This window comes from Rhizobium sp. NRK18, from assembly GCF_024385575.1.
Classification (GTDB): domain Bacteria; phylum Pseudomonadota; class Alphaproteobacteria; order Rhizobiales; family Rhizobiaceae; genus JANFMV01.
In genome coordinates this window covers 1-56,003 of sequence record NZ_JANFMV010000004.1, presented here as the reverse complement: position 1 = coordinate 56,003, position 56,003 = coordinate 1, and the positions used below count along the sequence as shown (strand labels likewise).

At 63.4% G+C, this 56,003-nt stretch carries 54 protein-coding genes and 1 pseudogene (1 of these 55 running past the window's edge); 20 read left to right on the top strand and 35 right to left on the bottom strand.

Translation table 11 applies throughout. The features are described 5' to 3' along the window. The 8 genes from NN662_RS19540 to NN662_RS19505 all read right to left on the bottom strand — a co-directional run. Positions 1 to 275 carry the 5' portion of a BON domain-containing protein gene (locus NN662_RS19540; RefSeq protein ID WP_261932092.1) on the bottom strand. 229 nt of this gene lie to the left of the window's left edge, so the window shows 275 of its 504 coding nt (coding positions 1-275); it begins with the start codon at positions 273 to 275; its stop codon lies off the left edge, out of view. A gap of 49 nt (positions 276 to 324) precedes the next feature. Then, entirely contained in the window at positions 325 to 1,395 is a 1,071-nt protein-coding gene (locus NN662_RS19535; RefSeq protein WP_261932091.1) for an ABC transporter ATP-binding protein, read from the bottom strand. An 11-nt stretch (positions 1,396 to 1,406) separates the two neighbouring features. After that, positions 1,407 to 3,653, bottom strand: coding sequence for a glycoside hydrolase family 2 protein (locus NN662_RS19530; RefSeq protein ID WP_261932090.1), 2,247 nt, complete (start codon positions 3,651 to 3,653; stop codon positions 1,407 to 1,409). 9 nt (positions 3,654 to 3,662) lie between these two features. Then, positions 3,663 to 4,487 (bottom strand): carbohydrate ABC transporter permease, encoded by an 825-nt coding sequence (locus tag NN662_RS19525; protein WP_261932089.1) that lies wholly within the window; start codon positions 4,485 to 4,487, stop codon positions 3,663 to 3,665. Further along, positions 4,484 to 5,380 carry a carbohydrate ABC transporter permease gene (locus NN662_RS19520; RefSeq protein WP_261932088.1) on the bottom strand — a complete coding sequence of 299 codons (897 nt, stop codon included), beginning with the start codon at positions 5,378 to 5,380 and terminating at the stop codon, positions 4,484 to 4,486. The genes NN662_RS19525 and NN662_RS19520 overlap by 4 nt, the downstream gene beginning before the upstream one ends. A gap of 128 nt (positions 5,381 to 5,508) precedes the next feature. Beyond that, positions 5,509 to 6,777, bottom strand: coding sequence for an ABC transporter substrate-binding protein (locus tag NN662_RS19515; RefSeq protein ID WP_261932087.1), 1,269 nt, complete (start codon positions 6,775 to 6,777; stop codon positions 5,509 to 5,511). Positions 6,778 to 6,964: 187 nt separating this feature from the next. Next, entirely contained in the window at positions 6,965 to 8,029 is a 1,065-nt protein-coding gene (locus NN662_RS19510) for a LacI family DNA-binding transcriptional regulator (protein WP_261932086.1), read from the bottom strand. Positions 8,030 to 8,141: 112 nt separating this feature from the next. Continuing rightward, the gene (locus NN662_RS19505) at positions 8,142 to 9,152 is read right to left on the bottom strand and encodes a LacI family DNA-binding transcriptional regulator (protein ID WP_410010991.1); all 1,011 of its coding nucleotides are present in this window, start codon (positions 9,150 to 9,152) and stop codon (positions 8,142 to 8,144) included. Between the two features lie 115 nt (positions 9,153 to 9,267). Between NN662_RS19505 and ltnD the strand changes: the two genes are divergently transcribed. The 12 genes from ltnD to NN662_RS19445 all read left to right on the top strand — a co-directional run bounded on the left by ltnD (position 9,268) and on the right by NN662_RS19445 (position 20,932). Beyond that, positions 9,268 to 10,179, top strand: coding sequence for an L-threonate dehydrogenase (gene ltnD / locus NN662_RS19500; RefSeq protein WP_261932085.1), 912 nt, complete (start codon positions 9,268 to 9,270; stop codon positions 10,177 to 10,179). Between the two features lie 4 nt (positions 10,180 to 10,183). Continuing rightward, entirely contained in the window at positions 10,184 to 11,452 is a 1,269-nt protein-coding gene (gene otnK / locus NN662_RS19495) for a 3-oxo-tetronate kinase (protein WP_261932084.1), read from the top strand. Beyond that, entirely contained in the window at positions 11,449 to 12,099 is a 651-nt protein-coding gene (gene otnC, locus NN662_RS19490; RefSeq protein WP_261932083.1) for a 3-oxo-tetronate 4-phosphate decarboxylase, read from the top strand. Before otnK ends, otnC begins: the two co-directional genes overlap by 4 nt. After that, positions 12,099 to 12,869, top strand: coding sequence for a hydroxypyruvate isomerase family protein (locus NN662_RS19485; protein ID WP_261932082.1), 771 nt, complete (start codon positions 12,099 to 12,101; stop codon positions 12,867 to 12,869). Before otnC ends, NN662_RS19485 begins: the two co-directional genes overlap by 1 nt. Positions 12,870 to 12,996: 127 nt before the next feature. After that, positions 12,997 to 13,749, top strand: a complete 753-nt coding sequence (locus NN662_RS19480; protein ID WP_410010998.1) for a FadR/GntR family transcriptional regulator — start codon at positions 12,997 to 12,999, stop codon at positions 13,747 to 13,749. A gap of 55 nt (positions 13,750 to 13,804) precedes the next feature. Beyond that, a complete protein-coding gene (denD, locus tag NN662_RS19475; protein ID WP_261932080.1) occupies positions 13,805 to 14,791 on the top strand; it encodes a D-erythronate dehydrogenase in 987 nt (328 codons plus the stop codon). Beyond that, positions 14,788 to 15,564, top strand: coding sequence for an SDR family oxidoreductase (locus NN662_RS19470; protein ID WP_261932079.1), 777 nt, complete (start codon positions 14,788 to 14,790; stop codon positions 15,562 to 15,564). The genes denD and NN662_RS19470 overlap by 4 nt, the downstream gene beginning before the upstream one ends. Before the next feature lie 103 nt (positions 15,565 to 15,667). After that, on the top strand, positions 15,668 to 16,735 hold the full coding sequence (locus NN662_RS19465) for an ABC transporter ATP-binding protein (protein ID WP_261932078.1): 1,068 nt from the start codon (positions 15,668 to 15,670) through the stop codon (positions 16,733 to 16,735). Positions 16,736 to 16,900: 165 nt separating this feature from the next. Next, positions 16,901 to 18,211 (top strand): ABC transporter substrate-binding protein, encoded by a 1,311-nt coding sequence (locus NN662_RS19460; protein ID WP_261932077.1) that lies wholly within the window; start codon positions 16,901 to 16,903, stop codon positions 18,209 to 18,211. Between the two features lie 80 nt (positions 18,212 to 18,291). After that, positions 18,292 to 19,236 (top strand): carbohydrate ABC transporter permease, encoded by a 945-nt coding sequence (locus NN662_RS19455; protein WP_410010990.1) that lies wholly within the window; start codon positions 18,292 to 18,294, stop codon positions 19,234 to 19,236. A gap of 10 nt (positions 19,237 to 19,246) precedes the next feature. Further along, positions 19,247 to 20,146, top strand: a complete 900-nt coding sequence (locus tag NN662_RS19450) for a carbohydrate ABC transporter permease (RefSeq protein ID WP_261932076.1) — start codon at positions 19,247 to 19,249, stop codon at positions 20,144 to 20,146. 39 nt (positions 20,147 to 20,185) lie between these two features. After that, positions 20,186 to 20,932: an SDR family NAD(P)-dependent oxidoreductase gene (locus tag NN662_RS19445; RefSeq protein ID WP_261932075.1), complete on the top strand. Its 747-nt coding sequence runs from the start codon at positions 20,186 to 20,188 to the stop codon at positions 20,930 to 20,932. A gap of 85 nt (positions 20,933 to 21,017) precedes the next feature. Here NN662_RS19445 and pdxA read toward each other — a convergent pair whose 3' ends face one another. Continuing rightward, positions 21,018 to 21,989, bottom strand: coding sequence for a 4-hydroxythreonine-4-phosphate dehydrogenase PdxA (gene pdxA, locus NN662_RS19440; protein ID WP_261932074.1), 972 nt, complete (start codon positions 21,987 to 21,989; stop codon positions 21,018 to 21,020). A gap of 182 nt (positions 21,990 to 22,171) precedes the next feature. On the opposite strand from pdxA, the gene NN662_RS19435 reads away from it, so the two are divergent. Continuing rightward, complete coding sequence (locus NN662_RS19435) at positions 22,172 to 23,254, top strand: four-carbon acid sugar kinase family protein (protein ID WP_261932073.1); 1,083 nt, start codon at positions 22,172 to 22,174, stop codon at positions 23,252 to 23,254. An 18-nt stretch (positions 23,255 to 23,272) separates the two neighbouring features. Beyond that, the gene (locus NN662_RS19430) at positions 23,273 to 24,022 is read left to right on the top strand and encodes a FadR/GntR family transcriptional regulator (RefSeq protein WP_261932072.1); all 750 of its coding nucleotides are present in this window, start codon (positions 23,273 to 23,275) and stop codon (positions 24,020 to 24,022) included. On the opposite strand, the gene NN662_RS19425 is transcribed toward NN662_RS19430, so the two are convergent. From NN662_RS19425 to NN662_RS19400, 6 genes are all read right to left on the bottom strand, one after another. Beyond that, entirely contained in the window at positions 24,009 to 25,058 is a 1,050-nt protein-coding gene (locus tag NN662_RS19425) for an Ldh family oxidoreductase (RefSeq protein WP_261932071.1), read from the bottom strand. The two genes, NN662_RS19430 and NN662_RS19425, sit on opposite strands and share 14 nt — an antisense overlap. A 2-nt stretch (positions 25,059 to 25,060) precedes the next feature. Then, positions 25,061 to 26,026, bottom strand: coding sequence for a phosphoglycerate dehydrogenase (locus NN662_RS19420; RefSeq protein ID WP_261932070.1), 966 nt, complete (start codon positions 26,024 to 26,026; stop codon positions 25,061 to 25,063). Next, positions 26,026 to 26,907, bottom strand: coding sequence for a dihydrodipicolinate synthase family protein (locus tag NN662_RS19415; RefSeq protein WP_261932069.1), 882 nt, complete (start codon positions 26,905 to 26,907; stop codon positions 26,026 to 26,028). Before NN662_RS19415 ends, NN662_RS19420 begins: the two co-directional genes overlap by 1 nt. An 18-nt stretch (positions 26,908 to 26,925) precedes the next feature. Continuing rightward, positions 26,926 to 28,404 (bottom strand): tripartite tricarboxylate transporter permease, encoded by a 1,479-nt coding sequence (locus tag NN662_RS19410; protein WP_261932068.1) that lies wholly within the window; start codon positions 28,402 to 28,404, stop codon positions 26,926 to 26,928. A 70-nt stretch (positions 28,405 to 28,474) separates the two neighbouring features. Continuing rightward, complete coding sequence (locus tag NN662_RS19405; RefSeq protein WP_261932067.1) at positions 28,475 to 29,434, bottom strand: Bug family tripartite tricarboxylate transporter substrate binding protein; 960 nt, start codon at positions 29,432 to 29,434, stop codon at positions 28,475 to 28,477. Positions 29,435 to 29,470: 36 nt separating this feature from the next. Next, positions 29,471 to 29,950, bottom strand: coding sequence for a tripartite tricarboxylate transporter TctB family protein (locus NN662_RS19400; RefSeq protein WP_261932066.1), 480 nt, complete (start codon positions 29,948 to 29,950; stop codon positions 29,471 to 29,473). A gap of 413 nt (positions 29,951 to 30,363) precedes the next feature. Here NN662_RS19400 and NN662_RS19395 point away from each other — a divergent pair, with 413 nt between their 5' ends. Next, positions 30,364 to 31,488, top strand: a complete 1,125-nt coding sequence (locus NN662_RS19395; RefSeq protein ID WP_261932065.1) for an iron-containing alcohol dehydrogenase — start codon at positions 30,364 to 30,366, stop codon at positions 31,486 to 31,488. A 91-nt stretch (positions 31,489 to 31,579) separates the two neighbouring features. Here NN662_RS19395 and NN662_RS19390 read toward each other — a convergent pair whose 3' ends face one another. From NN662_RS19390 to NN662_RS19370, 5 genes are all read right to left on the bottom strand, one after another. Continuing rightward, positions 31,580 to 32,566 carry an ABC transporter ATP-binding protein gene (locus tag NN662_RS19390; RefSeq protein ID WP_261932338.1) on the bottom strand — a complete coding sequence of 329 codons (987 nt, stop codon included), beginning with the start codon at positions 32,564 to 32,566 and terminating at the stop codon, positions 31,580 to 31,582. A gap of 5 nt (positions 32,567 to 32,571) precedes the next feature. After that, positions 32,572 to 33,567: an ABC transporter ATP-binding protein gene (locus tag NN662_RS19385; protein ID WP_261932064.1), complete on the bottom strand. Its 996-nt coding sequence runs from the start codon at positions 33,565 to 33,567 to the stop codon at positions 32,572 to 32,574. After that, on the bottom strand, positions 33,567 to 34,526 hold the full coding sequence (locus tag NN662_RS19380) for an ABC transporter permease (RefSeq protein WP_261932063.1): 960 nt from the start codon (positions 34,524 to 34,526) through the stop codon (positions 33,567 to 33,569). The genes NN662_RS19385 and NN662_RS19380 overlap by 1 nt, the downstream gene beginning before the upstream one ends. Then, complete coding sequence (locus NN662_RS19375) at positions 34,526 to 35,482, bottom strand: ABC transporter permease (RefSeq protein WP_261932062.1); 957 nt, start codon at positions 35,480 to 35,482, stop codon at positions 34,526 to 34,528. Before NN662_RS19375 ends, NN662_RS19380 begins: the two co-directional genes overlap by 1 nt. Positions 35,483 to 35,581: 99 nt before the next feature. After that, positions 35,582 to 37,219 carry an ABC transporter substrate-binding protein gene (locus NN662_RS19370; protein WP_261932061.1) on the bottom strand — a complete coding sequence of 546 codons (1,638 nt, stop codon included), beginning with the start codon at positions 37,217 to 37,219 and terminating at the stop codon, positions 35,582 to 35,584. Between the two features lie 354 nt (positions 37,220 to 37,573). On the opposite strand from NN662_RS19370, the gene NN662_RS19365 reads away from it, so the two are divergent. Both NN662_RS19365 and NN662_RS19360 read left to right on the top strand, forming a co-directional pair. Then, on the top strand, positions 37,574 to 38,797 hold the full coding sequence (locus tag NN662_RS19365; RefSeq protein WP_315972616.1) for a sialidase family protein: 1,224 nt from the start codon (positions 37,574 to 37,576) through the stop codon (positions 38,795 to 38,797). Positions 38,798 to 38,812: 15 nt separating this feature from the next. After that, entirely contained in the window at positions 38,813 to 39,436 is a 624-nt protein-coding gene (locus NN662_RS19360) for a TerC family protein (protein WP_261932060.1), read from the top strand. A gap of 15 nt (positions 39,437 to 39,451) precedes the next feature. On the opposite strand, the gene NN662_RS19355 is transcribed toward NN662_RS19360, so the two are convergent. From NN662_RS19355 to NN662_RS19325, 7 genes are all read right to left on the bottom strand, one after another. Beyond that, positions 39,452 to 40,393, bottom strand: a complete 942-nt coding sequence (locus NN662_RS19355; RefSeq protein ID WP_261932059.1) for a hypothetical protein — start codon at positions 40,391 to 40,393, stop codon at positions 39,452 to 39,454. After that, positions 40,390 to 41,118 (bottom strand): sulfite exporter TauE/SafE family protein, encoded by a 729-nt coding sequence (locus tag NN662_RS19350; protein WP_261932058.1) that lies wholly within the window; start codon positions 41,116 to 41,118, stop codon positions 40,390 to 40,392. The genes NN662_RS19355 and NN662_RS19350 overlap by 4 nt, the downstream gene beginning before the upstream one ends. A gap of 8 nt (positions 41,119 to 41,126) precedes the next feature. Beyond that, positions 41,127 to 42,440: a TRAP transporter large permease gene (locus tag NN662_RS19345; protein ID WP_261932057.1), complete on the bottom strand. Its 1,314-nt coding sequence runs from the start codon at positions 42,438 to 42,440 to the stop codon at positions 41,127 to 41,129. Positions 42,441 to 42,443: 3 nt separating this feature from the next. Continuing rightward, positions 42,444 to 42,980, bottom strand: a complete 537-nt coding sequence (locus NN662_RS19340) for a TRAP transporter small permease (protein ID WP_261932056.1) — start codon at positions 42,978 to 42,980, stop codon at positions 42,444 to 42,446. Between the two features lie 73 nt (positions 42,981 to 43,053). After that, complete coding sequence (locus NN662_RS19335) at positions 43,054 to 44,028, bottom strand: TRAP transporter substrate-binding protein (RefSeq protein ID WP_261932055.1); 975 nt, start codon at positions 44,026 to 44,028, stop codon at positions 43,054 to 43,056. Positions 44,029 to 44,059: 31 nt separating this feature from the next. Beyond that, positions 44,060 to 45,313 carry an NAD(P)/FAD-dependent oxidoreductase gene (locus NN662_RS19330; protein WP_261932054.1) on the bottom strand — a complete coding sequence of 418 codons (1,254 nt, stop codon included), beginning with the start codon at positions 45,311 to 45,313 and terminating at the stop codon, positions 44,060 to 44,062. Next, entirely contained in the window at positions 45,310 to 47,013 is a 1,704-nt protein-coding gene (locus NN662_RS19325; RefSeq protein ID WP_261932053.1) for a thiamine pyrophosphate-binding protein, read from the bottom strand. Before NN662_RS19325 ends, NN662_RS19330 begins: the two co-directional genes overlap by 4 nt. Before the next feature lie 110 nt (positions 47,014 to 47,123). Between NN662_RS19325 and NN662_RS19320 the strand changes: the two genes are divergently transcribed. Continuing rightward, positions 47,124 to 47,822 carry a GntR family transcriptional regulator gene (locus tag NN662_RS19320; RefSeq protein ID WP_261932052.1) on the top strand — a complete coding sequence of 233 codons (699 nt, stop codon included), beginning with the start codon at positions 47,124 to 47,126 and terminating at the stop codon, positions 47,820 to 47,822. 5 nt (positions 47,823 to 47,827) lie between these two features. After that, a complete protein-coding gene (locus NN662_RS19315; protein ID WP_261932051.1) occupies positions 47,828 to 48,547 on the top strand; it encodes an aspartate/glutamate racemase family protein in 720 nt (239 codons plus the stop codon). 4 nt (positions 48,548 to 48,551) lie between these two features. Here NN662_RS19315 and NN662_RS19310 read toward each other — a convergent pair whose 3' ends face one another. Both NN662_RS19310 and NN662_RS19305 read right to left on the bottom strand, forming a co-directional pair. Next, positions 48,552 to 49,316 carry a siderophore-interacting protein gene (locus NN662_RS19310; RefSeq protein WP_261932050.1) on the bottom strand — a complete coding sequence of 255 codons (765 nt, stop codon included), beginning with the start codon at positions 49,314 to 49,316 and terminating at the stop codon, positions 48,552 to 48,554. A gap of 190 nt (positions 49,317 to 49,506) precedes the next feature. Continuing rightward, positions 49,507 to 50,454, bottom strand: coding sequence for a 2-hydroxyacid dehydrogenase (locus NN662_RS19305; protein ID WP_261932049.1), 948 nt, complete (start codon positions 50,452 to 50,454; stop codon positions 49,507 to 49,509). A 135-nt stretch (positions 50,455 to 50,589) separates the two neighbouring features. Here NN662_RS19305 and NN662_RS19300 point away from each other — a divergent pair, with 135 nt between their 5' ends. Then, positions 50,590 to 51,255 (top strand): FAD-binding oxidoreductase, encoded by a 666-nt coding sequence (locus tag NN662_RS19300; protein WP_261932048.1) that lies wholly within the window; start codon positions 50,590 to 50,592, stop codon positions 51,253 to 51,255. Positions 51,256 to 51,259: 4 nt separating this feature from the next. Here NN662_RS19300 and queE read toward each other — a convergent pair whose 3' ends face one another. The 6 genes and pseudogenes from queE to NN662_RS19270 all read right to left on the bottom strand — a co-directional run bounded on the left by queE (position 51,260) and on the right by NN662_RS19270 (position 55,874). After that, positions 51,260 to 51,991 carry a 7-carboxy-7-deazaguanine synthase QueE gene (queE, locus tag NN662_RS19295; protein WP_261932047.1) on the bottom strand — a complete coding sequence of 244 codons (732 nt, stop codon included), beginning with the start codon at positions 51,989 to 51,991 and terminating at the stop codon, positions 51,260 to 51,262. Beyond that, complete coding sequence (locus NN662_RS19290; protein ID WP_261932046.1) at positions 51,988 to 52,344, bottom strand: 6-pyruvoyl trahydropterin synthase family protein; 357 nt, start codon at positions 52,342 to 52,344, stop codon at positions 51,988 to 51,990. Before NN662_RS19290 ends, queE begins: the two co-directional genes overlap by 4 nt. Positions 52,345 to 52,545: 201 nt before the next feature. Beyond that, positions 52,546 to 53,232 carry a 5,6-dimethylbenzimidazole synthase gene (bluB, locus tag NN662_RS19285; RefSeq protein WP_261932336.1) on the bottom strand — a complete coding sequence of 229 codons (687 nt, stop codon included), beginning with the start codon at positions 53,230 to 53,232 and terminating at the stop codon, positions 52,546 to 52,548. A gap of 58 nt (positions 53,233 to 53,290) precedes the next feature. Next, complete coding sequence (locus tag NN662_RS19280; RefSeq protein ID WP_261932045.1) at positions 53,291 to 54,454, bottom strand: cytochrome-c peroxidase; 1,164 nt, start codon at positions 54,452 to 54,454, stop codon at positions 53,291 to 53,293. Positions 54,455 to 54,615: 161 nt separating this feature from the next. Next, positions 54,616 to 55,590: pseudogene (locus NN662_RS19275) on the bottom strand (cation diffusion facilitator family transporter); the annotation flags it as partial. 8 nt (positions 55,591 to 55,598) lie between these two features. After that, positions 55,599 to 55,874: a metal-sensing transcriptional repressor gene (locus tag NN662_RS19270; protein ID WP_261932044.1), complete on the bottom strand. Its 276-nt coding sequence runs from the start codon at positions 55,872 to 55,874 to the stop codon at positions 55,599 to 55,601. Positions 55,875 to 56,003: the final 129 nt, after the last annotated feature.

The following is a 56,003-nucleotide window of genomic DNA, read 5'->3' as shown; positions in this document are numbered from 1 at the left end:
AGGACATCATCTTCGATGACGCTGTCTTCACCGCTTGGCGAAGCAGCGGGACCACCTTCGCTGTGAATGATGGTCTCGTCGCTGATTTCCGCACCGACCCGTGCGGATTCGTCGAAATTCGAGGTGGACTTGCCGTAGGGCGTGCCGTTTTTGCCACCCGTCGCGTCCTCATCCGCGTAAGGCCAGCCCTCGTCGAGATCGCGCGCTTCGTAATCGCGGTAGTCTTCCTCGCGATCCGTTTCACTCAGCTTCTGGTTCAGCCGTTTCATGATCATGGTCCTTTCCAACTCGTGTAGGGACTAAACGGCTGAAACGGCAGATTGTTCACTTCTCGAGACGACGACCCTCGGCGTCGAACAGGTGCAGGCTGTCATTGTCGAAGGCAAGCCGGATGGTCTCGCCGGCCTTGAGCCGATGTTGGCCGGCCAGAACGGCAAGCAGAACCTCGCCATTTGCCGTCTTCGCGTGGATGACGGTTTCCGCGCCGAGCGCCTCGACGAGGTCTATCTTCACGTCGACGCCGGGTTCTTCGGAGCCGGCGAGATGGATATCCTGCGGGCGCACACCGACGCTGACGGTCGCGCGGGGCATAGCCCCGCCGGCGGCCGAGCCCGTGAGCGGAATCTGGTGGCCGAAGAGGTCGATGCCGCCGGCCGTTGCCGTCGCGGTCAGGAAGTTCATGCTCGGCGAGCCGATGAAGCCGGCGACGAAGCGGTTGGCCGGCTTGTTGTAGAGATCGAGCGGCGTGCCGACCTGCTCGACGATGCCCTGGCGCAGCACGACGATACGGTCGGCAAGCGTCATCGCCTCGACCTGGTCGTGCGTGACGTAGATCATCGTCGTCTTCAGCCGTGCATGCAGCGCGGAGAGCTCGGCGCGCATGTGGACGCGCAGTTCAGCGTCGAGATTGGACAAGGGTTCGTCGAACAGGAAGACGTCGGGATGGCGGACGATCGCCCGGCCGATCGCCACGCGCTGGCGCTGGCCGCCGGAAAGCGCCTTCGGCTTGCGGTCCATCAGCGCCTCGAGTTCCAGCATCTTCGCGGCGTCGGTGACCCGGCGCTCGATCTCGTCCTTGCTCATGCCGGCAAAGCGCAGCGCGAAGCCCATGTTCTCGCGCACCGTCATGTGCGGGTAGAGCGCGTAGGTCTGGAACACCATGGCGATGCCGCGCTTCGACGGATCCTCGTCGGTCATGTCCTTGCCGCCGATGGTCAGGCCACCGGCGGTAATGTCCTCGAGGCCGGCGATCATGCGCAGGAGAGTGGACTTGCCGCAGCCGGACGGGCCGACGAACACGACGAATTCGCCGGACTTGATGTCGAGGTCGACACCCTTGATCACTTCCAGTGAGCCGTAGGTCTTGCGGATTTCGCTCAGCGTTACGTCGGCCATGTCTTCTGCCCTCAGGTCAGCGTGAAGGTTACGGTCTGGTCGGCAAAGGGACGGCAGCTCGCCTTCAGCGTCAGCGTACCCTTTTCGTCACCGGCCTCGATATAGAGGCCGGCGGCGCCGCCCTTGAAGCTGATCAGCTCCGGTCCGACGATGCGGCCCGGGCCTTCCAGCGATACCGCGACCGGATCGTCGAAGAAGGGAAGGATGTTGCCGCCCTGGTCGAGCGCGCGCAGGATGACGCGGACGCAATCCTTCTCGCCGGCGACGAGGTCGGTGGCATCGGGGGCGATCTGCAGCGTGGTCGGCTCCGGATCTGCATGGAGCGTCATCGTCTTGACCGCTTCGCCATCGACGAAACCGGTGATCACGCCGTCACGCCACAGCCGGCCCCAGCTGCCGAATTCTTCCGGCGTCACCGTCCTGAGATCGATGACGACCGGCGGATGCGGCAGATGCGGATAGGTCTCCTTGTCCGGATAGATCCGCTTCGGTGCGTAGTCGCCGAACTTCAGTTCGATATAGTCGCAGTTGGTCAGCACGATCAGCGGCAGGACGCCGCCGATATTGCGTTCGCCGCGGGCCCAGAAGGTCACCGGCTGCAGCACCACGCCGCCGTCCGCATCGCCCTGCGAGGCGTAGGCATAGGCCGCGAATTTCGGCTCGCGGTACATGTCGAGGACGCCGTGATAGCAGATGCGGTCGCCCGAACCGAAGTCGCGGTGGGTGTTGTAATCGTACATGCACCAGCCGGTGGAGCCGGAGATCGAGGGGTCGCCGGCGGCGGCATTGAGGATCAGGAGATGGCGCGTCACATGTTCGGCCTGGCGCTGTTCCTGGTCGAAGCGCTTGGTCGGGTACATGTGACCGTTATATTCGGTGATCATGTAGGGGACCTTGTGCTTGAGGCCCGTCGTCTCCGACTGCGGGCGCAGCACCACGCGCTCGCGGTTGCGGCCCGGCATTTCCTCCTGTCCGAGAATGAAGTCGTTCATCGTGTAGACGTCTTCGAGCAGCTCGCTGTCGGTGATGAAGCGTACACCGCCGGTTTGCCGGGTGCTGTCGAGTTCACGCGCCACGCGGTTGGTCTCGGCGTAGAAATCGTGATTGTCCTGGCTCTCGTTGATGCGAACGCCCCAGATGATGATTGACGGATGGTTCCAGTCGCGCTCGATCATCCGGCGGACGTTCTCGATCGATTCCTGCTGCCATGCCTTGCCGCCGATATGCTGCCAGCCGGGGATTTCCTCGAACACCAGGAGACCGATTTCGTCGCAGCGGTCGAGGAACCACTTGGACTGCGGATAGTGCGAGGTGCGCACGATGTTGCAGCGCAGGTCGAATTTCAGGATGTCGGCATCCTTCTCCTGACCGCGCCGGCCCATCGCATAGCCGAGATGCGGCCATGCCTGGTGGCGGTTGAGGCCGCGCAGCTTGAGGTTCCGGCCGTTGAGGAAGAAACCGTCGACCGTATATTCGGCGGTCCGGAAGCCGAAGCGGCTTTCCACGTGATCCTTGCCATGGCTCGTCTGAAGCTCGACGGCGAGCGTGTAGAGAACCGGATCGTCGATATCCCAGAGCTGGGCTTCCCTGATGCCCGAAAGCTCGACGGTCACCGTGCTGTCGCTGACGTTTGCCTCGCCGCTTGCGACATCGAGCCCGCTCTCGTCGCGAACCGTCACGCGCACCGTGCCGCTCGTGCCCTTGCCGGTCGGATCGGCGATGAAGACCTTGGCGCGGACCGTCTTTTCGTCGGCGAGCGCGTCCGGGGTCTCGATCTTGACGTTGGCGATCGAGACCGGGCTCGTCACCTTCAGCCAGACGTCACGGTAGATGCCGGCATAGGTCAGATAGTCGATCTGGCCGCCGAAGGGCGGAATTTCCGGATTTTCCGAACCGTCGATCTTCACCGTCAGCAGGTTGTCGCCGGCCTTCAGGTGCGGTGTGAGGCGCGCCTCGAACGGCGTGTAGCCGTCCTTGTGGGCGATGATCTCGACGCCGTTCAGATAAACGACGGCGTCCGCCATGGCGGCATCGAAGACAACGGAGACTTCCCGGCCGTCGAAGCCGGGCTCGTAGGCGATGACCTTCTGATAGGTGAAGGCCTTCTGGTATTCCGTCTCGTCGAAATAGTTGTAGGGCAGTTCGACCGCGGTGTGCGGCAGGCGCACGGTCTCGCCCGACTGCAGGCTTCCCGCCTGGTCCTTTTCGAAGCCGGCCTTGAAAATCCAGCCGCTGTTGAAATTCTCATATCGACGCATTTTGAAATCCTATTTGACCGAGCCAAGCATGCCCTGGACGAACTGGCGCTGCATGGCGAAGAAAACGAGCAGTGTGGGAAGGGTGGCGAGGATGGTGCCGATCATGACGGTGCCGTAGTCGGGGTAATAGGCCGACGCCAGCGACGAGACCACGAGGGTGATCGTCTTGGTGTCGTTCGACTGCAGCACGATGAGCGGCCAGAGATAGTTGTTCCAGTTGAGCATGAAGACGATGACGAAGGCCGCGGCATAGGTCGAGCGCATCACCGGAACGTAGATGTAGAAGAAGATCTGCCATTCCTTCAGGCCGTCGACCTTGGCCGCATCGCGCAGTTCGGACGGGAAGGCCTTCGACGCCTGACGGAAGTAGAAGATGATGAAGGGATAGGCGACCATCGGCAGGATGATGGCGATGTGGGTGTTGATGAGATGGGCCTTGGCCATCATCATGAACAGCGGGATCATCAGCGCGGCAAACGGCACCATCAGGGTCAGGAGCACGACCGCATAGATCCGGTCGCGGAACTTCGACCGGAACATCTCGAAGCCGTAGCCTGCTACCGACGAGACGAGCAATGTCAGGGCGGTGCCCAAAAGGGTGACCTTTGCCGAGTTCCACATGATGAGCGGCACGTCGACCTTGGCGAAGAAGGACGCGAAGTTGGCCATGAATTGCGAGCCGATCGCCAGCTTGCCGGTGATGATGTCGGCCGTGGAGTTGGTCGCGGAAATGCCCATCCAGATGAACGGGAATACCGACAGGAATGCAGCGATCCCTAGAAGCGCATACTGAAGAACTGCGCTGATCCGACGGTTGGTTCTGGCGGCTCTCATTTGCGTTCCCTCGCGGCGTAGAATTGCAGGAAGGAGAGGATCGCCACCATCAGCACGATGACGTAGGACACTGTGGCCGCGTAGCCGAAATTCGGCATGAAGCGGAAGGTCAGATTGTAGATGTAGAGCGACAGCGTCAGCGTGGCGTTTGCCGGGCCGCCCTTGCCTTCGGTCAGGTTGTAGACTTCGTCGAAGAGCTGCAGGGTGCCGATCGTCGAGGTGATGGTGGTGAACAGAATGACCGGCTTCAGCATCGGAATGGTCAGATGCAGGAACCGCCGCCAGGACGGAACGCCATCGATGCGCGCCGCTTCATAAACCGACTTGTCGATATTCTGCAGCGCCGCCAGGTAGAAGATCATGTTGTAGCCGGTCCAGCGCCAGGTGATGGCGATGATGATCAAGACCTTTGCCCAGAAGGGATCCGTCAGCCAGTTGATCGGGGCATCGATGATGCCGACTGTTTCGAGGATGCGATTGACGATGCCGTCGACCGCGAACATGCTCTTGAACAGGATGGAGTAGGCGACAAGCGACGATACGCAGGGCAGGAAGATCGCCGTGCGGAACAGGCCCTTGAGCTTCAGCTGCGGATTGTTGAGCACGGCGGCGAGGATCAGTGCCATCATGATCATGATCGGCACCTGGATGACGAAGAACGTCACGGTGTTGCCAAGCGCGGTCCAGAAGACCGGGTCGTTCCAGAGCCGGACGATGTTTCCGAAACCGGCGAATTTCATCATCATGCCGCGGCCGGAATAGACCGACAGCGATAGCGAGCGCAGTATCGGATAGAAGAGGAAGATGGCGATCAGGATGAGCGCCGGGGTCACGAACAGCCAGCCGTTCACATCATAGTAGCGCTTCAAGCTGCCACGTCTTGCACTTGCCATGGAACCTCGGTGCCTCGCGTATCGGGTAACACGCCTTTCGCTGCAGTCTCTCCGCCAGGCATGCGGCAGCAAGCCGCCGCATGCCCTGGGAGGATTGGGCGGCCTCGACCGCCCGTCTGCAAAGAGACTTACTGGATCTGCGTTTCCGCCTGATCGTGGATCGCCTTCAGGACGTCATCCACCGGTGTGCCGTTCTGAAGCGAGGGCAGGTTGGCGGTGACGGCCGTGTCCAGTTCGTTGGTGAAGATGCCGTAGTTGACCGGCGGAACCTGGGCCAGCCAGTCGGAGAACTTCTGCCAGACCTGTTCGCCGCCGAAGAAGGGATCGGCTTCCTGATAGGCCTTGCCGGAGCGAGCGGCCAGAAGCGAGCCGACGGCACCACGCTCGGTCAGGATCTTCTGATAGAAGTCGAGGTCCTTGGCATAGATTTCGTTGAGGAAATCGATTGCCTCATCCTTTTCCTTCGAGCTTTCGAGAACGTACCAGCTGGAGCCGCCGAGGTTCGAGGCGTTCACCGAACCGTCGATGTCAACGCGCGGCGTCGGAGCGACGCCCCACTTGCCGGACTGGTCGGCCTGGGCCTTGATCGTGCCGGTGATCCAGACGCCGGTGACGACCGATGCGACGTCGCCGGAGGTGAAGCCGGCCACGTAATCGGTCCAGCCGGTTGCCGGGCGGACGATGCCATCCTTGACGGCGGTGACCTGTGCTTCGAGGGCAGCCTTGAGCGCTGCGTTCTTCTCGATGTTCAGGTTGCCGTCATTGTCGAAGTACCATTCCTTGCCGGACTGCATCATGATGCGGGTCATGCCGCCGTCGTTGAGATCCAGCGTCAGCATCTTGTGGCCGGTCTTGGCCTCGACTTCCTTGCCGATCTCGATGTAGCGGTTCCAGGTGATGTTCTCGAGGTCTTCCGGCTTGAAGCCGGCCTGCTCGAGATAGTCGCGGCGGTAGAAGAGGCCGGTGACGCCGGAATCGAACGGCATGCCATAGGTTTCGCCGTCAACGGTCATCAGCTGCACCTTGTAGGGCGCGAAGCCGGAATAGTCGACCTTGCCGGTCATCGGCGCGAAGGCGCCGGGGAAGGACTGCAGATATTTCTGCGCGCCGTAATCCTCGATCAGGACGATGTCGGGCAGGGCGTCCGTCGTACCGGAGGCAAGGGCTGTCTGCAGCTTCTGCTCGACGTCGGCCTTGGCGAAATCGACGATGTTGAACGTCGTGTCGGGATGGGTCGCGGTGTAGCGCGCGCCGGCTTCCTTCATGATGGCGACGTTGAAGTTCGGGTCCCAGCACCAGACCGTGATTTCGCCGGCCATGGCGGCCGTGGCGCTCAGGATGCTCGCGCTTGCCAAAGCGGCAGCGGCAAAATGCTTCGTCAGTGAAGCCTTGTTCATGAAATCCTCCCGTTTTTAAAACCTGTCGGTGGCAGCTCTCCCTGCCGCGCCAGCAGGTAACTTCAAATCCTCGCCGAGCGCAAGAAAATTTTTACTAAATATTTTTTGCAGGTGCGAAGGCGGCGTGGCGCGCGCGGTGGGCAACTGGCGCCAACATCATGTTTCGAGGAGGGAATTTTACGGGGGGTCAATCGGCGATGGGGCGACGGCAGCTGTCCCGCCAGATCATTTGCGTGGGGATGGAAACGTGCTTGGTGTATTCCCGGCCGTTGATGCGCTCGACCAGAAGATCGACGGCCGTCTCACCGATCGGCTCGCTCGGGATTTTCATCGTCGAGAGCGGCGGGCTCAGGAATTGTGCGACCGGTATGTCGTTATAGGAGGCGACCGCGATGTCGCGGGGAATCGACAGGCCGGCTTCCTGTATGGCGCGGTAGGCACCGATCGCCATGTTGTCGTTGGCCGCGATGAGCGCGTCCGGGCGTTCGTTTAGCGCCAGAATGCGTTTGGCCTGTTCATAGCCCACTTCCAGGCGAAGGTTCTGGCCATGGCCGTTGTTGTCGCCGAGCGCGATGAGTGCAGGATCGAAAGAATCATGCTCGCGCTGCCAGTTGATGTAGGCGCGACAGCGCAATTCGCCGAACGGCCTGCCGTCGCCATTGATCGGATCGTGCGCGCCGATGAAGGCAATGCGCCGGTATCCGGCTGTGTGCAAACCGTCGAGGATCTGCCGCGTCGCCAATGCGAGATCGCTCGACACGCTGTCAAAAGACGGGTTCTTCGGAATGAAGTCGGCGAAGACGAGATGACGGCAGTTCGCCGCCAGCAGGTCGATCTCTTCAAGGGAATGCTTGCCGATGGCGATCACGCCGGTCATGCTTTGCAGCAACGCGTTGTCGGCGGCGGCCTGCGAATGGAAGATCTTGACGATCTCCGTCTTGTTGTCGCGGCAGCGATTCTCGATGCCGAGGCGTACGCCGATATAATAGGGATCGACCAGTTCCTCTGCGGGTTCGAGAAAGTGGACGATTGCCAGCCGCGGTATGGCGAGCAGCCGGTTCGGCAACTGGATGACGGCGCCCTGTTCGCGCTTGCGGTTGCGCGGCGTTTCGTAATTCAGGGCTTCCGCTGTCTCGATGATCGCCTGGCGCTTCTGCTCGGAGATCGACAGCGACGGGTCGTAGTTCAGCACCCGCGACACGGTGCCCGACGAGACCCCGACCGATTTTGCGATTTCGCGAATTGTCACCATTGCAGACCACCACCCAGACTCAACCTCACTCCGAGGTAAATTTTTACTAAATCGCGATTGCGCGCAAGCGGATTTCCCGCGGCGACATGTTTTGGCGAGATAGGCATGCTGCTCAGAGCAGCACTTCGGGCTCAAAGCGGTAGATGCGGTCCATGCGTGAGGTGTCGCCCGCAATGGCCTTGAGCGCCACCTCTGCGGCGGTGCGGCCGATCTGCCGGCGCGGCGAGCGCGAGGTGGCGATGTGCACCGGCAGGGCGGCGACGAAATCGAGGCCGTTGAAGCCGGCCGGCAGGATGATGTCCGGCACGGCGATGCCCCGCTCCATCAGCGCAAACAACCCGCCGGCCGCCATGTCGTCGTTCGAATAGTAGATGCAGTCGAGATCGTGGTGCGCGTCGATGAGGGAGGTGGTCAGCGTCTTACCGAGGCTGATCGAGGAGAAGTCCGGCGCGATGGCTTCGGCGACAAGGGACATGCCTCTTTCGGCGAGGGCGCGTTCGAAGCCGGCCTTGCGCTTGGCGGCGCGGATATCCTTTTCGAGGGCGCTGCCGACATAGGCAAAGCGCCGGCGGCCGGTACCGAGCAGCGCACGCGCCATTGCCGCACCTGCTTCCCCATGCGACAGGCCGACGTTGAAATCGATCGGCTCGCCGTCGAGATCCATCAGTTGCACGACCGGAATGCCGGCGCCGGCAAGCAGCGCGCGGGTGTCCGGGGTCTGGTCGAGCCCAGTGACGATCATCGCCGAGGGTTGCCAGGAGAGCATGTTGGCGATGATGGCGTGCTCGCGGGCGGGATCGTAGTCCGATATGCCGAACACCGCCTGCATCGGCGAGCCTTCCAGCCCGGCCGAAATGCCGGACACCACTTCCGGAAAGACGATGTTGGACATGCTGGGAACGACGACGCCGACGAGATTGGTGCGCTGGGAAGAGAGCGACAGCGCCAGCTGGTTGCGGACATACCCGAGTTCGGCGGCGGTGGCGCGCACGCGGGCAAGGCTTTCCGGCGACACGTCCGCCGCGCCGCGCAAGGCGCGCGAGGCAGTCATCTTGCTGACGCCGGCGCGGGCTGCAACCTCTTCCAATGTCGGCTTGGCCATTGCGTGGTCCGATCCCGTCATACTTTCGCCTGCCGTCGTCGTCGCGATTGACAGGCAGGTACTCTGAGTTATGGTAGCGATACCGGTACCGATACCATAGGCATTTTTCAAGCGGAAGACCGGGCAGGGAGGCTCCATGTCGAATAACAGTACGGCTGCCGTCATCGGGCTTGGCTCGATGGGCTACGGGGCGGCCCTGTCGCTTCTCCGCGCCGGCTTCTCCGTTCACGGAGTCGATGTGCGGGAGGAGGTGCTGACGCGCTTTTCCGGCGAGGGCGGAAAAGCGTTCGCGACCCCGGCCGAAGCCATGCCGGGCGTCACAATCGTCTTCGTCTTCGTCGTCAACGCCGCACAGGCCGAGACGGTGCTGTTCGGTGAGCGAGGGGCGGTCGCCGCCGCGGCGCCCGGGACGCTCTTTCTCCTTTGCCCGACCATGCCGCCATCGACGACGGTGGCAATTGCCGGTCGGCTCGCCGATGCCGGCATGCAGGTGCTCGATGCGCCCGTTTCAGGTGGCTCCGCCAAGGCGATGGCGGGCGAGATGACGGTCATGGCCTCCGGTTCGCCGGACGCCTTCGCGCTTGCCAAGCCCGCTCTCGATGCGGTTGCCGCCAAGGTCTTCCGTCTTGGCGACCGGCCGGGCGAGGGTTCGAAGGTGAAGATGATCAACCAGCTTCTGGCCGGCGTGCACATCGCTGCCGCGGCCGAGGCATTGACGCTAGCGGCCCGTGAAGGTCTCGACGTCGCTCAGGTCTACGATGTCATCCGCGTGTCGGCGGGAAATTCGTGGATGTTCGAGAACCGCGGAAAGCATATCGTCGACGGCGATTACACCCCGCATTCGGCCGTCGACATCTTCGTCAAGGACATGGGCATCGTCACGTCGGAAGCAGGCGGTGTCGGCGCCTCCGTGCTTTTGAGTGAAACGGCGCTCGCCTTGTTCAAGGAGGCGTCTGCCGCCGGCCTCGGACGGATGGATGATGCGGCGGTGGCGATGGTTCTGGCACGGCGCGCCGGCATCCGGCTTCCCGGCATGGAAGAGGAATAGTCCCGTGACGACGCTGTTTGGCGCCATCGCCGACGATTTTACCGGGGCGACCGACCTCGCCGGGCTGATCGCCCGATCGGGGCATCCGGTCAACCTGCGTCTCGGTGTCCCGGATCGACCACCAACGGACACCGCCGCCTTCGAGATCGTCGCGCTGAAATGCCGGACGGCGCCGGTTGAGGAAGCCGTCGCCGATACCGTTGCCGCACTCGACTGGCTGAAGCGCGCCGGAGCCTCCCGTTTCTACTGGAAATACTGTTCGACCTTTGACAGCACGGCGAAAGGCAATATCGGCCCGGTGGCCGAGGCGCTGATGCAGGCGCTCGGTGCGACGCAGACGGTCTATTGCCCGGCCTTTCCCGAAAACGGCCGCAGCATCTTCATGGGAAACCTCTTCGTCGGCGAGCAATTGTTGTCGGAAAGCCCGATGAAGGATCACCCGCTGACGCCGATGCGCGACGCCAATCTCATGCGCCTGTTGTCGCCGCAGGTCGCCGGCAAGGTGGGGCTTGCCAACCGGCTGACGGTCGCCGCCGGTGTCGATGCACTGAAGGCCCGGCTTGCCACGTTGAAGTTAGACGGCGTCGCGCATGTCGTCACCGATGCGGTGGCCAATGACGACCTGTCCGTGATTGCGGAAGCCTGCATGGACATGCCGCTGATGACCGGCGGCAGCGCGCTCGCCATGCCCCTGCCAGGACTTTACGAGAAGGCGGGACTGCTTTCGAGGGCTTCGGCCCATGCCGCGCGGCCCGAGGTCGATGCCGGCATGATCGTGCTTTCCGGCAGTTGCTCGGCGATGACCCGCAAGCAGGTCGCCCGTTATGTGGAGAAGGCCGCAAGCTTCCGCCTCGATCCCCTGGCGTTGGCCGAAGCCGGCCCGGGCGAGGCGCTGGACTGGCTCTCCGGACAGGTGCTGGACCGGCCGAAACTGATCTATGCGACCGCCGAGCCGGATGCCGTGCGCAAGGCGCAGGAGGCGCTCGGCGTGGACCGTGCCGGCACGGTGGTGGAAGAGGCCTTGGCAGCGCTTGCCCGCGAAGCCTTTTCGCGTGGTGTTCGTCGTTTCGTCGTTGCCGGCGGCGAGACCTCGGGCGCCGTCGTCAAGGCGCTCGGCATCGACCGGCTGGCGATCGGCGCGGAGATCGCTCCGGGCGTGCCGTGGACCTATGGCACCTGTGAGGGCCAGACGGTGGCGCTCGCCCTGAAATCCGGCAATTTCGGCGATGAGGACTTTTTCGAAACCGCCTTCCGGCGGCTGGAGGAGCAATGAGCGAAGAGGCGAAACTGCGCGAGGACATTTGCCTCATGGCGAAGTCGCTCTTCGACCGCGGGCTGACCGCCGGCGCCTCGGGCAACATTTCCGCCCGGCTCTCCGATGGCCGTTTGCTGGTCACACCGACCGGCAGTTCGTTCGGCCGCCTCGATCCGGCGCGGCTGTCGCTGTTCGATGCCAAAGGCGTCCTGATCGGCGGTGACAAGCCGACGAAGGAAATGCCGCTGCATCAGGCCTTCTACGAGACGCGGCCGGCGAAGACCGGCGCCGTCGTGCATCTGCACTCCTGCCATTCGGTGGCGCTGTCGCTTTTGCCGGAGGTCGATCCGGACAACATGCTGCCGCCGCTGACCGCCTATTCGATCATGCGGCTCGGCAAGGTCAAGCTGCTGCCCTATTTCATGCCCGGCGATCCGGCCATGGGCGATGCGATCCGCGGGCTTGCCGGCAAGCGTTCCGCCGTCATGCTCGCTCATCACGGTCCCGTGGTCGCCGGCAAGGATCTGGAGGCGGCGGTCTACGCGATCGAGGAACTGGAAGAAACGGCCAAGCTGGCGCTGCTGACCCGCGGCGCGAACCCGGCCATGCTGTCGGCGGCCGAGATTGGCGGGCTTGTGCGCAAATTCGACGTGGAGTGGGACTGATGGCGACGTTTTCGGCCAATCTCGGCTTTCTGTGGCGCGAGCTGCCGCTTCCCGACGCGATCCGTGCCGCCAGGCGCGCCGGTTTCGACGCGGTGGAGTGCCATTTTCCGTACGAGGTGTCGACCGAGGATGTCCGCGCTGCGCTGTCGGAGACGGGGCTCGCCATGCTCGGCATCAACACGATCCGAGGAAGGGAGGCGGCCGGTGACAACGGACTTGCCGCCATTCCGGAGCGGCAGGAGGAAGCGCGTGCGGCCATCCGCCAGGCGGTCGATTATGCAGCGGCCATCGGCGCCGCGAACGTGCATGTCATGGCCGGCAAGGCGGAAGGCGAGGCGGCACGCCGAACCTTCGTCGAAAATCTTCTCTACGCGACAGAGCTCGCCAGGCCGCATGGCATCACCATCCTGATCGAGCCGCTGAACCATTACGACGCCCCGGACTATTTCCTCACGACTTCGGCGCAGGCTGCCGAGATCATCGACGCCGTCGGCGCGACCAATCTCAAGCTGATGTTCGACTGCTATCACATCCAGATCATGGAGGGTGATCTCACCCGGCGGATCGAGGCGCTGATGCCGGTGATCGGCCATATCCAGATCGCAGCCGTGCCGGATCGCGGAGAGCCCGACCATGGCGAGGTCGACTACCGGCACATTGTCCACAGTCTCGATGCCATGGGATACGGCCGGCCTCTCGGCGCGGAATACCGGCCCGCAGCCGGTACCGACGCGAGTCTCGGCTGGATGACCGTACTGAAGAGCGGCTGAAGGCGTCTCGACAGGCTTCCGAATGGTGCATCGCAGCGACGAATTGCGATTGACCAGTTCCGGATTCTCTCCTATCAACTGGACCGCTGGTACGGCCAGCATACCAGTTGGGGGATGCAGCGTGAAAGTGACAGGCATACTCGGAGAGGTCCCCCAGGTTGGCCAGCGGCTGGAACGCCGCACGGCCCGGGACGTGATCGCCGAGAAGCTGACGACGCTGATCGCCACGAACATGCTGCGCCCCGGCGACGAACTGCCCGGCGAGCGCGAGCTTGCCACCGTGCTGAACGTCAGCCGCGAGACCGTGCGCGGCGCCATCCAGATCCTGGCGACGCAGGGACTGATCGAGGTTTCGCAGGGGAGCCGCAGCCGGGTCGCCAATGTCGATCTCAGCCATGTGCCGATTACAATCGCCTCGTCCAATCCGATCGACAGCTACGATCTCGAGGCGGTGCATGCGGCGCGCCTGCATATCGAGTTGAAAGTCGTCGGCGACGCGGCGGAACTGATCGACGAGGCGACGCTGGAAAAACTCGACAATCTCATGGAAGCCCAGCGCATCGCCGGACCGGACGCCATGCGCTTCCTGCTCTGCGACCGCGAATTCCACGTCACCATCTACCGCGCTTGCGGGAACCCGCTGCTCGCCGACCTGGTGACGGATCTCTACACCTACATGATCGACTATCGCCGCTCCGTCATGTCGCGTCCCGGTGCGACGGATTCGAGCTACACCGATCACGAAAAGATCGTCGAGGGACTTAGAAGCCATGACCGCAAGGCAGTCGTGGCGGCTTTCCATACGCATCTTCTGAGGATCTACGAAACGACCAGGGAAATCCTGGCGCTGACCGGGAAAACCGGCCTGAGCGCTGGATGAACAATCGATGTAGCGCTGCGGGAGCGGCGCTGAACGGCAGGGAGGAAAGCCGGACATGCATGTACTCGTGATTGGCGCAGCCGGCATGGTTGGCCGAAAGCTGGTGGAGAAATTGGCCTCGGACCAATCGGTGTTCGGCTTTGAGGTCTCCCGGCTGACGCTTGCCGACGCCTTCGAGCCTCCGGTTCCGCCGGCGTTGCAAGGCATTGCGACGGCGCTGACCATGGATCTGGCGACGCCCGGCGAGCCAGAAAAGCTGATCGCCGGGCGACCCGACGTCATCTTCCATCTGGCCGCCATCGTTTCCGGCGAGGCGGAAGCCGATTTCGAGAAGGGCTATGCGGTCAATCTCGACGGCAGCCGCATGCTGTTCGAGGCGATCCGTCATGAGGGTCTGCGCGAACCCTATACGCCGCGCGTGATCTTCGCCTCGTCCATCGCCGTCTTCGGGCAGCCGTTCCCGGAAAAGATCGGGGACGAGTTCTTCACCACGCCGCTGACGAGCTACGGCACGCAGAAGGCGATCACCGAGCTTCTGCTGGCCGATTACACCCGCAAGGGCATCTTCGACGGCATCGGCATCCGCCTGCCGACGATCTGCATCCGTCCCGGCAAGCCGAACAAGGCCGCGTCCGGCTTCTTCTCCAACATTCTGCGTGAGCCGCTGGTAGGCCAGGAAGCGGTGCTGCCGGTCGACGAGAACGTCCGCCACTGGTTTGCGAGCCCGCGCGCCGCAGTGGGCTTCTTCGTCCATGCCGCCCGGATGGACACGAGCCGCATCGGCCCGCGCCGCAACCTGACCATGCCTGGCCTTTCGGCGCTGGTTGGCGAGGAAATCGAGGCGCTGCGCCGCGTGGCGGGCGACAAGGCCATCAGCCTCATCCGCCGCGAGCGGGATCCGGTCATCGAGAAGATCGTCGACGGCTGGCCGACCAATTTCGATGCCCGCCGCGCCAGCGAACTCGGCTTCAGGGCCGAGACGAGCTTCGACGACATCATCCGCATTCATCTTGAAGACGAACTTGAAGGTAGCCACGCATGACGCAGAGGGGTTTCGACGTGAAGGGCAGGATCGCGCTGGTGACCGGTGGCGGCACCGGTGTCGGCAAGGCCATGTCGCGCGCCTTGAGCACTGCCGGCTGGCGCGTCGTGATCGCCGGCCGCCGCAAGGATGTGCTGGACAAGGCAGCATCCGAGCTTTCCGCTGAAACCGGCGGCGAAGTGGTGGGTATTGCCGCCGATATCGGCGATCCGGCCTCCGTTCGGGCGCTGTTCGACGAAATCGAGGGCAAGTTCGGCCGGCTGGATCTGCTAGTCAACAATGCCGGACGGTCGAACTCGTCCGTGCCGCTGGAGGAGATCAGCTTCGAGGAGTGGTCGAGCGTGGTCGCCGCCAACCTGACCGGCGCGTTTCTTTGCACCCAGCAGGCGTTCCGGTTGATGAAGGCGCAGACCCCGCAGGGCGGTCGGATCATCAACAACGGTTCGATTTCGGCCACGACGCCGCGTCCGAAGTCGGCGCCCTATACCGCGACCAAGCACGCGATTTCCGGACTGACCAAGTCGTCGGCGCTCGACGGTAGGCCGTTCGACATCGCCTGCGGACAGATCGATATCGGCAATGCCGCGAGCGACATGACCGCGAAGATGAGCGGTGGCGTGCCGCAGGCGAACGGCGAGATGGCCAGCGAGCCGACCATCGATCCGATGCTGATTGCCGACGCCGTCGTCTACATGGCCGGGCTGCCGCTCGATGCCAACGTGCTGACGATGACCGTCATGGCGACGAAAATGCCGTTTGTCGGCCGGGGATAGCCCGGCCGCGCAGAGACTTACATAGCCCGTTTCGTCCGCAGGCGGCCAAGGTCGCGGGATGGAGGGGACGGGCGGACCGAATTGCATCTTTGGGAGGAGACGCATGGCAGAAGTCCAGTTTGCCGACGTGAGGAAATCATTCGGCGCATTCCCCGTCATCAAGGGGGTCAACATCGACATTCAGGACGGCGAATTCGTCATCCTCGTCGGGCCGTCGGGGTGCGGAAAGTCGACGCTGCTGCGCATGCTGGCCGGCCTGGAGAATATCTCCGCCGGGCAGATCCGCATCGGTGGCCGGGTGGTCAACAGCCTGCCGCCGAAGGAACGCGACATCGCCATGGTGTTCCAGAACTATGCGCTCTATCCGCATATGACTGTCGCACAGAACATGGCGTTCTCGCTGATGCTGGGCGCCGCGTCCAAGGCCGAGATCGACGAACGCGTCAGTTATGCCGCCGGCATTCTCGGCCTGTCCAACCTGCTCGACCGCTATCCGCGCCAGCTGTCCGGGGGGCAGCGCCAGCGTGTCGCCATGGGCCGGGCGATCGTTCGCGATCCGCAGGTCTTCCTGTTCGACGAGCCGCTCTCCAATCTCGACGCCAAGCTGCGCGTGGCCATGCGCGCCGAGATCAAGGAACTGCATCAGCGGCTGAAGACGACGACGGTCTACGTCACGCACGACCAGATCGAGGCCATGACCATGGCCGACAAGATCGTCGTCATGCATGACGGCATCGTCGAGCAGATCGGCACGCCGCTGGAGCTTTACGACTATCCGGCCAACCTCTTCGTCGCGGGCTTCATCGGCTCGCCGGCGATGAACATGATCAAGGGCAAGCTCGATCCGCAGGACGCCTCGGTCTTCGTCGCCGAGGACGGAACGCGCCTGCCGCTGCCGCGCGCCTTTTCGTCGGCCGCCGGCAAGCCGCTCATCTATGGCCTGCGCCCCGAATACATCCGCCTCGATGCCGCCGGCATCCCGGCGGAGGTGGTGGTCATCGAGCCGACCGGCTCGGAGACGCACATCATCATCAGCTTTGGTGGCGGCGAGGTGACCTGCGTCTTCCGGGAGCGGGTGACCGCCAAGCCGGGCGAGAAGATCAGCATTTCGATCGATACCGAGCACGTCCACCTCTTCGACGAGGAGAGCGGCATGAGGCTCGTCGACTGATTGCGTGACGGCGGGTCGCCTTAAGGAGGGAAGGGAGCCCTCTTTACGGCGAAACCGGCAGGCGGAACCTCCGTCCGACCGGCTCCGCCCCGCGATACCAGGCCTGCGCCATCCGGGAGAGCGCATGCCGCAGCACTTGCATCCCGGCTTTTGAGGAGGAGCATGATGACGATTAAGAGAAGAACATTTCTCGCAAGCACCGCCGGCCTTGCCGGCATGGCGGGCCTGCACGGACTTGGCTTCCGGCCTGCCTTCGCGCAGGAGCCGACCTACACGCCGGAGCCGGGCGCAAGCCTGAGGCTCCTGCGCTGGTCGCCCTTCGTGCAGGGCGACGAGGACGCCTGGCTGGCGAACACCAAGAAGTTCACCGAAGCAACCGGCGTCGAGGTGCGCATCGACAAGGAAAGCTGGGAGGACATCCGTCCGAAGGCTGCCGTTGCCGCCAATGTCGGCTCCGGTCCGGACATGGTGCTGTGCTGGTTCGACGATCCGCATCAGTATCCCGACAAGCTGGTCGATCTGACCGACCTCGGCAACTATCTCGACGGCAAGTATGGCGGTTTCTATGACGGCCTGAGAGGCTATGCGACCCGTGACGACAAGTTCATCGCCTTGCCGCTGGCAGCGATCGGTAACGCCGTCTGCTACCGTCAGAGCCACATGGAAGCGGCCGGCTTCAAGGAATTCCCTAAGGATACCGACGGCTTCCTGGAACTGGTCAAGGCCATGAAGGCCAAGGGCACGCCGGCAGGCTTCGCCCACGGCAAGGCCGTCGGCGACGGCAACAACTACGCCCATTGGCTGCTCTGGAGCCATGGCGCGATGATGGTCGACGAGAGCGGCAAGGTGGTGGTCAACTCCAAGGAGACCATCAACGCGCTGAACTATGCCAAGGCGCTCTACGAGAACTTCATCCCGGGCACGGAAAGCTGGCTCGACATCAACAACAACCGCGCCTTCCTGGCCGGCCAGGTGTCGCTGACGGCCAACGGCGTCTCGCTCTACTACGCTGCCAAGAAGGATCCGGCGCTGGCCGAGCTTGCCGCCGACATCCGCACCACCAACTTCCCGATCGGCCCGGTCGGCAAGAGCGTGGAGCTGCACCAGACCACCCAGGCGATCGTCTTCAAGCACACGAAGTATCCGGAGGCCTGCAAGGCCTACCTGAAGTTCATGTACGAAGCCGATCAGATGAACGCCTGGATCCAGGGCTCCAGCGCCTATTGCTGCCAGCCGCTCAAGGCATTTGCCGACAATCCTGTCTGGACTGCCGACCCGATCCACGCGCCTTACGCCCGTGCGTCGGAAACGCTGCGCCCGAACGGCTACGCCGGTCCGCTCGGCTATGCATCGGCCGCCGTCATGGCCGACTATGTCGTGGTCGACATGTTCGCCTCGGCCGTCACCGGCGCCATGACGCCGGAGGAAGCCGCGGAACAGGCCGAGAAGCGGGCAAACCGCTACTACCGCGTCTGACCCGTCAAAGGGCAATCGGTGGGGGCGGCATATCCCGTCGCCCCCGCCGCATGACAAGAGACAATCGAGGCGGAGACAGCATGTACACGATTACCGACGCAAACGACGCGACCGCGCGGGCGCCGCTCCTGTCGCGGCTGGGCTCGAACAGGAATGCCATGGGGCTTCTGTTCATGGTGCCGGCTGCGGCCTTTCTTCTGGTCTTCCTGACCTATCCGCTGGGGCTCGGCGTGTGGCTCGGCTTCACCGACACGCGCATCGGCCGCCCGGGCATCTTCATTGGCCTGGAAAACTACCAGTTCCTGTTCAGCGACAGCGTCTTCTGGGAATCGGTGTTCAACACGGTCCTATACACCACCGTCGCCTCGGTGCTGAAATTCGCGCTCGGCCTCTGGCTGGCGCTGATCCTCAACGAGAAGCTGCCGTTCAAGTCCTTCTTCCGCGCCATCGTGCTTCTGCCCTGGGTCGTGCCGACGGTTCTCTCCGCGCTCGCCTTCTGGTGGATCTACGACGCACAGTTCTCGATCGTGTCCTGGTCGCTGATGAAGCTCGGGCTGATCGACACGCCGATCAATTTCCTCGGATCGCCCAACAATGCCCGCGCCTCGGTGATCGCCGCCAATGTCTGGCGCGGCATCCCCTTCGTGGCGATCTCGCTTCTGGCCGGCCTGCAGACCATTCCGGCCTCGCTGCAGGAGGCCGCCTCGCTCGACGGCGCCACCAGCTGGCAGCGCTTCCGCTATGTGACCCTGCCGATGCTGACCCCGATCATCGCCGTCGTGATGACCTTTTCGGTGCTCTTCACCTTCACCGATTTCCAGCTGATCTACGTGCTGACCAAGGGCGGGCCGGTCAACGCCACGCATCTGATGGCGACGTTGTCCTTCCAGCGCGGCATTCCGGGCGGACAGCTCGGCGAGGGCGCGGCGATCGCGGTGGCGATGATCCCGTTCCTGCTCGCCGCCATCATGTTCTCATTCTTCGGCCTGCAGCGTCGCCGCTGGCAGCAGGGCGGCGACGAGTAAGGAAAAAGCCATGACCAGCAAACTTGCAAAAATCCCGGCTGACCTCGTCGATGACGCAGAAGGCATGAGCTATCTCAACCGGCTGCCGCGACGGATCGTGACGATCTACCTGCCGCTGGCCATCTTCGTCTTCGTGCTGCTCTTCCCGTTCTACTGGATGGCGATCACGGCGATCAAACCGAACGCGCAGCTGACCGACTACGACCACTACAGTCCTTTCTGGGTGGTGGGGCCGACGCTCGAGCACATCAAGTATCTCCTGTTCGAGACCTCCTATCCGGGCTGGCTGTGGAACACGATGGTGATCGCCACCTCGGCGACCTTCCTGTCGCTCGCGGCGTCCGTGTTTGCCGCCTATGCGATCGAGCGAGTGCGCTTCAGCGGCTCCCGTCCGGTCGGGCTGATGATCTTCCTCGCCTATCTGGTGCCGCCGTCGATCCTGTTCATTCCACTGGCCTTCATCGTCTTCAAGATCGGCATCTACGATTCCAAGTTTGCGCTGATCCTGACCTATCCGACCTTCCTCATTCCCTTCTGCACCTGGCTGCTAATGGGCTACTTCCGCTCGATCCCCTTCGAGCTCGAGGAAAGCGCGCTGGTCGACGGCGCCAACCGCTGGCAGATCCTGACGAAGATCATCCTGCCGCTCGCGGTTCCGGGGCTGATTTCGGCCGGCATCTTCGCCTTCACGCTGTCCTGGAACGAGTTCATCTACGCGCTCACCTTCATCCAGTCGTCGGAGAACAAGACGGTTCCGGTCGGCGTGCTGACGGAACTCGTGCGCGGCGACATCTTCGAATGGGGATCGCTCATGGCAGGCGCGCTGTTCGGCTCGCTGCCGGTGGTGATCCTCTATTCCTTCTTCGTCGACTACTACGTTTCGTCCATGACCGGCGCGGTCAAGGAATAGCCATATGTTGAAACAATTTCAGATATTTCGGAGGCATTCTTGAATCAGTATGATTTGAACGGGCAGCACGCTATCGTGACCGGCGGCGCCCAGGGGCTTGGATTTGCCATGGCCAAGCGGTTCGTCGCCTCCGGCGCGACCGTCACGCTCTGGGACATGAACGCGGAACTGCTGACCTCGGCCAAGGCGGCGCTCGGCGGCGCAGCGCGCACGGTGGTGGTCGACATCACCGATCAGTCAGCCGTCGAAGCCGCGCATCGTGAAAGCGAGGCCGAGGGCGGACCGGTTTCCATTCTCGTCAATTCGGCCGGCATCGCCGGACCCAACGCGACGGTTGCGGATTACGACGTCGACATGTTCCGCAAGATCATCGACATCAACCTCGTCGGCACGTTTCTCGTGAACCGGGTCTGCGTACCCGGCATGAAGGAACGCAATTACGGGCGCATCGTCAACATCGCCTCGATTGCCGGCAAGGAAGGCAATCCGAATGCCTCGGCCTATTCGGCGTCGAAGGCGGGCGTGATCGGTCTGACGAAGTCGCTCGGCAAGGAACTGGCCAAGCACGACATCGCCGTCAACTGCATCACGCCGGCGACGGCCCAGACGCGCATCCTCGACCAGCTGGCGCCGGAATTCATCGAATACATGCGTTCGAAGATCCCGCGCGAGCGTTTCCTCGAGGTCGATGAAGCCGCCGCGATGGTGACATGGCTGGTCTCGAAGGAAAACAGCTTCACCACGGGCGCGGTTTTCGACCTTTCGGGCGGTCGGGCGACCTACTGAAGAACTCCTTTGCCCTCCCGGCAAAGCGGACTCCCGGATCGCGGCATCTACGGCACTAGATGTCCGCGGTCCGGGAGTTCGGCTGTCAGGCCGCCAGCTTGCGGGCGTATTCGAGCGCTGAAAGCATGTTGACGTGATTGGCGATACCCTTGCCGGCAATATCGAAAGCCGTCCCGTGATCGACCGAAACGCGGTCGATGGGCAGGCCGAGCGAGCAGTTGACGGCGGTATGGAAGGCGATCAGCTTGATCGGGATATGGCCCTGGTCGTGATACTGCGCCACCACGAGATCGAAGGCGCCCTGATAGGCGCGGTGGTAAACGGTATCGGCCGAGATCGGGCCGACGACATTGATGCCTTCAGCCTTGGCCATTTCAACGCCCGGAACGATCTGCAGGTCGTCCTCGCGGCCGAAAAGGCCGTTTTCGCCGCAATGCGGATTGATGCCGGCGACCGCGATGCGCGGGTTTTCGACGCCCATGCGGCGGAAATGATTGTAGCCGGTGCGGATCGTCGCCGCCACGCGTTCAGGCGTGGCCCGGTCGATCGCATCCTTGAGCGAGACATGGGTGGAGACGTGGATGACGTTCAGACGCTCCGATGCGAGCAGCATCCATGAAGACTTGCAGCCGGTCAGGTGCGCCAGCATGCCGGTGTGGCCGTCATAGTGGTGGCCCGCCGAGTTCAGCGCTTCCTTGTTGATGGGGGCGGTGACGATGCCCGCGGCCGTGCCGGCGGCCGCCATGTCGACGGCGGTCTTGATGAACTGGAAGGAGGCTTCGCCGCAGCGCGGCGACAGGACGCCGAATTCGCCCGGCAGACCTTCAACCGGCACGTGAACCACTCGGACACCGCCTTCGGCGCCCGCTTCGAAGGAGAGATCGAGACCACAGGCGGCCCGGGCGCGCTCAAGCGTCGGCAGGTCGCCGATGATCGCGTAGCGGCTGCGCTCGGCGGCAGGCAGGGTCGCGAGCGCCTTCAGCGAGACTTCCGCCCCGACGCCGGAAGGGTCGCCCATGGTGATGACGAATGGCGCGCCGGCGGTGGTACTGGTCATGATGCACTCCTGTTTTGAAGACAGGCTATTTGCCTCATAAATTTACAAAATGTCAACATCGCATATGATTGTTGATTTATTGATTTCATTGTTATTTTCAAATTTAACGTTGGAAAATATCACTTGTTTTGACAAATTTGTCTAGGTACGGTGTGCGTCAATTGAAAGGGTAACTGACGACCATGACAAGACTGCTGATCATCGCGGACGACCTGACGGGTGCGCTCGATAGCGCGGTTCCGTTTGCAGCGCGTGGCCTCAAAACGATGGTTGCCCGCCGTCCGGAAGATCTCGAAAGCCTGTTGCATGGCGATGTCGACGTTGCGGCCGTGTCGACGGCTTCACGCGAAGGCAGCGAGGCGGATGCCCGTCGAGCGGTCGCCCGCATTGGGGCGCTTGTCCGCGCAATGGCCGCTCCTGCTCCCCGTCTGTTCAAGAAGGTGGATTCGCGTCTCAAGGGACATGTCGCGGCCGAGGTGGAGGAAGTGGCCCGGCTCGGTGGTGCCTCAAGGGCCATCGTCTGCCCGGCGATACCGACCCAGGCGCGGACGGTCGTTGCCGGCTTCCTGCGGGGCAGGGGCGTTTTGGAGCCGATTGACATCGCGGCGCGATTGGCAGGATCCGGCCTCTCCATCAAAGCGCCGGATGCCGCCGACAAGGCGGATCTCGCTCGGATCGTTGCGGAGGCGGGCAAGGAGGACCTGCTTGTCGGCGCAGCCGGACTGGCGCTCGCGCTCGCCGATGAGATGGCGCCGGCAGATGCGACGGATCGCAGGGCGCCGCGGCTTGCCGCACCGGCCTTGCTTGCCTGCGGTTCCCGCGACCCGATCACGCTTGCCCAGCTCGAGCGTTTGCGCGCCGTGGCGCGGCCGAACTGGATCGAGGCGCCCAACGGCACGCTGCCAGACGATGGAGATCCGGCCGTTAGGTCCTTGACGGTTCTGCAGATGACCGCCGGCGCGGCTGCCATCGACGGCCACGAGGCCGGCCATAACTTCTCGGCCAGCGTCTGTCGGCTGACGCAACAGGATATCCGCTCCCTGCTGTGCTGCGGTGGCGAGACTGCCGATGCGGTGCTGGGCGCGTCGGGCGTCGGCGTGATCACCCTTGTCGGCGAGCTTTCCCCCGGCGTTCCGGCCGGGATGGTGCGTCTCGGTGACAAAAACATTCTGCTGGCCACCAAATCAGGTGGCTTCGGGGATGTGGACTGTCTGCTGCAGATCGCGGAAGACATTGATTTTCCGAACGCCTGCGAGATAGACTGATCGCAAAAGGAGCCATCCATGTCGGTTGCCAATTCGTCAGACGATGCAGACAAGAACGCGCGGTCAAAAGCGAAGCCGGCGCTCGCCGAGCGTGTCTATCACATGCTCTATGCCCGCATCTCCAATGGCGACTACGCGGCCAATTCCAAGCTTCCGCCGGAGGTCAATCTGAGCGAGGAATTCGGCGTATCTCGGCCTGTATTGCGCACGGCGCTGGAGCGGCTGAGGGCCGAAGGCCTCGTCTATTCCCGTCAGGGCGCAGGCAGCTATGTGCGCGCACCGCAGGGACAGGCTCTGGGCTTTGCCAAGGTCGAGACGATTGCCGATATACAGCGCTGCTACGAGTTTCGAATCAATCTCGAAACCGAAGCCGCAGGGCTCGCAGCCCAACGCCGCAGCGACGACAACCTCAAGTCGATGGAGGAAGCCCTGAGGCTTATGGATGCCGCCACGCTTTCCCACCAGCACCGTGAGGATGCGGACTTCGCCTTCCACCTGGCGGTGGCGGCAGGCGCGCGCAACCATTACTTCGAGGCGTCGATGCGGGCGTTGCGCGAACACATCGCCGTCGGCATGAAGATGCACGGCAAGTCGCTGATGTCGGATGGCCCGAAGGGGCTGCAGGACGTGTTCAAGGAACACTCGGCGATCTTCACCGCCATCAAGGCCCATAATGTGGAGGCCGCGCGGACCCTGATGCGCGACCACCTCGTTCATTCGCGCGATCGCCTGTTTGGCGGCGCGCTCCTGGACCTCAGCCGTTCCTAGGTTCGGGCGCGGCCACGCCCAGTTTTTCTGCCGCTGAGACCAGCGCCGGCCAGATGCCGGGGTGGAAGACGACGCCTTCGGCTTCCGCCTTGCGCTTGCGCGCAAGCGCCGCCTGACCCGGCAGACGCACCGGTGCGTTCGGGTCCAAAGGCGTTGAAGCCTTGCAGGCATCCACCAGCCAGCTGGTCTGCTTCAGGAAAGCATCGCTGCCGCCGAAAGCCTCGGGGTCGTAGACGCTGATGGTGACGGCGGCGTTCGTGCCCTTCGGCGCATCGGCGCGGCCATAGCCGGCGAGCCCCTGTGTGATGGCCTCGACCGACAGAGCCATGCCATAGCCCTTTTGGCCATGATCCAGCCCGCCGGTCGGCAGCAGCGTGCCGCCGCGCGTGACGGCCTCAGGGTCGTCGGTCGGCGTTCCGTCGGCTTCCATGACCCACTTCTCGGCATAGCGCCTACCCTCGCGGATCATGCGCTGGGCCATGTTGACCGTGGTGATGGAGGCGGAAATGTCGATCAGGATCGGGTCGCCCGGCGTCGGAATGCCGTAGGCGACCGGGTCGGGAGTAAAGACGCCAGTCCGGCCGCCGAAGGGTGCCACCTGCGCGCCGGACGGCGACGACGAGGCGATCGACACCATCATGCCCTGATCCGTCGCGATCTGCAGATAGGCGGCAAGCGCGCCAATGTGATGGCTGTCGCCGATCACCAGCGTCGCCGTGCCGAATTGCCGTGCCCTGTCGACAGCGAGCTTGACGCCCTGCGACGTCAGCCAGGCGCCGGGCAGCCGCTTGCCTCGCCAGCAGATCGCCGGTCCCTTGTCGGAGACGACCTCCGGCTCGCCGTCGCAGGTGACCACACCGTCGGCGATGCCCTGCAGATACCAGGGGGCGAGTGCCAGTCCGTGGGTTGTGTGGCCCATGGCATCGGCTTCGACCAGATAGGTCGCAACGGCTGCGGCCTTTTCCCTTGCGAGACCGGCCGCGGAGAAGACGTCGGTCGCAAAGCCGACCAGCGCGGGAATGGGGAAATGGTCCATGATCAGCTTTCGAAGACGTCCGGGTTCAGCACGCGGCGCGGCTTTCCGCCAGCCATCAGTTCCTCGATGTCGGCAATGTTCATCAGGCCGACATTCTCGACGGCCTCGACCGTGTCAGCGCCCGAATGCGGCATGAAGACCACCCGGGGATGCGAGAAGATCGGATGCGTGGTCTCCGGCGGCTCCTTGATGTAGGCGTCTATGCCGGCTCCGCCGAGACGGCCTTCGTTCAAGGCTTCGGCCAGCGCGTCGAGGTCGACCACCTCGCCGCGGGCGAGATTGAGCAGGCGGGCGGTCGGCTTCATCAGCCGCAGCTTGTCGGCATTGATCAGCGAGGCATTCCCGGCACCGCCGAATACGTGGAGCGAGACATAGTCGGCGCGGCCGAGCAGATCGTCGAGGTCCACGAGTTCGATGCCGTTGTCGGCGGCGAAGGCCTTGTCGGCATAGGGATCGGTGGCGACGACGGTCATGCCCATGCCGCGCGCCATGCGGGCGAGCGATCTGCCGATATTGCCGAGGCCGACGATGCCGAGCGTCTTGCCGCCGATCTGGCTGCCGACCTTGCGGTCCCAGCCGCCGGTGACGACGCTCTGGTGGCCGGCCGGGATATTGCGGGCAAGCGACAGCATCATGCCGACGGCGAGTTCGGCAACCGCATCGGCATTGGCACCGGGCGTGTTGGCAACCGGCAGCCCCCGGGCGGTGCAAGCGGGAATGTCGATATTGTCGACGCCGACGCCGTGCTTAAGGACGGCTTTCAGCTTCGTCGCACCTTCCAGCATCTGGGCGGTCACCGGCACGAGGCCGACGACCATGTAGTCGGCGCGGGCGATGTGGGCCGAAACCCCGCCGTCCGGCAGGCTTGTGTCGACGCAGCGGATCAGTTCCCAGCCAAGCTCCTTCAGGCGCTCCGGTACGCGGCCATGCTTGCCGAAGCCCGGCGATGTGGTCAGGATGACAGTCATCAGGCGCGGCCGTACTTCTTCAGGATTTCAAGGACCTTGGCGTCCTGCTCGGCGTTCGGCAGCAGGGCCGGCTGGCGGCTGGCGCCGACGGAGCTGTCCATGAGGAAAAGCGAACGCTTGACCAGCGCCGGCGGGAAGCCGAGTGCGTAAAGATCCGTGCGGAAATTCGTGTAAATTTCCTGGTTTCGGAGGGCTTCTTCGCGATCGCCCTTGTTGAAGGCGTTGATGATATTAGCAAGCACGTCTGGCAGGACGTTGCCAAGGCCGGAAATGCAGCCGGCGGCGCCGTTTTCCAGCGACCAGAGCACAAGGTGGTCGGGACCCGAGTAGACGTCGAAGCCCGGCATTTCGCGGCCAACGGCCATGTAGGCGGCGAGCGTTTCCTGAGCGCCGCCGGAATCCTTGATGCCGGCGATGTTGCCGTGCGCGGCGAGCTTGCGGGCCGTTTCCGGCTCGATGTGGTTCTGGGTGCGGGCCGGAATATCGTAAAGGTAGATCGGCGTGTTGACGGCGTCGGCGACCGTCGAGAAGTGCCGGATCAGCCCCTCCTGCGTGCAGGCGATGAAGAACGGCGTGATCACGGCGATGCCGTCGACGCCGATGCGATCGAATTCGCGGGAGAGTTTCACGGTCTCGAACGTCGCCGGCATGCCGGCATTGACGATCACCTTCACCTTGCCGGCCACTTCGTCGACGACTTCCTCGGTCAGCCGAACCTTCTCCTCGAAGGTCAGCGCGCTGAAGTCGCCGTTCGTTCCGGCGCACAGGATGTTGTTGCCGGCGGCAATCTGGCGGCGGACCTGGGCGCGCGTCGCCTCGTAGTTGATGGTCTCATCTTCGTTGAAGCAGGTGACAAGGGCGACATAGGCCGATTTGGACATGGGTGTACTCCTTGAGACTCAGGCGGCGGACGTCTTGGCGCGGCGGGCCTGGATGAAGGGAAGGGCGAGCGAGACGATCGACAGGCCGAGGAAGAGAAGCGTGATCGGGCCGGAGACGAAGGCGAGCACATCGTCGCCGGTCTGCAGCAGGCCGCGGCGCAGATTGGCTTCCGCCAGCGGGCCGAGGATCAGCGCGATGCAGAGGGCAGCCTGCGAGAAGCCGTATTTCTGCATGCCCCAGCCGAGAATGCCGAAGCCGACCATGGTGTAGAGATCGACCGGGTTGAGGTTGATCGCAAACGAGCCGATGAAGCAGAAGACGACGATCGACATCGTCAGGATGCGACGCGGCACGAGCAGGATCTTCGAGGCGATCGGGATCAGCAGCATGCCGAAGATGAACATGAAGAGCGTCGCGATGAACGTGCCGCCGAAAATGCCGACGATGACGTCCGGGCGCGACTGGAACAGCATCGGTCCGGGCGCCAGGCCCTGGATCATCAGGCCGCCCATCAGGACGGCGGTGACCACGTCGCCGGGAATGCCGAGGGCGAGAAGCGGAATGAGCGCGCCTGCGCAAACAGCATTGTTGGCGCTTTCCGTCGCCGCCACACCCGGTGCATACCCCGTGCCGAAAAGATGCGGCTTCTTCGACGTGCGCCGTGCCTCATTATAGGAAATCCAGGATGCGGTGCCCGAGCCCGTGCCCGGAATGATGCCGATGATCGTGCCGATGATGGAGCCGCGGACCAGCGCATTGGCGCTTTCGCGCATGTCGCGGCCGGACGGCCAGCGGCCGGAAACCTTTGCCACCGTGCCGTCGCTGCGACCGAGATGCTCGAGCTGGGTGAAGACTTCCGAAAGCGCGAAGAGACCGATCAGCGCCGGCGTGAAGGAAAAGCCCGACGCGAAGCCGGATACGCCAAATGTGTAGCGCAGGACGCCGGAAATCGGATCGGCGCCAACGCAGGAGATCAGCACGCCGAGGCACCCGGAAATGGCGCCCTTCAGAAGATCGCCCGAGAGCGACGCGATGATGGTGAGACCGAAAAGCGAAAGGGCGAAATATTCCGGCGCACCGAACTTCAGCGCGACGGTTGCAAGCTGCGGGGCGAGCGTGGCCAGCACGATCGAGGCAAACAGGGTGCCGACAGCAGACGCGATCGTCGCCATGCCGAGCGCCTTGCCGGCCTCGCCCTTCTGCGCCATCGGGTAGCCGTCGAGAACGGTTGCTGCGGAAGCCGGGGTGCCGGGCGTCCGCAGCAGGATCGCAGAGATGCAGCCGCCATAGATGCCGCCGATATAGATGCCGATGAGCATGTTGATGCCCATCACCGGCGCCATGCCGAAGGTCAGCGGGATCAGCAGGGCAACGCCCATGGTGGCCGTCAGGCCGGGCAGCGCGCCGATGACGATGCCGCCGAGCGTGCCGAGTGCGATCGCCCAGAGGACGTCCGGGTGGAACAGCGGAAGGAGGTAGCTGAGATATTCCATCATGCGGAGCTCATCATGTCGTGAAGCCGGGGCGGTGTTGCCGCCCCGGCGGGAGAATTGCGGCGGACCGGACTTACTTCTTGTTCATCTGGTACATGCCCAGATCCTTGATGACCGCCTCGGCCGTGTCGCTGTCCTTGCGGGCGCGCTTTTCATATGCGGCGGCATCCTCGTATTGGATGAACTCGCCCATATCCTTCATCTTCTTCTGGAATTCCTCGTCCTCGACGGCGGCCTTGACGCCGGCGCGCAGGATTTCGAGGTCTTCAGCCGGGATGCCCTTCGGACCGATGATGCCCTTCCAGGACGACCAGGTGAAATCGACGCCCTTTTCGACGGCCGTCGGCGTGTCGGGGAAGATGTCGATGCGCTTGTCTTCCTCGACGAAGAGCGGCTTCACGGTGCCGGCATTGACCTGCGCCAGCGCTTCGGCCGGGGAGGCCACCATCGCCTGGATGTGACCGCCCGCGCAGGCCGCCATGGCTTCGGAAGAGCCGCCGAACGGCACGGATTCGACCTTAATGCCGGCGGCCTTGGCAAAGGCTTCCGTAGAAATGTGGTTTGCACCGCCGGCGCCGGAATTGCCGATCTGCGGCGCCTTGTCCTTGGCGTAGGCCATGAAGCTGTCGAAATCGGTGAACGGTGCGTCCTTGCAGGCGATCATGACCTGCAGGTTGCGGCCGACGAGACCGATGAACTCGACGTCATCGATCGTGTAGTCGGCGCTGCCGAGGTGCGGCAGGAGGGCGAGAGGGCCCTGCGCGCCGGCGCCGACCGTGTATCCGTCCGCACGAGCGTGAACCGCGGCCGAGGTGCCGATCGCACCACCGCCGCCAGGCTGGTTGCGCACGATGACGGTCGCGCCGTCCATATGGCGCTGCATGCTTTCGGCGAGCAGGCGCATGGAAAGGTCGGTGCCGCCGCCGGCGGAATACGGAACGATGATCTGGATCGGGCGATCCGGGAACGCGTAGGCGGTGGTTGCGGCAAGTGTGCCGGCCAGTGCTGCGGCCAGGGCCAGGGTCTTTTTCATGGTAGTCCTCCTCGATGAATGGGAAATGTGGTCAGGTCAGGGAAGCCAGACCTGAAGGAAATGCGTGAAGCCGAACCAGACGGCGCCGGTGATGATGGCGGGCAGGATCAGGAACATCAGCGGCTTGCGCTCGCCCATCAGCAGCATGCCGATGACGAACACGGCGTAGGTCGCCGGCAGGTATCCCACCGGCATGAAGGCGGCGGAATAGGCGACGAGCATCGCGGCAAAGATCCAGATGCGCCGCAGATTGCGTTTTCCGAGGGCGGCATCTTCCTCCTGCTCCGTCGTCACCGGCCCGACTTCGGGGCTTGCTGCCGCGGCAGCCCGGCGGGCACGCATCAGCAGCGCAATGGACAGAAGCACGATTGCGGCGATCATCAGCCAGGGGAGAAAGGACGGGCCGGCGACCGTACCGACGCTCTGGCCACCGATCCTCAGGCTGCGCCATGCTGCAAACGCAGAGAACGCCAGCAGGCCGCAGCCAATGACCGCATCACTTCCCAATTTTCGCATTCTTACTCCCTGACGCCGCGCGAACGCATGTGCGCGGCTCCTCTTTTGTTGGCCGGATCATGGTGACAAATCGTAAATATGTCAACTTATTCTGGAAAAGATCGATTATTTTCTGTGCATTTCGTCCTCTTTTCCATTCGGATTGCGTCCGCTCGTGATCTGGATGTATTCTATAAGATATTGAGATATAACAATTATATTTCGGATCCCGGCATTTTGAGGCGGCTGACCTTTGGCGCCTGCTCCGGCTTTCATTTCTCATTCTTATGAATTGACAAATATGTAAATTCTGCCTTAGTTGTAATCCACGAATGGGGAGGAAATGCGCCTGGCGCGATGGTTCTAAGCCAACTTGTCAGCGGTTTCCCAAATGTCAGCGCGCTCGAAGACGCGCATTATCTGGAGAGTGATTCATGCTTGCCCTCAATCATCCGTTGGAAATGTTGCGGCCGCCGATCGTTCAGTTCGGCGAGGGCACGCTGACGAAGCTGGCCGCCTGGGTGGAAGCCCATGGCTACCGCAAGCCGTTTGTCATCGCCGACACGGTCAATGCCGCGCGTCTTCATGTGCTTGGACTTGGCGACGTCGCCTGCTTCGGCACCGTTAAGCCGGAACCGGATCTCCCGAACCTGATGGAGGCGGTTCATGCCGCTGAGGCGGCCGGCGCCGATCTCGTCATCGGCTTTGGCGGCGGCTCGGCTATGGACCTTGCCAAGCTCGTTGCGGTGATGGCCGGCAGCGGCAAGGCGCTTTCCGACATTTCCGGCCCGCACCGTGCTCCGGCCCGCACCCGCGGCCTGGCGCAGATCCCGACCACCGCCGGCACCGGCTCGGAAGTGGGCACACGGGCGTTGATCACCGATCCCGCGACGCAGAACAAGGTGGCGACCGAAAGCGTCTACATGCTGGCCGACATCGCCATCATCGACCCGGAGCTGACTGCCACTGTGCCGCCCTTCATCACGGCCGCCACCGGCGTCGATGCGATGGCCCATTGCGTCGAGGCCTATACCTCGAAGCGCGCTCATCCGCTGATCGACGACTATGCGCTGCGCGGCATTGAGCTTGTCGGCGCGAACCTGAAGCGTGCGGTCGAAGACGGCTCCGACATGAAGGCGCGCTCGGCACTGGCGCTGGCCTCCTTCTATGGCGGTATCTGTCTCGGCCCGGTCAACACGACGGCCGGCCACGCGATCGCCTATCCGCTCGGCACGCGCCACAAGATTGCCCATGGCATCGCCAACGCGCTCATCTTCCCGCATGTGCTGGCGGTCAATGCGGCCGCGGAGCCGGAAAAGACGGCGCTGGTCTGCAAGGCGCTGGGCTTTGAAGGCGGTTCTGCCGAAGCGGTGCTGAAGGGCGCTCAATCCTTCTGCGAAGGTCTGGGTCTCGACATGCGCCTGCGTGCGCACGGCGTGCCCGAGGACGACCTTGCCAACATGGCGCGCGAGGCCCATGCCATCCGCCGGCTGCTCGACTGGAACCCGGTCGATCTCAGCGAGCAGCAGATTCAAGAGATCTATCACCGGGCCTGGTGACCGGCAACCGTCACACCATTTCTTCCCAAGACGACATGAGAAAGGGCGGATATTTCCGCCCTTTCTTGCGTTCCAACGGTAAAGGTTTCGTCTAGTCCGCCTTTGCCAGATGGCAGGCGACGAAATGTCCGGGCAGGACCTCGCGCCATTCCGGCACCTCGGTTCTGCATTGCGGCGCCGCGATCGGACACCGCGTATGGAACCGGCAGCCGGCCGGCGGAGAGAGGGGGCTTGGCACGTCACCCTCGAGAATCTGGCGCTGCCGTTTGCGTTCCAGTTCCGGGTCCGCCTCGGGGACGGCCGAAAGAAGAGCCTTGGTGTACGGGTGAAGCGGCTTGGCGAACACGCCGTCCCTCGGCCCCAGCTCCGCGGCGCGTCCGAGATACATGACGAGCACGCGCGAGCTGATGTGGCGCACGACCGCGAGATCGTGGGCGATGAAGAGATAGGTGAGGCCGTATTTCGCCTGCAGGTCCTTCAAGAGGTTGATGATCTGTGCCTGCACGGAGACGTCGAGCGCCGAGATCGCCTCGTCGCAGACGATGAACTTCGGATTGCAGGCAAGTGCGCGGGCAATGGCGACGCGCTGGCGCTGTCCCCCGGAAAGCTCGTGCGGATAGCGGCGGGCAAATCGTGCGGGCAGGCCGACATCGTCAAGAAGCCGCTCGACCTTGTCCTTCAGTTCCGCCTTCGTCGCCAGCTTGTGAAACAGCATCGGCTCGCCGATCGCCTCGCCAATGGTCATGCGCGGATTGAGGGTCGAGTAGGGATCCTGGAAGATGATCTGCAGGTCGCGGCGGAAGGGCTGCAGGCCCTTCTCGTCGAAGCCTGCGATATCCTTGCCCTGATAGACGATCTTGCCCTTGGTCGGCCGGTGCAGCTGGAGGATGGTGAAGCCGGCGGTCGACTTGCCGCAGCCGCTCTCGCCGACGACGGACAGCGTCTCTCCGGACATGATGTCGAAGGTCAGGTCATCGAGCGCGTAGACCACCGCCTCGGTTTCGCCGAAAGCCCCGAGCCTGACGTGGAAGTGCTTGGTCAGCCCCTCGATCTTCAGCAGCGGATCGGTGTTGGTCATCATGTTCATGCGGCCATCTCCGCAAATCCGGTTACGGCGAAACAGGCGACGCGGTGCCCTGCCACATCGCCGACATCGGCGAGTTTCGGAACGGCGGCATTGCATTCGGCACGGGCGATCGGACAACGCGGCGCGAAAGGACAGCCAGCCGGTCTGCGGCCGGGCTCGGGCGGCGTTCCCGGAATGGACGGCAGCTTCTCGCCGGGATCGCCGGTCAGATGCGGCAACGAGGCGAGCAGCCCCTGCGTATAGGGGTGAGACGGCGTCCTGTAGAGCACATCGACCGGCGCATCCTCGACGACCGTGCCGGCATAAAGCACGACGACGCGGTCCACGAGCCCTGCGATCAGCGCCAGATCGTGGGTGATCCAGACGATGGACATGCCGAGCTTGGTGCGCAGATCCTTGACGATGTCGACGATCTGCGCCTGGATGGTGACGTCCAGGGCCGTGGTCGGTTCGTCGGCAATCAGCAGTGACGGATTGCAGGCGAGACCGATGGCGATCATGACACGCTGGCGCATGCCGCCGGACAATTCGTGCGGATAGTTGTCGAGCCGTTCCTGGGCGCCGGGAATGCCGACCAGCGCCAGAAGCTCGCCGGCGCGCTTGCGGGCTTCGGCCTTCGACATCCGGTTATGGTAGATGAGCGGCTCCATCACCTGCAGGCCGATCTTGACGACCGGGTTCAGCGACGTCATCGGGTCCTGGAAAACGAAGCCGATCTCGCCGCCGCGCACCTTGCGCAGCTCCGATGATGACATCGCCAGGAGATCCTTGCCCTTGAAGTTTGCCGTGCCGCCGGCAACGGAAATCTTGTTCGGCAAGAGCTTCAGCAGGCTCATCATCGTCAGGCTCTTGCCGCAGCCGCTTTCGCCGACCACGCCGAGCGTCTCGCCCTTGTCGACATGCAGCGATATGCCGTCGACGATCCGGGCCGGGCCGCTGCGGCCCATCACCTCGATCGCCAGGTCTTGAACGTCCAGCAGTCTTTCCGCCATTATTTCTGCCCCTTCGGATTGAGCGCATCGTTGAGGCCGTCGCCGAGGAAGGAGAACGCGACGGTGGCGACGGCAAGCATCAGCGCCGGCGAAATGAGGAGGTGCGGATAGTTGCGCCAGACGCGCAGGCCATCCGAGATCATCGCACCCCAGCTTGGGGTTGGCGGGCTGACGCCGACGCCAAGGAAGGAGAAGGCGCTTTCCAGCACCATGGCCGTGCCGAGACCGGCGCTGACGGCGACGATCAGCGGTCCGAGCGCATTGGGAATGATGTAACGGCGGATGATCAGGCTTGGCGGCAGGCCGAGCGCACGGGCCGCCGTCACATAGGGCCGCGAGCGAACGCCGAGCACCTGTGCGCGCACCAGGCGGGCATATTGCGGCCATGTGACGAGGGCGATCGTACCGAACACCAGCACGAAGTCGATGAGCACGGTGTTGCGATAGAAGGGATTGAAGGTCGCCTGGTATTGCGCCTCCATCCACTTGCTGAGCGGCGGCTTCAGCGAGGCGTTGATGACGACGACCAGCAGGATCTGCGGCACGGACATGGTCATGTCGGTCAGCCACATGATGAAATTGTCGATGAGCCCGCCGAAATAGCCGGCTATGGCGCCGAGCACGGTGCCGATGACCATGGCGATCAACGTCACTGACAGGGCGACGATGAAGGCCGTACGCGTGCCGTAGATGATCCGCGACAGCACGTCGCGTCCGAGATCGTCGGTGCCCAGCAGATGCGCCATGGTCGGCGGAACGTTTCGGGCCGTCAGGTCCTGGCTGAGGAAGTCATATGGCGTCAGCCACGGGCCGAAAATGGCGGTGAACGCAAGCAGTCCGATGATGATCAGGCTGGCGAGCGACGCCTTGTTGCGCTTCAAACGCGTCCAGGCGTCACGCCACAGGTTTGCCGGCGGCTCTTCGGCGATGGCAGGTGTGTGGATCGTGGCGTCGGCCATTATTTCGCCCTCCGCGCATCCGCCGCGCGCGGGTCGAGCAGCGGGTAGAGAATGTCAACGAGAAGATTGGACGCCATCACCATGAAGGACCCGATGACGGTGATGGCGAGAATGACGGGATAGTCGGAGTTCATCAGCGACTGGATTGTCAGCCGCCCGAGCCCCGGAAGGCCGAACACCAGTTCGACGAAGATCGCGCCGTTGAGCAGGATGATCATCATGATGCCGAGCTGGGTGACGATGGGCGTGAGAACGGGACGCAGGATGTGGCGCAGCGCCACCATCAGTTCCGGTACGCCCTTGGCGCGGGCGGTGCGGACGAAATCCTCGCTGAGGATTTCGATCACCGCGGCGCGCGTCTGTCGGATCGTCAGCGCGATTGGCTGGAACGACAGGACGATGAGCGGCAGAATGATCCGGGCGTCGAAAAGTCCACCCCAGCCGTAGGGAATCTTGGCGCCGGGCATGACAGTGATCAACACCACCATCAACACGGGGCCGGCCACATAGGCAGGGATTGCCCAGGCAAACAGCGCCGAAGACAGGATGACGTAGTCGAGCTTGCTGTTCTGCCGGAGGCCGGCAATCATGCCGAGCGGGATGGCGATCAGCGCCGAGAACAGGATCGTGATGACGCCGAGCTGGAAGGTGACCGGCGTCGCCGCCTTGATCATCACCCAGACCGAACGTCCCGATACCAGCGAGTTGCCGAAATTGCCGTGGACGAAATTCCAGACATACTTGCCGAACTGCACGAGGAACGGCTGGTCGAGGCCTGCTGCCTGACGCATTGCCTCGATGCGCGCGGGATCATAGGCGACGTCGCCCGGGGCGCGGATGAAGATCAGCTTGATCGGATCGCCGGTGCCGTAGAAGGCGAGTGCGTAGACCGCGAGAACGACCAACAGGACGGACGGTATCCACAACAGAAATCGTTTGGCGACATATCGCAGCAACGCGCATCCTCCCTGTCATCGGCTGCCGGTCTTCCTCCAGCCGGTAGCCGAAGGCGGCCGAATGGGCCGCCTTCACTGTTAGTGTAGCAGATTTCAGTCTCAGGCGATCTCGATCAGCCAGGGCTTGGCGACCTGCCAGTCCAGGTTCTTGTCGATGTTCTTCACCGACGGCAGAGCCCAGCGCGAGATGACTTCGACGTACCACGGGATGAAGCAGTAGTCGTCGCGGAACAGCTTCTGGGCTTCCTGCGCCTTCTTGATGCGCTCCGGGTCGTCGGCGGCAAGCACGGCGCCATCCGCCAGAAGCTTGTCGACCGCCTCGTTCTTGTAGCCGCCGAGCTTGTTCGTCGCGTTCGACGAGCTCGAGGCAATGCAGCTCTGCAGGTAGGCGATCGCATCGGGAACGCGGGTGCCGACGTCATCGCGGATGACCTGGACCTGCGATCCTTCCGGACCGAAATCGTCCTGGCTCGGCTTCATGTCGACCGCGCTGATGCCGAGGTTCTGGCGCCATTGCTCGGCGATGAACTGGGCGGCCAGCTGGCGGGCAGGTGATGATGCGCCGGCGATCAGGATCTTCGGCAGCCGTTCCGGTCCGCCATACTTGGATTCCTTCAAGAGCGCCTTTGCCTGGTCCGGATCGAAGGGGTAGGGCTCGAAGCCGCTGTCCTCGGAGCCTGGCACCGGCGTGATGATCTGGTCTGCCTTGGCGTAGGGGCCGTCCGGGAAGGTCGCCTTGATCAGGCCTTCGCGGTCGACGGCAAGGATCAGCGCCTGACGCACCTTCGGATCATCGAACGGCGCGCGCGAAGTGTTGAACCAGAAGTGCTGGCTGGTCGGGATCAGCGGACCCGAGGAGAATTCCTTGCCGAGGTCCTGGATGATCGTCGACGTGACGAGCTCGGTGTGGGCGTTGTAGTCGCCGTTCTCGAGGAGGGCGGTGGCCGCGACGGAGTCTTCGACCGTATTGATCTCGATCTTCGTCAGCTTGGGCGCGGGGCCGAAGAAATTCTCGTTCGGCTCCATGACGATCTTGCCGGCGTCCAGGTCCATGCCGGTCATCTTGAACGGGCCGGAAACCACGCCGCCATTGTCCGGCAGGAACCAGTCCTGAACCTCGTTGCCGTCGGCGTCGCGGGCTTGCGAGGCCTTGACGATCGGGATGATGTGGTTGGCGAGGCGCATGTAGAAGATCGGGTCGGCATTGGTCAGCGCAACGACGACGGTCGTGTCATCCGGAGTGGTGACGCCGGGAAGTTCCTTGCCGTTGCCGTTGGACACGGCGTCGTAGCCGTCCACGCCGGAGAGAACCTGGGCGGCGCGCTGGCTCTTCGTCGCCGGCATGGCGCAAAGCTCCCAGGAACCCTTGACGTCGGCTGCGGTGATCGGGCTGCCGTCGGAGAACTTGACGCCGTCGGCAAGCTTGAAGGTCCAGGTCTTCTTGTCGTCGGATGGCTCCCAGGACTGGAAGACGTAGGGCTGCAGCTTGGCATCGGTGTCGAAATACATCGGCGCTGCCCACCAGAGTGAGTTCCACCGGAAGCTTTCGCCACCGCCACGCAGGGGCGACCAGTCATTGGTGAAGACAGGGTGTGCGACCATCAGCACCTGCTCGGTGGCGGCCGCGGCAAAGCGCATGCCCATCGCATAGACCGACACGCCGGCCATGGCGGCGGCGCCCGTTTTCAGCAGGCCGCGCCTCGACAGTTCAAATCGTGCATTCTTCTCGTCCGACATGATTCCTCCCTCCATATCGACCACGGGTCCAGCCAGGCATTCTCCAGATGCCAAGCGTCCCGGAATTTAGAACGAGTAAAACCTGTTCTCAATTTGTAAATATGTCAATGAAAAATTCGACGCAGACTTGATTTCTCGAGTTACCATATGAAATTAATGATTTTTTTGTCTGTTCCTGACTCTATTGCGCCGGCCTTGATGGGGTAAAATCAAAATCCTAACTTGACAAATTCATAAGAAGGAAACACTTGTGCATTCAGTTCCGGCAGGAGGCCGGTCAGGGCAGCCGCGACCATTCATGTCGCCTGCCGATGGGGCGTAAGCCCTTCCTTGCTTTGCTTTCGGGAGGAAAGAATGCAGGTACAAAACGCATTGCCGGCCGTGTATCCGGCGCTGAATCCGCAGAACGTCCATGACCATATGGATGGCATCATTAGGCCTAATCCGGGTGACAAGGAGCGGGACGAGGCCTGGCTTGCCTGTCCCGAGCCGCAGAGCCATGCGGCCAATCTTGCCGAACTGAAGAACGGCGATCTCGCCTGCGTCTGGTTCGCCGGCTCGCAGGAGGGCAAGGGCGACGTCTGCATCTATTTCTCGAGACTCAAGAAGGGCGAACAGCACTGGCAGCCGCCGGTGAGGCTGACCGATGACATGGCGCGGTCCGAGCAGAACCCCTTCCTGTTCACGGCGCCGGACGGGCGGCTGTGGCTGGTCTACACGTCGCAGATCCTCGGAGATCAGGCGACGGCGCTGGTCAAGTACCGCATTTCCGATGACAACGGCGAGACCTTCGGTCCCGTCGGCGTGCTGTTCGACGAGCCGGGCACCTTCGTTCGCCAGCCGATCATCGTCAATGCCGCCGGTGACTGGCTGTTGCCGGTATTCCTGTGCCGGGCCCCTGCAGGCAAGCGCTGGAAGGGCCATCGCGACACGAGCGCCGTCTGCATATCGTCCGATGAGGGAAAGACCTGGCGCCGCGTGGCGGTGCCTGACAGTCTCGGGGCCGTGCACATGAACATCGTTCCCCTCGATGGTGACCGCATGATCGCCGTCTATCGCTCACGCTTCGCCGACCACATCTTCCGCAGCTATTCGAATGACGGCGGCCTGAGCTGGAGCGCGCCGGAACCGACCGACCTGCCCAACAACAATTCGTCGATCCAGATGGTCCGGCTGCAGGACGGCAAGCTGGCGGTGATCTACAACCACAGCTCTGCCAGCGAAGGGTCGGCCCGCCGGGCCGGGCTTTACGACGAGATCGAGGCTGACGGCAAGGACGAGGACCAGCCGGATCCCGGCCAGCCGGGCGCGGTCTGGGGCACGCCGCGTGCGCCGTTGACGATCGCCATCTCCGAGGACGAGGGCAAGAGCTTCCTGATCCGCCGCGACGTCGAGGTGGGGGACGGCCATTGCCTGACCAACAATTCGGCCGACAAGCAGAACCGCGAATTCTCCTATCCGAGTATCATTCAGACGGATGACGGCGTGATCCATCTCGCCTTCACCTATTATCGGCAGGGCATCAAGCATGTTCGCTTCGGTGAGGACTGGGTGCTGGCGGCACGTCCGCAGGCCTGATCGGGAGATCGATCGATGGAGGCGGCACTCGACTATTTCATGATCCCGGCGACGGTCAGCGCCTTCCTGCAGGTGGTCATGATCGACCTCGTGCTTGCCGGCGACAATGCCGTCGTCGTCGGCATGGCGGCGGCGGGTCTTTCAAAAAAGGACCGGCGCAAGGCGATCATGGTCGGCATTGCCGCCGCCACGGTTCTGCGCATCCTGTTCGCGCTGATGGCGAGTTACCTCCTGTCGATCATCGGCCTTCTGCTTGCCGGCGGTCTGCTCTTGCTCTGGGTATGCTGGAAGATGTGGCGGGAGCTGCGCGACCAGCAGGCGGAAGAAATCGTCGCCGAAGGCGGCAGCCCACCCGCGCCGCGGAAGAATTACCGGGAAGCGATCAAGCAGATCATCATCGCCGACGTTTCCATGTCGCTCGACAATGTTCTCGCCGTTGCCGGTGCCGCGCATGAACATCCGGTGGTGCTGGTCTTCGGGCTCTGCCTGTCGGTCGTGCTGATGGGCTTCGCCGCTTCCCTCATCGCCGGCCTCCTCAATCGCCATCGCTGGATTGCCTATGGTGGCCTGGCGATCATCCTTTTCGTGGCGGTCGAGATGATCTGGCGCGGCGGCATCGACGTCGCCTATGCACTCTGACGAGCACGCAGGCCGTCAATCCACCGACTTGCGCCGGTAAAGCCGCCCCAGGAGTAGGGGCGTGAGATACATCGGAATCTGGTAGCAGGCGACGAACAGCAGCAGCGGCGAGGTCAGCGCGGCCGGAAGGGCGGCTATGAACAGCATGATGTTGCGGTTGCCGGCGGGGATTGCGTAGGCGACGTCGTGGCCGTCGGACAGTCCGGTGAGACGGATGCCGGCAAAGACGAAAAGTTGCAGGCCGAAATTCAGTGCGAACGCGGCGACCAGCGTCAGGGCTAGAAGGCCCGGCCGGTCGATCAGCGCCGGACCGAAATCCGCCATCAGGGCAATGACCACCAGCGCCATGGCGAGAACGGACAGTCCGTCGATCGCTGTCAGCGTCGGCGGCGCGGGGTTCCTCAGCAGGTAGGCCCGGATCAGGAAGGCAAGAGCCGTGGCGCCGGCAATCAACGCCAGCAGCCTGAACGACGAGTGCAGCACCGCGCCGGCGTCGCCGAAGTCTGGCCAAAGGATGAAGGCGGGGAAGATCGTCAGCGGCAGAAGGGCGGTTCCGGCGATCAGCGTCCGCAGCGCGGGGGCGGGATCGTTGCCGGTCAGAATCACGAGGTTCGGACTGCCCGAGATCGGCGGCGCCGTCGTTGCCAGCACGATGGCGTTGGCGACCGGACCGTGAAAGCCGATCATCTTGAAGACGATGGCGAAGAGGCAGGGCACGGCAACCTGGAACACAGCGACGGCGCCGAGCGAGGTCCGCATCTGCGACAGGCGCCCGAGGGCCTCGCGCGGGCCGATGCGCAGCGCCGTGACGAACAGCATCAGGGCGGCTGCCTGCGGAATCAGCGGCTGCAGCGACCTGGCGAGTGTCGGGAAAACTATGCCGACGACAAGACCCGCCACCAGCACCAGGCGTCCGTGCCTTGCCAGAAAATTCAGCGGCAGGAAGGCCGCGTTCATGCAAGTCCCCGATAGATGAGCATGGCGGCGGCGATCGAGGCGACGATGAGGAGTGCCGGGCGGAAGCGCCGGTCGAAGCGCGCGCCGAGCCCGCGGGCAATGAAGGTGCCGATCAGCATCGGCGGTACCATGAGCAGCGCCAGCTCGAAATCGCGCAAGCCGGCCCAGCCGCTGAGATAGAGCCCCGCCAATGAAAGCGCGCAACCGATGGCGAAGAAGGCGGCGAGCGTTGGCCGTGCGTCGCGCGCTGGGCGGTCCTGATAGATCAGCGCCATCGGCGGCGCGCCGACGGAGGTGATCGTCCCCATCAGCCCGGAGAACGAGGACATCAGAAGCAGAGTGATCCTGTTGAAGGCCATGCGCCAGCCGCTGACGGAGAGAAGCACGGCGCTGGCGATCAGGAGACCGAAGATCAGCATGAACAGGCGCCGGTCGCTGAGGCTGGCGAGGATCGCCGATCCGGCTATGACGCCGGCAAGTCGCCCCATCATCCCGAGCCCGACCTCGTTCCAGTGGATGGCGTCGCGCTCGCGCCACGCTCCCCAGGCCGATGTCGCCATGCCGAGAAAGAGGACGGAGGCCGGGACCAGATGCGGGTCGATCAGCGCCAGAAGCGGTGCCGCCGTCTGGCCGAAGCCCATGCCAAGGCCCGCCTGAACGATGGCCGCGACGACGACGATGCAGAAAACCGCCGCCAGCAGTCCGGGGGATGATAGGATTTCCATGATACGGGCTAGATTCCGATCTCGCGCATATGGGCGGGCAGCCAGGTGGCCAGTTCCGGGAAGGCGATCAGGATGAACACCATCACCACCATGATCAGGAACATCGGAAAGGCGGCGCGGGCGATGAAATTCATCTGATGCCCGGTCATGCCCTGCATCACGAACAGGTTGAAGCCGATCGGCGGCGTGATCTGCGCCATTTCGACGACGACGACGATGAAGATACCGAACCAGATGATGTCGATGCCGGCCTGGCGGATCATCGGCTCGACGACCGCCATGGTCAGCACCACCGACGAGATGCCGTCGAGGAAGCAGCCGAGGATGATGTAGAAGACCAAGAGCGCCATCAGCAGTTCGAAGCGGGTGAGGCCCATGGAATTGATCCATTCGGCGAGCGCGCGCGGCAGACCGGTGAAGCCCATCGACAAGGACAGGAAGGCCGCACCGGCAAGGATCAGCGCAATCATCGCGGAGGTGCGGGTGGCGCCCATCAGGCTTTCGAAGAACGAGTGCCGGGTGAGCGAGCCTTGCAAGGCGGCAAGCAGCAGCGAGCCGATGACGCCGAAGGCGGCGGCTTCCGTCGCCGTCGCGAAACCGAGATACATCGAGCCGATGACGACGAGGATGAGGCTGATCACTGGTACCAGGAAGCGCGAATTTTTCACCTTTTCGGCAAATGTCATCTCCGGTTCGTCGTCCGGCGCGAAGTCCTTCGAGACTTTCGACATGATGGCGATATAGGCCATGAAGAAGGCGGCCAGCACGAGGCCGGGCACGATGCCGGCGATGAACAGTTTGGTGATGGATTCGTTGATGGTGACGCCGTAGACGATCAGGGTCAGCGACGGCGGGATCATCAGGCCGAGGGTCGCGGCGCCCGCCAGCGTGCCGATCACCATCGTCTCGGGATAGTTTCGCCGGCGCAGTTCCGGCACCGACATCTTGCCGACCGTCATCAGGGTGGCGGCAGACGATCCGGAGACGGCGGCGAAGACCGTGCAGCCGACGACGTTGGTGTGCAGCAGGCGACCGGGCAGCTTCGCCATCCACGGCGACAGGCCCTTGAACATGTCTTCCGACAATCGCGTTCGAAACAGGATTTCCCCCATCCAGATGAACAGCGGCAGCGCCGTCAGCGTCCAGGACGAGGAGGCGCGCCAGATGATCGTCATCATCGCGTCGCCGACCGGCCGGTTGGTGAAGATTTCCATCCCGAACCAGGCGACGCCGAGCAGGGCCAGACCGACCCAGACGCCGGAACCGAGCAGCAGGAAGAGGATGAAGAGGAAAATGGCGATCGGGGCGAGTTCAGCCGTCATGTCTTATTCCCCATGCGCCTGTTCGGCACTCTCGACGATGTTGTCGCGGCCGTTGATGATCAGGGAGACGAGATTGTCGGCAAAGCAGATGGCCAGCAGTACGGCGCCTGCGGCCACGGGGATCTGCACGTACCAGAGCAGCGTGGCGTCCTGGCCCTGGCTGATGTCGTGCAGCTTGCGCGACCAGTAGACGAGCTTGACGGCGTACCAGGCGAGATAGCCGGACGCTGCCGTCGCGATTGCCAGGCACCAGAGTTCGGCCCAGAACTTGTGCCTGCCAAGCGCGGTCAGCAGGAGCCCGACCCGGATATGCGATCCGTGGTTCAGCGCATGCGCAAAGGCAAGGAAGGACGAAGCCGCCATGAGATAGCCGGCATATTCGGCGCCTCCCGGAAAGGTCAGGCTCGACCAGCGCGCCACCATCTGTATGACGATGACGATCAGGAGCGCCATGAGGCATGCGGCGGCGAGATAGCCGGCGAAATCGTAAAGCCCGTCCAGCGTTCTGCGGACCGGATGCTTGCGGGAAGGTGCGCTCATAATGCCCCCTGACGGAAATGGATCAACAGCCCGGCCTCCGCTTGCAGAGGCCGGGCGGCTTTTGTCACGGGGCTCAGTTGGCCTTGTAGGCGTCGATGATGGCCTTGCCCTTGTCGCCGGCGTTCTTAAGCCATTCGTCTGTCATCGTCGCGCCGAAGCCTTCGAGATCCGACTTCAGCTGATCGCCCGGGCCGGCGACGGCCATGCCGTTTTCGGCAAGCGTTTTCAGGTATTTGGCGGTCAGATCCTTGGCGGTGTCCTCGCCGCGCTTGGCGGCTTCCGCGCCGCAATCCATCACGGCCTTCTTGCCGGCGTCATCCAGGCCGTCGAACGAGCCCTTGTTGACGAACACGACGTTGCGCGGCAGCCAGGCCTGCACGTCGTAGAAATGGGTCAGGCTTTCCCAGACCTTGGAATCGACGCCTGTGGAGCCCGAGGAGATGAAGCTCTCGGCCACGCCCGTCGCCAGCGCCTGGCTGAGTTCGGCGGCCTCGATCTGCACCGGCACCATGCCGGCAAGCTCGGCGATGCGGGCGGTCGCCGCATTGTAGGCGCGGAACTTGATGCCCTTGAGGTCGGCAGCCGAGTTGATTTCCTTTTTGGTGTAAAGGCCCTGCGGCGGCCACGGCACGGAATAGACATAGACGAGGTTCTGCTCGTCGAGCGCTGCCTTCACCTGATCGAGCGCAGCCGACCACAGCTTGTCCGAGGCGTCGAAGGAGGTCGCGAGGAACGGAATCGAGTCGACACCGAACAGCGGATTTTCGTTGGCGTGTGCGGAGAGCAGGCGCTCGCCGATTGGCGCCTGGCCGGTCTGGACGGCGCGCTTGATATCGTTGCCGGCGAACAGCGAGCCGTTCGGATGCGTGACGATGTCGAGCGCTCCGCCGGATTTTTCACCAACGCACTTGGCAAATTCCGCGCCGTTCTCGCTGTGATAGTTGCTGGCCGGATAGGCCATCGGCATGTCCCAGCTTTCGGCAAACGCACTCGTTGCAGCCGTCAGGCCGATGGCGGTGCCGGCGAGAAGATATCCCAGTTTCTTCATGTTCAGTTCCCTTCCTGTTTTTATTGGTACGCTATTGAAACCTCATCGGAGCATAAGGGGCAAGGTCCAAATTGGATTGTTGCCCCGAGATCATCTGCGACAGCAGGTAGCCTGTCTTCGGTCCACCGGTCAGTCCGATGTGATGATGGCCGAAGCCCATCCAGGCTCCGGGCGCGTTCGGCACCTTGCCGATGACCGGAATGGAATCGGCCGGCGCGGGCCTGTGTCCCATCCATTCGGTCTTGTCCTTCCAGGACAGCCCCGGCATGGCAGCGCGGATGTTGCGCATCAGGAGATCGAAGGGCGGACGCGAGGCGGGGGCATCAAGCCCACCGAATTCGACGACGCCGGCCAGCCGGATACGGCCTTCCATCGGTGTGATGACGAACTTGCCGGAGGCGATCATGGCCGGCGAGCGCGGCATCATGTTCGGCTCCCAAAGCTCTATGTGATAGCCCCGCTCGCTTTCCAGCGGCACTTTGAGCCCGAAGGTTTCGGCGAGAGGCTTCGACCAGACGCCGGTGGCGATCACCGTGTCGTCGAAGGACAAGGTCTCGCCGCCGGTCCGCACACCGGTCACCTTGCCGCCTTCGCGAACGAAGCCGGTAACATCGGCCTTGATCAGGCGTGCGCCGTTCATTTCGGCATGGGCGGCGAGCGCCTTCACATAGCCGCCGGGATCCTTGATGACGCCATGATTGCCGAGCCGGACGCCAAAGCCGAGTGCAGGGGCAAGCGTCGGATCGTATTCGCTGAAGGCGCGGCCTTCCAGTTCGTCCCATGAAAATCCGTGGGCGCGGCGGATGCCCCAGCCGAAGGCGTCGCCCTCGAAATGGGCACGGTCATTGTAGACGAAGACATAGTCTGACGGCACCAGGAAGCGCTCGGCGCCGGTGCCTGCAGAGAGCGCCTGATGGTCGGCGAGGCTGTCGCCGACAATACCATGGACTGCGGAGGCAATCCGCTTCACGTCGTCGGCGTTTGCGTGGGAGAGGTACTTGACGAGCCAAGGCGCGAGTTTCGGCAGGTATGACCACTTGAGGAACAGCGGCTGGTTCGGATCGAACAGCATGCGCGGCGCCTTCTTGAGGAGGCCGGGCACGGTGACCGGGACGATGGAGCAGGAGGCGAGCACGCCGCCATTGCCGTAGCTCGTACCCTCGCCGGGGCCGAGCCTGTCGATCAGCGTCACGCGATGGCCGGCCCGCTGCAGCCAGATGGCCGTCGAGACGCCGACGATGCCGGCACCGACAATGCCGATATGTTTTGCCTCTGTCCCCATCATGCCACCCATTCGCTGACTGGAGCCGCGGCTTCGTGCAGCGGCTGCGAAATGACATCAATCAGTGTCGGGCCGTCAAAGGCAAGCGCTTCTTTCAGCACCGGTTCCAGCATGGCCGGATCCTCGACCGTCCAGGACTTGACCCCGAAGGCGCTGGCGACGGCAGCGTGGTTCGTGCGGTTGAAGTCGACATTGTAGAAGCGCTGGCCGAAACCGGAGTTCTGGCCGGCCTTGATCCAGCCATAGGTCGCGTTTGAAAAGACGATCGAGGTGATCGGCATCTTGTGCCGGACGATGGTTTCGAATTCGCCGCAGCAGAAGCCGAAGGAGCCGTCGCCCATCACCGCGACGGTCTTTGCCGATGGACGGCCTGTATGCGCGCCCATCGAGGCGGCGAGCGCGTAGCCGAGCGCACCATGCGCGCGATTGGTGATGAAGTTGCGGCCGGGCTTGCGCCAGCGGTAATGCGCCGAGAAGTACGGGCAGGGCGTGCCGGGATCGGCGACGATGATCGCGTCGTCGTCGAGCAGCTTCGACAGGGTCGCGACCACGCGTTCGGGGCGGATCGGTCTGTCGGTCGATTGCGCCAGCGCCTCGAAGGCGGCAAGCTTTTCCGCCCAGGCGGGGGACACCCGTTCGCGGCCGGAGAAGGAAATCGACGGATGCCGGGCGGCGACCTCATCGGCAAGGGCCGAAAGCGCCAGGCGGGCATCGGCAACGATCGCCACTTCCGTCTGATAGTTGGCGCTGATCACCTCCGGATCGCTGTCGATGTGAATGATGCGTGTGCCGGGCTTCGGCGAACGCCAGCGCTCGGTCGTCACCGAACCTGCACGGCAGCCGATGAAGAGCACCAGATCGGCGGCATCGACGACGGCCCGCGTGGCGGGAACGCCGCCGTTCGAACCGACGACGCCGAGCGAGAGCGGATCGGTCTCGGCAATCGAGCCCTGGCCGGAAACGGTCGTCGCGACCGGCATGTCGAGCAGCCTGGCAAGACGTAAGAGGTCGGCCTCCGCGCCGGCGATCACCGGGCCGCCACCGCAGATGGCGATCGCGCTTTTCGCCGACAGAAGCGCATCCGCCGCGTCCCTGATCGCATCCGGATCAGGTCCCACCCGCTCCGCCGGAAACGCCTTGTGGCGCGGGTCGGCCCAGATGTCGGCCGCATCGCTCGCGCCTTTCTGGGTGTCGAAGGGCAGCGCGATATGGGCGGAGCCGGGGCGTCCGGTGGTCATGGCGCGGAAGGCGGCGCGCATCATCGCCGGCACCTTGGCCGGATTGTCGATCGAGGCGTTCCATTTGGTCAGCGGCCGCATCAGCGCCACCTGGTCGAGTTCTGTCAGCGGATAGCGGCCGCGCGAGGTGGTGGCGACGTCGGTGGTGATGGCGAGGATCGGGACCGAGCTTTCGTTTGCCTCGACGAGGCCGGGCAGGATGTAGGTCGCGCCGCCGCCAGACGGGCCCTCGCAGACGCCGGGCTTGCCGGTCACCCGCGCGTAGCCGTCGGCCATGTAGGCTGCATGCCGCTCGTCGCGCGTCAGGATGTGGGTAATGCCGTGATCCAGCTGCGCCATCGCGTCATAGAAGGGCAGCGTCGTGTCGCCGCACAGCCCGAACATATGGGTCACCCCATGGGCTTCCAGCATGCGGACCATGGCTTCGGCCCCTGTCATGGTGTTGCTGCGGCTCTGCTCCGTCATTCTCTCTCACTCAACTGATTGGAATCTGCATTTCGTACTGTATACAGCACTGCATGTTGATTGCCGCTCGGACTTATGTCAAGGATTGAATCGACAATGGAAGGTGATGGATGAGCGAAGGACGCGTCGGCGCGCTCTATGCGCAGCTGAAGGAAATGGCGGTGAATTTCCGGATCCGGCCCGGTGAGCGGATCAATGAGGTGACGCTTGCCCGCGAACTGGACGCCAGTCGCACGCCGCTGCGCGAGGCGTTGAACCGCCTCGTCGCCGAGCAGCTTCTCGATTTTCAGCCCGGCAAGGGCTTCTTCTGCCGCGAGCTGGACGCACAGTCGATCTTCGATCTTTACGAGGTCCGCGCCGTGCTGGAGGAAACCGCCGTGCGGCTTGCCTGCGAGCGGGCGAGCGACGCGGCGCTGGAGCGCCTCAAAGCCAACGAATATGCCGACGGGCTGATCTATGCCGGGCGCACCATCGGCGCGGCCACGGCTGCCGACGAGGCGTTTCACATCGCGATTGCCCGGCTTTCGGGAAACGGCGAGATCGTCCGTCAGCTCGAACACCTGAACGAGCGCATCCGCTACATCCGCTGGGTCGACATGGCCTCGGCGGTCGCCCGCACCAAGGGCGAGCACAAGCTGATCATGGAGGCGCTGGCCGCGCGCGAGTCCGACCGGGCGATTGCGCTGATGCGGGGCCATGTGGTCAAGCGCATGGACCAGATCGTCGCCTCCGTTCGCGAAGGCTATTCCAACATCTACGTCGCCGGGCCGGAGGAAATCTTCGAGCGCCGGCTGGAAAACGAAGGCTGAAAGTCATGAAGGCAAAGGGCGGCAAGGCGGTCTACGGCGCATCGGTGGGCATTCTGATGCTGGAGGCGCAGTTTCCGCGCATTCCCGGCGACATGGGCAATGCGCTGACATGGCCGTTCCCGGTTCACTACAAGGTGGTGCGTTCGGCCACGCCGGATCTCGTCGTGCGCAAGGGGGCTGCCGGCACGCTCGACATGTTCATCGCCGCAGCCCGCGAACTCGTGGCCGACGGCGTCGACGGCATCACGACGAATTGCGGCTTCCTCGCACTCTTCCAGGAAGAGCTGGCAGCGGCTGTGCCGGTTCCGGTCGCCACCTCGTCGCTGATGCAGGTGGCGCTGGTCAACCGGCTGCTCGCGCCCGGGAAGCGCGCCGGCATCCTGACGATCTCCGGTACTGCGCTCACCCCGCTGCATCTGGAAAAGGCCGGCGTGCCGGAAGGAACGCCGATCGGCACGACGGAGGGCGGCCGCGAATTCACCCGCGCCATTCTCGACAACGAACTCTATCTCGACGTCGATGCCGCCCGTCTGGACAATGTCGATGCGGCGCTGAAGCTGCAGGCGGACAATCCCGATCTCGGCGCGATCGTGCTGGAATGCACCAACATGATCCCCTATGCCGCCGACATCCGGCAGGCGACGGGCCTGCCGGTCTTCTCGATCGAGACTTTCGTGCGCTGGTTCCAGGCGTCGCTGGTCCCGACCCGTTTCGACATGCGCTAGGCCGTCAGCCGAACTTGTCGCTGGCGTCGGCCTTGCCGAGCGTCCAGTAGCCCGCTGCCTTCGTCCAGCCGAGCGGATGGCCGCGCTCCTCGACGAGATGCGTTCGGATCGCTCTCGCAACGCCGGCTTCGGCCGCAATGAAGACGAATGTGCCGGGTGCAATGTCCAGACCCTGAAGGGCTGCGAGGACCGGGGCCGGGTTGGCCGCTTGCTTCACCGAGCGGTAGACCCAGTGCACGGAGAGTTCGGCGTCCGTCTCGAAGACCTGCTGGTCGGCCGGGCTCGGCACGGCAAGGATCGCCGTCATGCGCATGCCCTTGACGGCCTCCTCGATCCGCCGTCCGATGGCCGGCAGCGCCGTCTCGTCGCCGATCAGCAGCCAGTCGGTGACGGCTGGGGAAATCACCGCCGATCCGCGCGGCCCGCCGACCGTCAGCGTATCGCCCGGCTTCGCGGAAAGCGCCCAGAGCCTCGCCGGACCGGCGTCATGGACCGCGAAGTCGATCACCAGCGTCCGCGCCTCGTTGTCATACCGACGTGGCGTGTATTCTCGAAGTTGGGGCTCGCTTCCCTCGACAGGAATGATGAGCTTGACGTGATCGTCGGCGCCAAGGCTGACGAAATCAGCGAGATCGTCACCTTGGAATGTGATCCTCAGCATGGCCGGGGTGAGGCGTTCGACGGCTTTCACCGTCAGCTTGCGGCGCTTCAGGTCGTGCCTGATGCGCTCGATCTCCGGCGCTGCTTGAAGGGTGAGTGAAGAAGTCATTGTCATTCCGTATCCTTATGAGCCCGGACGGCCTGATCTGCGGACACAGTCGCGCAGACCGAAACCGCCGAAGCCGTTCGATCATGCGCGTTGAGTGACGTTAACGCTTACGTGCGGGATGATCCGCAGGGGCGATGTCTTGGCTATATTATATGATTTTTATAGTCAAGAAATTGCTTCTGGCTTTCGTTCAATAGCCCCGGTCGAGATCGACAGTGGTGGGAAGCCTGCCGTCTTTGCGCCAGCGCTCGACATTGGCGGAGACGACGGAAGCCGCCGATTGCTGGGTGGTCGGTCCGGAAATGTGCGGCAGCACCGTCACCTTCGGATGGCTCCAGAAGCTCGAGCCCTGCGGCAACGGCTCGTTGTCGAACACGTCCAGCACGCAATGGGAGAGATATCCGCTGTCGAGCGCGGCCAGCAGGTCAGCCTCGACGATCACCGGCCCGCGGCCGAAATTGATGAGCGCCGCCCCCTTTTTCATGCGGAACAGGCGCGTGGCGCTGATCAGGCCGCGCGTTTCGGCGGTCAGCGGCAGCAGGCAGACGACGATGTCACTTGATGCGAGCATGTCGAAGAGGCCGTCTTCCCCGCTGAACGTCTCGACGCCGGCGATCTCCTTTTGCGAACGGCTCCAGCCCTTCACGCCGAAACCTGCCGCCGTCAGCCGGTCTGCGGCGGCCTGGCCGAGAACGCCGAGGCCGAGAATGCCGACGGTCATCTCGCCCGGCTGGCGATAGGGGCGGGGAGCCCATTCCTTTTGTTCCTGGCTGTGCCGATAGAAGGGCATGTCGCGCTGCAGGTAGTAGGTCCAGGCGAGCACGGCCTCGGCCATGACCCTGGAGAGTTCCGGGTCGATCAGACGGGCGATCGGCGGGGCCGGCTGCGGCAGTTCGGCGACCAGCCGCTCGACGCCAGCCCACAGGCTGTGAATCCATTCAAGATTGGGCAGCGCCTTGATGTCGGCCGGGTCCGGATTGGCGACGATCGCCAGTTTCGCGGCATTCCGCTCCTCGGCGCTCATCGCGTGAAACGGAAGGATGGTTTCCTCCGGCATGGCCGCGCGCAGAGCGGAGAGCCAGGCCTCCTCATCCGATGCGTGGTCGACGCGGGCGACGAAGGCGACGGTAGAGGGCATGCGGCACTTTCTCCATTCTTCAGGCTGAAACGCAGACCGGCGGAGGTGGCTTTTCCATCCGGCGGATGCGGAACTTTGACGGTGGTGCGACATTCCCTTCTTTAGACAGGACATGCAAGGCAAAGGAGCATCGAAATGGCCCACAAAGTGGAAATCCGCGAAATCAAGCCGCTTGGCGAGACGGTGTTCCAGTACGAGGTGGAAAAGCCGAAGGGATTCGATTTCCGGCCGGGCCAGGCGACCGAGGTCTCCATCGCAAAGGACGGCATGGAGGACGAAAAGCGGCCCTTTACCTTCACCTCGCTGCCTTCCTGGGAGCATCTGCAGTTCACCATCAAGAGCTATCCAGACCATGACGGCGTCACCAGGAAGCTGATGGAACTTCGCGCCGGAGATCACCTGCTGATCCGAGACCCTTGGGGGACGATTGAATACAAGGGCAAGGGTGTCTTCATCGCCGGTGGGGCAGGCATGACGCCGTTCCTGTCGATCCTGCGCGATCTTCAGTCCCGCAATGCGCTTGCCGGACACACCCTGTTCTTCGCCAACAAGCGCGAGCGTGATATCTTCGACAAGGAAGAGCTTGAAGCCATGCAGGGCCTCGACGTCCACCATGTCCTGAGCAAGGAGGACAAGCGGCCTTATCTGCATGGCCGCATCGACAAGGCCTTCCTCAAGGACCATGTCGAGGACTTCAGCCAGAAATTCTACGTCTGCGGCCCGGACGAGATGGTCGAGGATGTCAACGCCGCGCTGAAATCGCTCGGCGCCGATCCAGACGGCCTCGTCTTCGAGGAGTAGTCGCTCAGACGCCGCGCAGATTGCCCCAGATGAGCACGTGCAGCTGCGGCAGGACGGTCGCTTCGAACCAGCGGTCGGCGGCCACCTTGTCGATCAGCCAGCGCATGCGAGCCATGATACCCTCCATGTCCGGCGCGGCGGTTTCGCCGTCGGGGTGTGGTGGCGTATGGTTGCCGGGCTGCAGGAAGACGGGAAGCGACGGATAGCGGGCCGCCACCTCCTGCGCGTAGGCATAGTCGACGTCGTCGAAAACCACGACCTTCAAGGCGATCTTGTCCGGAAGGCCGGCGGCCGTCATGCACTCCGACAGTGCCTGCCAGTCGGTGGTCATGCCGCTGGACGGCGGCTTCGGGCTCAATGTCAGCACGTCGACATCCGCAAACCAGTGCTGCGCAAGGCTCCCCTGCGTCTCGAGCGCAAAGCTGTAACCCTTGCTGTGGCCGAGATCGATGAGGTCGCCAAGCGGCTGAATCGCCGGATTGCCGCCGGAAAGCGAGACGACCAGCGGCTTGCCGCCGGTCAGGCGCTCGACTTCGGCCATGATCGCCTCGGCCGACATCGGTTTCCAGTCGTGCCGATAGGCGGAATCCACCGCATGCAGCGTGTCGCACCATGAACAGCGGTAATCGCAGCCGCCGGTGCGCACGAAAACGGTCGGATGGCCGATCAGCGCCCCTTCGCCCTGAATGGTGGGCCCGAAGATTTCGCTGACCCGGATATTGGCTTCCAACGTCACGGGCGATATTCCGCCATGGTTTTCGGGGTTTCGTGCACGCGCACGGCCGAAACCTCCGGCCAGCGCTCCCTGCACCAGTCGAAGAAATGCTTCGCCATCCGCTCGGCGGTCACCCCGTCGTCGCCGAAGACGTCGTTCAGATGCTGGTGATCGAGCTCACCGTCGAGATAAGTCTTGAACGGTTTCAGGTCGAGGTAATCGCGCACGAAGCCGACCTCGTTCAGCCGTTCCGACTTGAGTTCCACCACGACCACGTAGTTATGGCCGTGCAGCCGGGAGCAGGGGTGATCGTCGCCAAGCGCCAGCAGTTGGTGGGAGGCGGAGAAGTGGAATTCCTTGGAAATCCGATACATCAGCATCCTCCCTCACGGCCAGTGCCGGCCGGGCTGAGAAAATGCGGACAGTGCACCAAACAGGTGCGGTTCCGCTCTCGCGAGCGGATCAAAGAACAGGTCATGTCATTGGCCCTTGTTTTCGCTATGACCGGGTAGGCTGCGACCGGTTGCCGCCTTCATCGACGGGCGGCGGACGTTCTAGTCATTCTTGGGGGTATGTCAATCTTTAACTGGCTCGCTCCATCGGTCGGCGAAGATCAGTTCGTCGAGCGGCGTGCGCTCGCGCCAGCCGCGCGCTTCCAGTTCCGGGCGGGTATAGAGCGTCTTCACGTAGCCGAGACAGAGATAGGCGACGATGCGGATTTCCGGCGGAATGCCGAGAATGTCCTTGACGTCCTCCTCGCGGAAAATGCTGACCCAGCCGACGCCGACGCCTTCAGCGCGGGCGGCGAGCCACAGGTTCTGCACCGCGCAGACGGTCGAATAGAGATCGGTATCGTTCTGGTGGGTGCGGCCGAGCACCACCGGTCCGCCGCGGCTGCGGTCACAGGTGATGCAGATGTTGAGCGGTGCTTCCAGTATGCCTTGCAGCTTCAGCCGCCGGTACTGCTCGCCCTTTTCGCCGGCAAACATGTCGGCGGCCTCCGCGTTTGCCTTCGCGAAGGCCTCGTGGACAGACGTCCGGACGTCGGGGTCACGGATGAGAATGAAATTCCATGGTTGCGACAGGCCGACCGAGGGGGCGGCATGGGCGGCCTCGAGGATGCGCCGCAGCACATCGTCCGGCACCGGGTCCGGCAGGAATTCGCCGCGCACGTCACGGCGCTCGCGCATCACGCGATAGACGGCGTCCCGCTCTTCGGCGCTGAACGGGCCGGCGCCGGCAGTGTCTGCCTCCGGCTTCATGCAAGCATCGGTGATCGGCAGCGAAGCCTCTTTCACGCCGGTCATGCTCCGCACCCGCCTACTTGTCGAGCAGCGGTTCGTACCGCTTGTCGGTCAGCGTCTTAAGAAAGGCGACGATGGCGTCGATGCGTTTGTCATTGAGGGCGGACCCGGCGGTCAGCTCCTTCGTCGCGATGTTCTCGGCCACTTCCGGCGGCCCCCAGGGCTTGCCTGTTTCGGGATTGATCTGCGCCGACGGAGCCTTGCTGTTGTACTTGTTGTAGAACTTGACGACGGTCCGCAAGTCCTTGAACACGCCGTTGTGCATGTAGGGGCCGGTGACCGCGACATTGCGCAGCGACGGCACCTTGAACTTGCCGCGCTCGGCGGCCGGATCGTCGACCATCGGGTTCTGCGCCAGGCCAGTGTCGATCGTGCCCTTTGCCGTGCCGTTGACCATGCGCACCGACGTGTTTTCCGGCACGCCGATGTTGAAATACTTGTGGTTGGTAAAGAGCGCGTGCTCGAAGCCCGATGGACCCTGCACTTCATGGCACTGGTTGCAGTTGGTGAACTGGTGCGAGAAGAACAGCACCCGGCCAAGTTCCTCCTGGTCTGTGAACTTCACTTCGCCGCGCAGATAGCGGTCGTATTTGGAATCGAACGGTGAAAATTCCTCGGTCCGCTCATAGGCGGCGATCGCCTTGGTCATCGCCGCATAGGTTTCGTCCGGCTGGGTGAAGATGTCCTTGCCGAACACGCCCTTGAACGAGGCGACGTAGTCGGGGTTTTCCTCGATCCGCTTTGCGACCGCCGCCTTGTCGGGCATGCCCATCTCGATCGGGTTCAGCGGCGGGCCGCCGGCCTGATCCTCAAGCGTCGAGGCGCGTCCGTCCCAGAACTGGCCGCCGACATACTTGCCTTCCGCGTCCTTGTGGAAGGGCGGCGACAGATGCGCATAGGCGGCGCTCGGCACGTTGCGGTCGCCGAGCGACTTGCCGTCGTCGCCGAGCGCGACGGCGAGGCCGACCGTGGAATCGCGGCCGTCGCGGAAGCCCATGCCCGGCATGTGGCAGGTCGCGCACGCCTCCGTGCCGTTCTTCGACAGGCTGGCGTCATTGAACAGCGCCTCGCCGAGCGCTTCGGGCGTCTTGTAGCGCTCTTCGCCGGCGAAACCGGCGGAGGACAGGGAAAGGGAAATGGCCGCGACAAGCACGGAATTAAAGAGGAGTTTAATGGTCATGATATCCGCAATGTCTTTTCGTGCCCCGGCCCTGTCAAGTGGGTCAATAGCGCGCAGGACGGGCGCGCGGCAGTCTATCGGCGGCAATGCCATGCACATTGACGCCGATCAAGGCCTCAATGACGATGAGCTGTGTCCATCCATGATATCGTCCTCACCCGGGCGACGGAGAGTGCCGGAAGGTGTTTGAAGAGCTCCGTCTCCAGCCGCTTGGCGATTTCTTCCGCCTCGGTCAGCAGAAGGGCCTTGTCAACTTCTATCGACACGTCGGCGTGCAGCTTGTGACCGAGCCAGCGGGCCTTGGCCTCCGGGACAGACCGGATGCCTGTCACATGTTCCGCGGCATGCCGGATCTCGTCGATCACGTCCGGCTCCACCCCGTCCAGCATGCGGGTCAGTACCGATCGGGCGGATTGCCAGACGATCCCGAAGATGGCGATGGTGATCACCAGACCGATGATCGGGTCGGCGAGCGGAAAGCCGAGCCATACGCCGACGGCACCGAGTACGACGGCGAGGCTCGTCAGCCCGTCGGTGCGGGCGTGATAGCCGTCGGCGACGAGGGCGGCGCTGTTGATCTGGCGGCCGATGCGAATGCGGAAGATCGCCACCGCCTCGTTGCCGGCAAAGCCGATGATGCCAGCCGCGGTCAGCCAGCCAAGATTGGTGACGGGCAGGGGATTGAGCAGGCGGTCGACGGCCTCGTATCCGGCAACGATCGCGCTGAACAGAATGATGGCGACGATGGTGATGCCCGCCAGATCCTCGGCCCGGCCGAGACCATAGGGGAACCGCTTCGTCGGCTTGCGGCGGGCGAGCACGAACGCGATCCACAGCGGGATCGCCGTCGTCGCATCGGCGACGTTGTGGATCGTGTCCGCCAGCAGCGCCACGCTTGACGAGATGGCAACGACGACGATCTGCATCAGCGCGGTCGCGGCCAGGATGACGAAGGACCGTTTGATGGCCCAGATGCCCCTTTCGGTGGTGGCGATCGTCGCGTCGATCACGCCATGGGTATGTCCATGCGATCCATGTTCATGATGCCCGTGCGCATGGTTTCCGTGATGCCCGTGATCTCCGTGGGAGTGGCCGTGTCCACCGAAGCCCAGCCAGTCGAGGATCCGTGTCCACATGGCGGCCATCACAGATACTTGGTGATGGTCTTGAATTCGTCGATGGTTCGCCGCTGGCCGTGGTCAAGCGCACCGACCGTCTCGTCGAGGCAGTGATCGAGATGATCCTGAATGAGCGTGCGCTTGGCCTGGCTGATCGCCTTTTCGACGGCATGCAGCTGCTGGGCGAGATCGAGGCAGGGCTTGCCGTCCTCGATCATCTTGATGACGCTCTTCAGGTGTCCCTCGGCGCGTTTCAGCCGCTTGGCGATGTCCGGGTGTGTGCTGTGACGATGTTCTGACATGGCCATAACCTATCCCCCTGGAGAGGATATGGCAAGGTGCAATTCTCTAGGTTGCCGGCCCTTGTCGGGCCGGCAACCTTCGCGGCGTCTCAGTCCTCGTGGATGCGATCAGCGGCAAATTTGCCGCCC

What these genes read in the sequence shown, in the direction of transcription:
- NN662_RS19535 (WP_261932091.1), bottom strand. Translation starts at nt 1,395, where the DNA reads ATGGCCGACGTAACGCTGAGCGAAATCCGCAAGACCTACGGCTCACTG.
- NN662_RS19530 (WP_261932090.1), bottom strand. Translation starts at nt 3,653, where the DNA reads ATGCGTCGATATGAGAATTTCAACAGCGGCTGGATTTTCAAGGCCGGC.
- NN662_RS19525 (WP_261932089.1), bottom strand. Translation starts at nt 4,487, where the DNA reads ATGAGAGCCGCCAGAACCAACCGTCGGATCAGCGCAGTTCTTCAGTAT.
- NN662_RS19520 (WP_261932088.1), bottom strand. Translation starts at nt 5,380, where the DNA reads ATGGCAAGTGCAAGACGTGGCAGCTTGAAGCGCTACTATGATGTGAAC.
- NN662_RS19515 (WP_261932087.1), bottom strand. Translation starts at nt 6,777, where the DNA reads ATGAACAAGGCTTCACTGACGAAGCATTTTGCCGCTGCCGCTTTGGCA.
- NN662_RS19510 (WP_261932086.1), bottom strand. Translation starts at nt 8,029, where the DNA reads ATGGTGACAATTCGCGAAATCGCAAAATCGGTCGGGGTCTCGTCGGGC.
- NN662_RS19505 (WP_410010991.1), bottom strand. Translation starts at nt 9,152, where the DNA reads ATGACGGGATCGGACCACGCAATGGCCAAGCCGACATTGGAAGAGGTT.
- ltnD (WP_261932085.1), top strand. Translation starts at nt 9,268, where the DNA reads ATGTCGAATAACAGTACGGCTGCCGTCATCGGGCTTGGCTCGATGGGC.
- otnC (WP_261932083.1), top strand. Translation starts at nt 11,449, where the DNA reads ATGAGCGAAGAGGCGAAACTGCGCGAGGACATTTGCCTCATGGCGAAG.
- NN662_RS19485 (WP_261932082.1), top strand. Translation starts at nt 12,099, where the DNA reads ATGGCGACGTTTTCGGCCAATCTCGGCTTTCTGTGGCGCGAGCTGCCG.
- denD (WP_261932080.1), top strand. Translation starts at nt 13,805, where the DNA reads ATGCATGTACTCGTGATTGGCGCAGCCGGCATGGTTGGCCGAAAGCTG.
- NN662_RS19470 (WP_261932079.1), top strand. Translation starts at nt 14,788, where the DNA reads ATGACGCAGAGGGGTTTCGACGTGAAGGGCAGGATCGCGCTGGTGACC.
- NN662_RS19465 (WP_261932078.1), top strand. Translation starts at nt 15,668, where the DNA reads ATGGCAGAAGTCCAGTTTGCCGACGTGAGGAAATCATTCGGCGCATTC.
- NN662_RS19460 (WP_261932077.1), top strand. Translation starts at nt 16,901, where the DNA reads ATGACGATTAAGAGAAGAACATTTCTCGCAAGCACCGCCGGCCTTGCC.
- NN662_RS19455 (WP_410010990.1), top strand. Translation starts at nt 18,292, where the DNA reads ATGTACACGATTACCGACGCAAACGACGCGACCGCGCGGGCGCCGCTC.
- NN662_RS19450 (WP_261932076.1), top strand. Translation starts at nt 19,247, where the DNA reads ATGACCAGCAAACTTGCAAAAATCCCGGCTGACCTCGTCGATGACGCA.
- pdxA (WP_261932074.1), bottom strand. Translation starts at nt 21,989, where the DNA reads ATGACCAGTACCACCGCCGGCGCGCCATTCGTCATCACCATGGGCGAC.
- NN662_RS19435 (WP_261932073.1), top strand. Translation starts at nt 22,172, where the DNA reads ATGACAAGACTGCTGATCATCGCGGACGACCTGACGGGTGCGCTCGAT.
- NN662_RS19430 (WP_261932072.1), top strand. Translation starts at nt 23,273, where the DNA reads ATGTCGGTTGCCAATTCGTCAGACGATGCAGACAAGAACGCGCGGTCA.
- NN662_RS19425 (WP_261932071.1), bottom strand. Translation starts at nt 25,058, where the DNA reads ATGGACCATTTCCCCATTCCCGCGCTGGTCGGCTTTGCGACCGACGTC.
- NN662_RS19420 (WP_261932070.1), bottom strand. Translation starts at nt 26,026, where the DNA reads ATGACTGTCATCCTGACCACATCGCCGGGCTTCGGCAAGCATGGCCGC.
- NN662_RS19415 (WP_261932069.1), bottom strand. Translation starts at nt 26,907, where the DNA reads ATGTCCAAATCGGCCTATGTCGCCCTTGTCACCTGCTTCAACGAAGAT.
- NN662_RS19410 (WP_261932068.1), bottom strand. Translation starts at nt 28,404, where the DNA reads ATGATGGAATATCTCAGCTACCTCCTTCCGCTGTTCCACCCGGACGTC.
- NN662_RS19405 (WP_261932067.1), bottom strand. Translation starts at nt 29,434, where the DNA reads ATGAAAAAGACCCTGGCCCTGGCCGCAGCACTGGCCGGCACACTTGCC.
- NN662_RS19400 (WP_261932066.1), bottom strand. Translation starts at nt 29,950, where the DNA reads ATGCGAAAATTGGGAAGTGATGCGGTCATTGGCTGCGGCCTGCTGGCG.
- NN662_RS19395 (WP_261932065.1), top strand. Translation starts at nt 30,364, where the DNA reads ATGCTTGCCCTCAATCATCCGTTGGAAATGTTGCGGCCGCCGATCGTT.
- NN662_RS19390 (WP_261932338.1), bottom strand. Translation starts at nt 32,566, where the DNA reads ATGACCAACACCGATCCGCTGCTGAAGATCGAGGGGCTGACCAAGCAC.
- NN662_RS19385 (WP_261932064.1), bottom strand. Translation starts at nt 33,567, where the DNA reads ATGGCGGAAAGACTGCTGGACGTTCAAGACCTGGCGATCGAGGTGATG.
- NN662_RS19380 (WP_261932063.1), bottom strand. Translation starts at nt 34,526, where the DNA reads ATGGCCGACGCCACGATCCACACACCTGCCATCGCCGAAGAGCCGCCG.
- NN662_RS19370 (WP_261932061.1), bottom strand. Translation starts at nt 37,219, where the DNA reads ATGTCGGACGAGAAGAATGCACGATTTGAACTGTCGAGGCGCGGCCTG.
- NN662_RS19365 (WP_315972616.1), top strand. Translation starts at nt 37,574, where the DNA reads ATGCAGGTACAAAACGCATTGCCGGCCGTGTATCCGGCGCTGAATCCG.
- NN662_RS19360 (WP_261932060.1), top strand. Translation starts at nt 38,813, where the DNA reads ATGGAGGCGGCACTCGACTATTTCATGATCCCGGCGACGGTCAGCGCC.
- NN662_RS19355 (WP_261932059.1), bottom strand. Translation starts at nt 40,393, where the DNA reads ATGAACGCGGCCTTCCTGCCGCTGAATTTTCTGGCAAGGCACGGACGC.
- NN662_RS19350 (WP_261932058.1), bottom strand. Translation starts at nt 41,118, where the DNA reads ATGGAAATCCTATCATCCCCCGGACTGCTGGCGGCGGTTTTCTGCATC.
- NN662_RS19345 (WP_261932057.1), bottom strand. Translation starts at nt 42,440, where the DNA reads ATGACGGCTGAACTCGCCCCGATCGCCATTTTCCTCTTCATCCTCTTC.
- NN662_RS19340 (WP_261932056.1), bottom strand. Translation starts at nt 42,980, where the DNA reads ATGAGCGCACCTTCCCGCAAGCATCCGGTCCGCAGAACGCTGGACGGG.
- NN662_RS19335 (WP_261932055.1), bottom strand. Translation starts at nt 44,028, where the DNA reads ATGAAGAAACTGGGATATCTTCTCGCCGGCACCGCCATCGGCCTGACG.
- NN662_RS19330 (WP_261932054.1), bottom strand. Translation starts at nt 45,313, where the DNA reads ATGATGGGGACAGAGGCAAAACATATCGGCATTGTCGGTGCCGGCATC.
- NN662_RS19325 (WP_261932053.1), bottom strand. Translation starts at nt 47,013, where the DNA reads ATGACGGAGCAGAGCCGCAGCAACACCATGACAGGGGCCGAAGCCATG.
- NN662_RS19320 (WP_261932052.1), top strand. Translation starts at nt 47,124, where the DNA reads ATGAGCGAAGGACGCGTCGGCGCGCTCTATGCGCAGCTGAAGGAAATG.
- NN662_RS19315 (WP_261932051.1), top strand. Translation starts at nt 47,828, where the DNA reads ATGAAGGCAAAGGGCGGCAAGGCGGTCTACGGCGCATCGGTGGGCATT.
- NN662_RS19310 (WP_261932050.1), bottom strand. Translation starts at nt 49,316, where the DNA reads ATGACTTCTTCACTCACCCTTCAAGCAGCGCCGGAGATCGAGCGCATC.
- NN662_RS19305 (WP_261932049.1), bottom strand. Translation starts at nt 50,454, where the DNA reads ATGCCCTCTACCGTCGCCTTCGTCGCCCGCGTCGACCACGCATCGGAT.
- NN662_RS19300 (WP_261932048.1), top strand. Translation starts at nt 50,590, where the DNA reads ATGGCCCACAAAGTGGAAATCCGCGAAATCAAGCCGCTTGGCGAGACG.
- NN662_RS19290 (WP_261932046.1), bottom strand. Translation starts at nt 52,344, where the DNA reads ATGTATCGGATTTCCAAGGAATTCCACTTCTCCGCCTCCCACCAACTG.
- bluB (WP_261932336.1), bottom strand. Translation starts at nt 53,232, where the DNA reads ATGAAGCCGGAGGCAGACACTGCCGGCGCCGGCCCGTTCAGCGCCGAA.
- NN662_RS19280 (WP_261932045.1), bottom strand. Translation starts at nt 54,454, where the DNA reads ATGACCATTAAACTCCTCTTTAATTCCGTGCTTGTCGCGGCCATTTCC.
- NN662_RS19270 (WP_261932044.1), bottom strand. Translation starts at nt 55,874, where the DNA reads ATGTCAGAACATCGTCACAGCACACACCCGGACATCGCCAAGCGGCTG.